Raw genomic sequence first — 49,013 nt, 5'->3', positions numbered from 1 at the left:
CTGCTGGACTTGGTCGTCTTAGCGAAGGGGGACAAAAACTTAGTAACGGGGTTGATCAACTTGCTGATGGTTCTAGTCGTCTTGCCGCAGGGCTTGGTCGTCTTAGCGAAGGAGGGCAAAAACTTAATAACGGTGTTTCTCAACTTCAAGCGGGAGCTGGAAAATTATCAAACGGTTTAAGCACTTTAAACGATAAGAAAAATGCTCTAATTTCAGGTGTAAATGAACTTGCTGCAGGATCTGATAAACTTACTATTGGATTCGATACATTTAAAGCTAAAAGTATTATGCTAACTGAAGGAATAGATAAGTTACACAAAGGAAGCCAAGCATTTAAAGAAGGTCTTTTAAAATACACTAACGGTGTACTTACACTTAACGAAAAATTACTAGCTAAAAAAGGTGATTTGGAAAAACTTAGCGCCGGAAGTACCACACTAAACAACGGCATCGACAGATTATCAGATGGTATTTCTCAAATCAACTCTGGACTAGCTGCTAAACAAGCTGATTTAAATAGATTATCTGCAGGTGGTAACGCACTAAAAGAAGGTGTTGATAAACTTTCTGAGAGTGCTCCTAAATTAGTAGATGGAGCTGGTAAAATCACTGATGGATTAAACGCCTTGAATGCAGGGTTACCAAACGAACGTGATTTAGCTGCTAAAAAATCTGATCTAAATTCTAAATTAGATAAAATGAGAGGATTAAAAGTTACTTATAGAACCCATTTTAATCCTCTAAACACAGCTTTCACAGAGTTAGGTACTCAACTAGAAGCTATGAGAGCTCTTATAGCTCGTATAGATACACAAACTACAACTACTACGACTACAGTTGCTCCTGCACCTACACCCGCTCCAACACCGACAACTTTCGCAAACTTGGAGCAAACGCTGGCATCAATGGACTTAAAACCTGAGCAAAAAGCTAGCATTCTTGCTGCTGCTCGTAATGATGCTGCAGCTAGTGCAAATGCTCAACCTGCCGCACCAGCACCACAGCCTCAGCCTAACGCAACAGCAAACAACACTAACAGTCAAGTAAAAGCTGAACTTGCTTCAGCGTTATCTAGTGCAAATTCAAAATATTCAAGCATGAAATATCGTGTAGGAAGATTAAATTACATTCAAACTCAACTTGATAAATTCGATGTAAATGAACTTTCAACTAAACTTGCGGAATCAATCGACGGATTTGCAACTATTAAAACTGCTGTAGGTCAACTTGCTACTGGTAGTGGTCAATTAAAAGCCGGTTTAACAGTAATGAGTGAAAAAGCTCCTACTCTTGCTACAGGATTCAACCAATATAAAGGTGGAGTAGATGCTACTGTATCAACATTAACAACTGGCGAGTTAGCAAACGGGCTTAACCAACTAGCTAACGCAACTCCACAACTAAAAGCGGGAGTAACAAATTACACTAATGGTGTTAACGCACTTACTACATCTATGACTACAGGAGAATTAGCTCAAGGTGTAGGAACTCTTGCAAGTAAAGGAACTGAATTAAGAGACGGATTCGACAGATTAGCTGGAGGTATCGGTCTAATACACGAAAAACTTCCAGAATTAGCTGGTGGTATCGACGCTTTAGTTAGCGGAAATGCAAGAATCAACGCAGGTCTTAACAAACTAAAAGAAAAACTTCCAGAATTAAGCATAGGAATTCAAGAGCTTGACAACGGAGGTAAGAAATTATATCAAGGTCTAACTGATATGCAAGCTAAAGCTCCTGAACTTATAAATGGACTTAACAATGCTAAAGAAGGAGCTGAAAAACTTTCTAATGGTCTTTCTTCTATGAAAGCCAAAGCTCCTGAACTTATCAATGGTCTTAACAGCGCTAAAGAAGGAGCCGATAAACTTTCTAACGGTCTTTCTTCTATGAAAGCCAAAGCTCCTGAGCTTATTAACGGACTTAACAGCGCTAAAGAAGGTTCTGAAAAACTTTCTAACGGTCTTTCTTCTATGAAAGCCAAAGCTCCTGAGCTTATTAACGGACTAAACAGCGCTAAAGAAGGTTCTGAAAAACTTTCTAGCGGTCTTTCTTCTATGAAAGCTAAAGCGCCTGAACTTATCAATGGTCTTAACAGTGCCAAAGAGGGTTCTGATAAACTTTATAGCGGATTATCAATAATGCACTCTAAAGCTCCAGAACTTCTTGCTGGATTAGATAAAGCCAAAGACGGTTCTGGTCTATTAGCTGAAAAACTTTCTAGTGGAGCTGATAAATTAAGTTCAGCTAAAACTGGTGACAAAAATGTAGACATGATGTCTAACCCAATTAAAACTAATATCGCTGATATATCTGAAGAGACAAGTTACGGTAATGCAATGGCACCATTCTTCTTAGTATTCGGACTACTTATCGCAGCTGCGGCATACAACATTCTATTCCCAGTTCGTAAGAAAGAATATGGAGAATCAATAAACAGCCTATTCGGTACACGCTTAGCTTCTATGGCAACATTCGCTATTTTCGCAGTAATCATCGAAGTTGTAGCAATGAGTCTATTCTTCGACTTTAAAGTACAAAACTTCGGAATGTACTTCTTCGGATTAATAATCTCAGCTATAGTGTTTATGATAATTACACACTTCTTATCATACACATTCGGAAATGTTGGTCATGGTATCAGCATCGGATTTGTAGCTTTACAATTCGTTCTAACTACACCATTATTCCCGAAAGAAATGTTACCTTCACTTTATAGCGGTATGATTCCATTTACACCTGTATTCTATGGTGATACTGCTGTTCGTCACGCAGTACTTGGTGGTCTAACTAACGGAATGTACAACAACGCTATGTTAATCTTAGTTGTTCTTGGAATAATATTCACAACTCTTACTTACATCTCTTATAACAAGAATAACAAACTAACAGTGAATTTAGCAAAATAATACAAAACAAAAATTCTAAGTAACTTTTATTCGTTACTTAGAATTTTTTTTATTCTTAAAACACCTTCAAATAGCAAGAAAATCTTTCATATAATTCTCTTATTTATATATAGAATCTCTGAAGTCATCTGTTAAACATAGGTACGCGTTGCAGATTTTTTGTTTAAGTAGATGTACCCAACTTGATGGAACATTTTCTGTTGCACGTTTAAGATTTTTCACATCATGCGCTACTGCTGCAACAATTAGAGCTTGTATTTTTTACACTGATGAGATGGTTACTTCTGTTGTACTATTAGGTTTTCCTAATTCATATTGAATCGTAATAGTTTTTAGATTATTTTGTTTACTGATACGTTGGCTGAACATATCTTTTTTGAATTCAGTCCAGTTTATATAGCTATTATTAAATATCTTTCTAAATACTAGCTCATCTGTGACTAAAGCAACATCACGTTTGAACCAGCTTGAGTATGTTTTACTTCCTTCTGCAAGTGCATCTGCTGCGTATTGGTTAGATACGTAAGGTAAGAACCCTTTGTGGTATCCTTTTTTCGCATATAATTCAAACGCTGTTTTTCTAAACCATTGTTTCTTAACAGCGTCAGTTTGCGTTAATACTGCATTAGATTCCATTGCATCAAGTGTATATAGCACATCATACATTCCGTGTAAATAGTGTTGAATTTCTTCTTCAGAGGTGAATCTTACCGTTGGATCGTATGTGTGCAAGCGAGCTCTTGAGTCTTTATCTCCTTTGAAGATTGTATTTAATACTATCGCTTCTTTATCTATACTGTCCGCTGATTAAAGTAGTCCAAAAAAATTCCAGCCCCGGATTTAGTATACAACTTAAACAAAAAAGGAAGCAACTCAAAAATCGCGATTTTGAAAAATCGATTTTGTCAAGTCACTTCCCACAGTGATTTCTCATATACACTTTTTTTAAAAAAATTAGGGCTTTTAGAGTACTTCAATCTTACGTTATACCTAGTCGGTCTCACATCATAAATTTCTTTTTTCTTCTTTCTTTCTCTAGGTAATCATTCCCCTATTTCTTGTTTTTCATCAATCTATAATTTTCACATTTTCTTTAAAAATGTCTCCACTTTTTTTTAACATCTCATATATTCTTGCTACTTTTATATCTTGTTTGAAATGCATACTGTTTTTACTATTTAGCAGCGGATTTAGTGTGATTTTCCCTTCTTTATTTACCTCACGTATCAATGGTGCTGAAGCTTTTTTCGCAGCTAGCACCCTGTAGTTTCTTGTTGGAAAATAGTTTTTAAAATCTTCTTTGGTCGTATGAGTGAGAATGTGTAAAAGTATCCTTTGAATTTTTTTGTCGCTATACCTTTTGGTACTTATAGTTTTTACTAAATCACTATAACTTTCAACCCTAAGTGCCGCTTCGTAAATTCTATTTTCTAACCCTTCGTTGACATCATAAATTCTCTCTATACCTTTTTTTTCAAGCGATAATATTTTATATTTCAAATACGGAAACAGCTCTTCTTCTGTTACGATATTTTCTTTTTTTAACTCCAACATCATTTCAGTTGAAAGATACTTTTCTATATTTTTATCAGTTAGATTTTTTCTTATAGCTGTTGCACTAAGATGAATTTGATCAGCTAACTCTGAGCTGTTAAGCCCTTGCCCCTCTCTTTTCACAGCAATTAACTGTATATCTAACATCGCATCTTTAATCGCCTTATAGTAGCTGTACGCCAAACTGAAATTCGGATTGTTATTCTCTAATCCATATAACACACTATTAATTTTAGCGTGATTAAAGCCATTCTTTAATAATTTTTTATATTCTTCTTGCGGTGTATTTTGTTGTTTTTTGTATATTTTCTCAAAACAACTTACATCATCATTTTCTGTTCCAAAAATAAGATGCGTTACTCCTGCACCAACTAAGATCTCTATGCTTTTTTTTGCAAAATCGTCACTATAAGCTACACTTCCTAAATATGGTAGAGCAATCACCAAATCACAGCCGCACCTTACAGCTTCTTTAGCCCTTGTATAGCCATCAACAATAGCCACTTCTCCTCTTTGCGTAAAGAACTCACTCATCACACAAACGATCTCTCCATTATTTTCATCCGCTATTTCACGAGCTTTTTCTATCAAATATTTATGACCACTATGCAACGGATTAAACTCCGCAATTAGACCTATTCTCATTTTCTCACCTCTTAACTCTTAAACATTAAATACAAAAGATAGCGAGTATTTTACTTAATATATCCCCTATAATCAAAATATATTAAGCAACCACCCCGCTACTTTTTAGTTATTCTTTGTCTTGTTTATCTTCTGTTTCCTTAACAGGATTAGACACTATTTTTTCAATATTATTATCCTCGAAGATATCGACCGTCCAACCTATCAGACTTCCATCCTCTGCTGCAACCTTACTTATCGAAAATTGTCTTCCTTTTTTATCTTCTTCTGTTAATCTCTTAATCTCTTTTTTACCAAAATCAAGAGCCTCTTTTTGAGATTTGAACACTTTTCCTGTTGTTCCAACTCCCTCTGATTCAGATACTTTCTTCCCTTTATAAACTTCTGCCACAGCAGAGCTTTTTGCATTGTTACTCACAGTCTCTTTATTTCGAGCATCCGCCTCTATGCTTTGAGCTTTTTTCTCTGATGTTGACACTTTTTGATTTTGCTCTTCTTTATCTTGTTCTTTTGTTTTATTTTCTTCGTTTTCTCTTTTACGTTCTATCCGTTCTTGTTTATTATCTTTTTCAGATCTATCAGTCTTTTTAGCATCTTCCTCTTTTACAAAATAACTAAATAACAAGAAAATAAGACTCGCTATTACTAGCGAAACCACCGTATATAGAAACACTTTCCTTAATTTATCTTTTTTCATTATTTCATATCCTTTTTTATACTTATCTACCATTATACCACTTATCTTAACAATTTGCTAAGATTTAAAGTAATTTACACCTTTCTTTCCTGAAAATATATACTCGCTTGTTCTCGTAATAAGTTCATGTTATATTTTAGATTTAAGATAGACTGTTAATCCCTATCTCTAGGATTTTTATATACAAAAAAACTCATATCCTCTTATTTCTTTATAGAGTATATGAGTTTTTATTTTATCCTTCAGTTATTTTAACAGTAACTTCACCTTTGTTGTTTCTATCTAAAGTATAACTGTAATTTTTTTTGTTTTCTTTTGCTAGTCTATTTATTTCTTCGTTAGCATATGCTTTAGCTGCATCAGTATTACTAAATGTTCCTGGCGCTACAGCTCCACCATTAGCTTCTGACACTTCTTTTTTATCTTCCTTATTAGAAGTAGTTGCCGCATTATTATTGTTATTACTATTAGAACTTTGTGTGTTATTATTTACAGATTTATTACTACTATTTGATTTAGAATTATTCGAAGAAGATGAACTATTTTTATCGTTTGAATTTTGATTTTCTCTATATTTCTCTTCATCGCTTTTTTCTTTTGATTTAGATTTTCTTTCTTTATCTTTATCTTTGTCTTTGTCTTTATCTTTTGATTTAGATGTTGAAGATGTCTCTTCATCTTTTTTCTTGCTGCTAGAACTATCTCCACCAGTGAAATAACTAATTCCTATAAATAGTGCGCTACATAAAAATATAGCTAATACTATCCCCCACAACATTTTAAGCAATTTATTATCTTTCATTGTATTTCCCTCCTTTGTTACTAATATATTATAATACTATTTTCTTTATATTTCCACTATTTTTTTATTAATTAATATATATAAATTTAACATAACCAAAAAAGCGACTGGAAATCCAATCGCTTTTAATTAAGTTTCTAATTATTTAACACGGATATAAACCGCTCCGCTTCCTACGTTTGCTGTATTAAGAGCTGTTTGGTTTCCATTCCATCCACCGTGAATAGCTTGCCCGTTACCAGCGTATACCGCGATGTGAGCTAATCCTAATCCACCATTTGCATAGTAGATTAAGTCTCCTGGTTGAGCTTGAGAGGCTGGAACTACTGTTCCTAAACTCATGTACCCTGCTGGCCAGTCGTGGAAGTTGATTCCTACTGCTTTAAGAGCATTTGTTACTAACATTGTACAATCTTGGTAAACACCTAATTGAGCTAACGCTGCTTGATAGATAGCTGCCCCTTTGTTAGATGCCGCTACTTGTGTTGTTGCCGCTGCAGCTGGTGCTTGTGTTTTAGCTGTCACTGTTGGCGCCGCTGTTGCTACAGCTGGTGCTGCTGTTTTTTCTGCAACTTTTGCTACTGCTGGTGTTGCTGCTGGTTTTGTTTCTGCTTTTGGAGCTGCAACTTCTTTTTTAGTTTCTACAGCTGGTGCAGTTTTTACTGGAGTTGCTACTGGTGCCACAGTTGGTGTAGCTGCTACTGTTTTAACTGAATCAACTTTTACTACTGTTTTTTCTGCAGTATTTTCTACAACAGTTGCTTTCGGAACTGTTACTTCTGCAGTTTTTGCTGCACCTGCGTCAACTTTTAATACTGTTCCTACATAAATTAGGTTAGGGTTTGAAAGATTGTTTAATTTAACAAGTTCGTCTACTGAAACTCCAAATCTGTCAGCAACTTTTCCTAAAGTATCTCCTAATACTACTGTGTAATATCCTTGTTCTTTAGCTTGAGCTACTTGAGCTACTGTTGTATTGTAAGTTAATTTATCTCCAGGGAAGATTAATGAACTTGTTAAGTTATTATCTTGCATAAGTTGATCGACAGTTGTTCCGTTATTTACTGCGATATCCCAAAGAGTATCACCTTTTTTTACTGTGTAAGTATCTGCATCTGCGATTTGCGATAAACCTACTCCTACTGTTGTAACAATTGCCGTCGCGGCTACTAATTTTTGTAATTTACTCATCTATTTTAATCTCCTTAAATTAGGTTCGAGTCGAACGACTCATTTATCTATTTATAAATACTGTTTTATTTTCTAATCTTTAATTTCTTTTACTGTTTTCTAAATCATAAACATCATCGATTTCGTTCAAGCTACGGCTGAACTTCTATATAATCTTGACATACTACCATTATATGTGCTATTGGTAGTTTTTTCAAGGTTTGTAACAGTTTTGTAATAATAACGATAACTCTCTGTCATATTAGATTTGTTCTGTAATCTTTAGAGCATTTTATAAGCAATTTAATTGCATTTCAAACGTTTTTATAATATAGTAATTCTGTAATTTTTATTTTTTTATCTGGGAGGTTTTATGACAGATTTTAATACAGCTAGTTCTGCGTTAAAGATGATTCTTGTCTTTTTAGAGGGGCTTCTTTCTTTTCTTTCTCCGTGCGTAATACCAATATTACCAATTTATATCGGTATTCTTGCAGGAAAAAAAGAGATGAACGAACACGGAGAACTAACTTTTAATAAACGTAATACTATTACAAATACTCTTTCTTTTGTTTTGGGTATTTGTTCTACATTTTTTATCCTAGCATTTGCGACTAGTTTTATTAGTATTTTCTTAAATGAGAATATCAAAACTTTACAAATTGTTAGTGGTGTTTTAATTGTCTTTATGGGATTATTACAACTTGGGGCATTTAAAATTGGATTTTTAAAACAGGAATTTTCAATAAAGAATAAGGTGAAGAGAAAAGGAAATAAAACTACTCCGATTCTTGCATTTTTAATGGGATTCACTTTTAGTTTTTCTTGGACACCTTGTATCGGACCTATCTTGGCGAGTGTTTTCTTATATGCTTCTAGCCACACTGGTGTCATGAGTTTCTTATTAATTTTTGCGTACTGCTTAGGATTCATTTTACCATTTATCCTTGTTGCATTCTTCGCTTCAAAATTATTGAATCTATTCAAAAAACATACTAATATACTTAAGTATACACAAATCATCTCTGGTATTATCCTTATTTTAATCGGTATTTTAATACTAAGTGGATCATTTGTTACATTAACTCGTTATTTTTCATAAATTTATTATTTAATTGGAGGAATTTAATATGAAAAAATTGTCTATACTTAGCACAACTCTTCTTAGCAGTGCTTTAATCTTGAGCGCATGTTCTAGTTCTACTGAGAAAAAGGAAGAGACTAACAAACAAACTTCGACTACTTCATCTAGTGAAACTAAGCCTACCCAAGCATTTGATTTCACCGCGATGGATAAAGATGGAAAAACTGTAAAACTTAGTGATTTTAGAGGTAAAAAAGTCTATATAAACATGTGGGCTAGTTGGTGTGGTCCATGTATGAGAGAAATTCCAGAATTGGAAAAAGTATACCAAAAATATAAAAACAATAAAGATTTTGTGTTTTTATCAATAACTTCTCCGAATGATGCAGAATTCAAAAATCAAAGTCCGCAGGACAAAAGTAAAGATGTAATTCTTAAAAAAGCTAAGGAGCTTGGTGCAACTTACCCTGTTCTTTTCGATGTTAACGACCGCTTCATTATAAACTACGCAATCCGTTCATTCCCGACACATATTTTAATTAATAGTGACGGTACATTCGAGACTAGAATCGCTGGATCTGTGAATGAAGAAACTCTTACTAAAGAATTAGAAAAACTTAAATAATAAAAATATCCGAGTCTTATAGTTATGCAGGCACCGTAACTAACCTTATGGTTGTTTATACAAATGTACTGTAAATAACTAGACTCGGATTTTATTGTTTTCCTACTTATCATCCTCTTTTTGCGCGCTTCCCAGCAACCACACCTCCAATATCTTCTCATGAAGATTTCCCTCTTCACTTTCGAAAATTGTAACATTCTTTTTCTCAAATAAACTTATTATCTTTTTATTAACAACGATATTTTTCTCATCTTCTAATATCGAATAACCAAAATTAATCTCCGCCTCTACATCTTCTACGTAGTTTAACACGTCTATTTCTTCTAATCTTTTTAGTAAATACTCTTCTTTTTCTGGATAGTTGCGAATATATTCTCGCAGACTATCATATACTCCGACATCAAGATTCTCATCAAAAATGTATTTAAAATCAGCATTTTGGAGATTTGAGATGAATAGCCTAGCTATTTTTTTAAATACTGCTGAAGCTACTAAAGCTATCGCCGCCCCCTGCCCCTTAGCAACGATGTTGATTTCTAAATCTGGGAATTCTTTTACTAAAATATTCACTAAATCAATCGCATCTTGATAGGTGTAATTGTAATATAACTCCTCTTGCTGGTTATTTGTTAGAAATGGAAAATATATCGACGCTGGTTGTCTGTTTTCACTTCTTCCTCTATCTCCTCTAACATGAAGTGTCGCCCCACTATAATCTAAGACAGAATACTTCATCAACTCTAGTGTACTGCTCGGTTTTTGTTCATAATCCGGTATCTCTAATATTATTCCTCTGGATTTTGTTTTTTTTACGACAATTTCAGCATAGATTTTTGAATTATCTATTGCATTATATTCTATGGTTAAGTTTTGCAACTCAGGATAGTCTTTTTTAATACTAACTTTATAATTTAATTTCCTTTCTCTTTCTAATTTCATTTTCTCACCTTCTTAAGACTTGCATTTCAATACAATTATAACTTATTATACATTTTTATTATATTCATTATTTATCTTTTTGTATATAAATTGAATTTCTATCCTAAATTTATTTCCATTTCTAATTAAATCAATAATATTTAACAAAAAGAAAAAAAGATAATCCCCAACAATTAAGTGAGGATTATCTAAAATTTTGATATATTTATACTTTAAGGTCTAAATTTATTATTTTACATCTTTTACGTATTCTTGATCTTTAGTATGAATAGTAAGTCCAGTGATATTTTTAGTAGATTTGAAGAAGAAACTACAGATATAACCGAATACTAATGCACTTAAGAATGAGAATCCTGAGAAGATGAATGGACTTTGTTTAGCATAAGTTGTGTAGTCTTGGATATACCAACATACAACACCTGCTACTAATAATCCTAATAATGCTCCAGCTCCGTTTGCACGTTTAGTGAAGATACCAAGTGCGAATGTACCAGCTAAAGGCACTCCTAGAAGTCCGATATATTTAAGGAATAAATCCCAAGTTTCTTTTTGGTTAGTATTTACGAAGTATAATGCTGCGATTGTTCCAAATACCCCTGCTACAATAATGATAACACGAGCTAATAGAACGTCTTGTTTAGCATCTTTACTTAATCCAAAGAAACGTTGTTTAATATCAACTGTGATACAAGCAGAAATTGAGTTTAAGCTTGATGCGATAGTTGATTGAGCAGCTGCTAAAATAGCTGCGATAACTAATCCAGCGATACCTGCTGGTAATGCTGTTAAGATGAAGTAAGGTACTAAAGCTGTTGTGTTTGCTGCTTTACCTACTACTTCAGCGTTCATGAAGTCTGGTAATTTAGTTACAGCGTGGCTACCTTTGTAGAAGCTGTAAAGAACTGTTCCCATTCCGTAGAAAATTGGAATAGAGATGAATGCTAATAATCCGTTAGTCCAGAGTGATTTATTAGTTTCTTTTACAGATTCAGTAGTGCTATAACGTTGAACTACGTCTTGAGAAGCTGTGTATTGTTGTAAACTGTTAAATACTGATCCAATGAAGATAATTGGAATAGTAGATGCAGTTAATGACCAGTTAAATTTCTCAGCAGTTACAATTTTACCGTTAGCTAAAGCATCTTGAGTAATGTGTCCGAATCCACCTACTTCGTATGCTCCTAAGATAATTACTAAAACAGCTCCTCCAAGCAAAATAATACCTTGGATAACGTCTGTCCAGATAACCCCTTCAACTCCTCCTAAGAATGAGTAAACTACGCAAAGTAATCCAATTACCGCACATACTAAGAATGGGTTAAGTGTTGATACTGATGTAATGGCTACTGTTGGTAAATAAATAACGATAGCTACACGTCCGATGTGGAATAGTGAGAATAATACACTTCCTACCACACGAACACTAGGGTTGAAACGTTCTTCTAAATATTCATACGCTGTAGTTACATTTAATTTTCTAAAGAATGGAACATAGTAGTGGATTAAGATAGGAATAATTGCGATAATTGAAAAGTTCCCCGCTGCGTATGTCCAGTCTCCGTTAAATGCTTTTTCCGGTGTCGCCATAAATGTAATAGCTGATAATGTTGTTGCGTAAATTGAGAATCCTACTGCCCATGACGGAATATTCCCTCCGGCTTTGAAGAATTCGTCCGTGCTTTCTCCTGCTTTTTTAGTGAAATACACCCCTATTGCTAGCATAGCTAATAAGTAAACTCCTAATACTATACTATTAAGTGTACCAAATCCTATTTTGTCCATGGTACTCTCCTCCTATTTTTTGTTGTTTTTTATTTAATAATAGTTTTCATTTTGGGAAAGAGGAGAAATGCTCCTCTTTCCAATTCCCCTAATTTTCAGTCCGTAATTATTATGAATTATAGATTATAATCTTTAACAAGTTTTTCTACTTCAGCAACTTTAGCTGGATCGAATACTTTCATTGGTTGTTTACAGTATCCAGCATCGATACCTTTAACTTTTAAGATTTCTTTAAGAGTTTGATATAATCCTAGTCCTAACACTTTTTCGATTACATCATTTGCTTCGTGTTGAAGTTCATAAGCTTCTGCAACTTTACCTTCTTTAGCAAGTCTGAAGATTTCTTTACTTCTTGCTCCGTTAACGTTGTATGTAGAACCTATAGCTCCATCTACTCCAGTAATAGCAGCTTGAACTAACATTTCATCAAATCCTGACCAGATAAGTTTGTCTGGGAATCTTCTTCTGAATCTTTCTAATTGATAGAAGTCTGCTGCTGTGTATTTAACACCGATAACTTTTTCATCTTCAAATAATTCAGCGAATTGATCTAAGCTAATTTTAACCCCTGTTAAGAATGGGATATAGTAAAGAATCATGCTGTTATCTGTTGCATCAATAATTGTTTTGTAGTAGTGTTTGATTTCGTCGAATGATAATGGGTAGTAGAATGGTGTAACTGCTGATAATGAGTCATATCCTAATTCTGTAGCGTATTTAGCTAATTCTACTGCTTCGTTTAAGTCTAATGACCCTACTTGAGCAATAAGTCTAACTCTATCTCCAACTACATCTTTTACCAATTTAAAGATTTGTTTCTTTTGAGCAGTGTTTAATAAGAAGTTTTCCCCACTACTTCCGTTTACGTATAGACCATCAACTTTACTTACGTTGATATTGTGTTCTATAACTTGTTTTAACCCCTCTTCTTTAACTTCACCATTTTCGTCAAATGGAATAAGTAAAGCCGAATAAATTCCTTTTAAATCTTTCATTGTAATAACCTCCGTTATTTGTTTTTTATTTTTTAATTTTATGCATTTATTTAACACATTAAATTTTAATACACTTATATTGTAAAACGTTTTCTAGTGTTTGTCAATAGAAAAAAATAATTTTTTTTATTTTTTTGAAAACCTTTTAGATATTGGGATTGTTAATGTATCTATTAGCTATTCACTGTCCGCAACTTCTTCTATTGATTATCACGATTGTTAAGCTATTTGTCTAGACTTCCTATTTCTATTTAATACATTAAAAGTATCTAAATAAATAAAAAACAAGTAGATTAACATAATATTACAATCTACTTGTTTTTTTTATTTTATCTATCGTAACTTCCTATTAAAAGCATATTTCCTTCTAGTATATAGCTTGTACACTCAGTTGTTAATATGAAACTATCTCCTTTTTTAACATTGTGTTTAATCCCATTTATCACAATACTTCCATCACCTTCAAGGACTGTAAATAGGTTTCCTGTTTTATTTTTTTCTATAACAATCTGTTCTATTACATTTATTTTGAAGACAGAAAAATACTTCTCATTCGCTAGGTAAGTTATCGTTGATTCTCCTACTTTTTCTTCTTTTGGATTAGTCACTACTTTTTCAAAAGGAACTGTCGTTACATCTTTTGTTTTTTCTATATGTAGTTCACGTTTGTTACCATCTTTATCCGTACGGTCATAATCATAAACTCTATATGTTGTATCTGAATTTTGTTGGACCTCATATATTAATATACCTTCACCGATAGCGTGAAGTGTTCCTGCTGGTATGTAGAAGAAATCTCCCTCTTTTACTTTTTCTTCAATGAACAATTCATTCCACTCTGCATTATCTATTCTACTATTGAACTCTTCACGTGTTATTGCACTATGACCATATACTAATTTCGCATCTTCTTTAGCATCTAGCACGTACCAACATTCCGTTTTTCCTAGTTCTCCATTTTCATTCACCTTTGCATAATCATCTTCTGGATGAACTTGAACAGATAAGTTATCACTTGCATCCAAAATTTTTATTAATAACGGAAACTTGTCATAAACTTTTTCGGTAAATACTGTAGGATGTTTTTCGTATGCTTCTTTTAGTGTTAATCCTGCTAGTGATCCATTTATAATTTTTGAACTACCATTATCATGAGCTGCAATAACCCATGCTTCCCCTATATCTCCTTGTGGAATTGAAAAATTAAATTTTTCTAGATTGCGACCTCCCCATATTCTTTCGCAAAATACAGGTTCTAAAAATACTATTTTATCCATTTTTCCCTCCGTAAATTTTAATAACTACATATTCATTATACACCAATTAGTATTCTTTATATAGTAAATAAGTTGTAATTTTTTTCGGGAAATTGTTTTCAAAAAATTAATTTTATGGTAATATATCGTTGTATAGAATTTTTGAAAATAACAAAATTAAAGATGATTAATTCTTAATTTAGAAAGTAGGTATATTATGTTATTAGGTATTGATATTGGTGGTACAAGTATAAAATTTGCTGTTTTTGATGATAATCATAAGATTGTACATTACGAAACTTGTAAAACACCTGACAATGTTACTGTAAAAATCACTGACGAGATGTTTAGAATCGCTAGTAAAATTCGTGAAACTTACAACTTCACTGCTGCTGGTATCTCTGCAGCTGGTGTAATTGACAATGTTCACATGGAAGTAATTCGTGCGGCTCCAACTATTAAAAACTATCTTGGAACTAACTTTAAACGTGATTTTGGAGATAGACTAGGTATTCCTGTTTATGCTGACAATGATGTGAACTGTGCTTTACTTGGTGAACAATGGCTTGGCGGAGCTAAAGGGTTAGACGAAGTATTCTGCATGGCATTAGGAACTGGAATCGGTGGCGCTTACTATCTAAACAGTCTTCCTTTCGGTTCTAACTTCGGTGTAGGAGAAATTGGGCAATCTGTTTATGATTTCGATACTCAAACTACTTACGAACAACGTGCTTCTACTATCGCATTAGATAGAAAAATTAAGGCTGAGATGTACGAAGGACTGAGTGTCATCGAATTCTTCGATCTTTGTAAACGCGAAGATACTAGTGCATTAAAAGTGCTAGATGAGTGGTTATTCGAACTTGCTCGTGGTATTGTTAACTTACTATGTATCTTAGATCCTAAATACATCGTAATCGGTGGTGCTGTTTCTGCTCAAGGTGACTATTTATTAAATAAACTTGAAGCTAAGGTTCGAGAACTTCACCCGATCGAAAATAATCAAACTAAATTCCTAGCCGCTTCACTTGGAAATGATGCTGCTCTTTATGGAGCTATTAGCCCATTTGTAGAAAAATAGAATATTGAAATTTTAGCCCCTCTTTACTTGACGTAAGGAGGGATTTTTTTCAAGCAAACTCCAAATAATTATATATTGCCAGTCTGTAATTCGGGTTGTATTCCCCTCTCACTATAATAAGCTACTTTTTACTGACATTATAGTTAATCGCTTTACTCTATTTGTAATCGTTTAAATTTTTTTACAAATTTCTAATTTTTTCCTTTACAAAGTTCAACATTAATGATAATATAAATTTAAATTAACACATTAAATTTTAATAAACATATTTTTATGAATTATTAGTCAGGGAGGGATCAACTTGAAAAAATACGAAAAGATTATTAATGACATCATCTTAAAGATACAAACCGGTATTTTTAAAGAAGGTGAACAACTCTATACAGAAAAAGAGATAAAAGAAATATATAATGTTAGTAGTACTACTGCCGTACGTGTGCTTAACGAACTTGAAACTGCAGGATATATTTTTAGGATTCAAGGTAAGGGAAGTTTCGTAAATAAAACTTTAGTTAATAAGAAAGTTTTAGTCACAGAAAATAACAACTTCCATAAGCACTTTAAAGAATCAGTATCTGAACACACTGAGGTTGTCGAAGCTGAAATTATTCAAGATAAAGAACTTTGTAGTAAATTAAAATTAAAAAATCAAAAACTTCTGAAAGTTGCTCGTATTAAGTATATCGGTAATATTGTTTGGGCTCATCAAACTAACTATATCCCGCTTAAATATTTACCTGATGTTAATATTAACGACATCGACAGTTTTAAAGAACTTGCTACTATGATTAGAAAAAAATATCGCATCGATATTCACCAAGAAAAATCTGAAAAAACTATGCAAGTTATAGTTGATACTCCTGAAGAAATTGCTAAGTATATCTCAGACGAACCGTGTTTTGAGTTTGATAGGTACACTTACTTTGCAGACGGTAAAATTTTTGAATATGTAAAAATATATATAAATTACAAATACTATAGCTTAACTATTAAAGATTAAGCTCTGATTGGAGTTAACTATGAATAAAAAAGAAAAAATCTTAAACCAAATTAAAGGCGGAATTATCGTTTCTTGTCAGGCTTTACCAGGTGAACCACTATATGTTGAAGAAGGTGGAATCATGAAACTTATGGCTCTTGCTGCTAAACAAGCTGGCGCTGTTGGTATCCGTGCTCAAGGTGTTACTGACATTATTCAAATTAAAGAAACAGTAGATCTACCGGTTATCGGAATTATCAAACAAAGCTACGAAGGTATGTCTCAATTTATCACAGCTACTATGAAAGAAGTAGATGCACTTGTAGCAACAGGTTGTGAAATTATTGCCTTAGACTGTACTTTACGCCCTCGTTTTGATGGAACAACAATCAATGATTTTGTTGCTGAAATCAAAGCTAAATATCCTGATATTGTTTTAATGGCAGATATCGCAACTTTTGAAGAAGGTGTAAACGCAGCTAATATAGGGATTGATTTTGTCGGAACTACATTAAGTGGTTATACAGAAAATACAAAAGATAGACCGAACGAAGTAGACTTGGGTCTTATCAAAAGGCTATCTGAAACTATTTCTGTACCAATAATCGCAGAAGGTCGTATCCACTACCCTGATCAAGCAAAAGCGGCTTATGATGCAGGAGCATTCAGCGTAGTAGTAGGTGGAGCTATCACTCGACCAAAAGAAATAGCAGCTAGATTTATCGATGCAGTGAAATAAACAAAAAGTTCTAATTGACAGTTGATCAATTAGAACTTCTCTTTATGTTACTTTTCCCAAGCACGTCCATCGATGTAGCTTGAATTTCTATAATTTTCTTTCATCGGTTTTACCGGCATTATTATCGATAACAGTATATATATCAATATTGGGCTACCGAATGAGAAAATACTCGCTAATAAGAATAGTACTCGTAAGAAACTAGCACTTATTCCAAATCTTTTACTTAAACCACTACATACTCCAGAGATCATAGCTCCTTCGTATGATTTATACATCTTTTTATCTTCTAAAAAATTAAGAAATTTATTCCATAATTTATTTAATCCATCTATCATAATAAATCCCTCCTGACTTTATTGTTGATATTTTATTATTCTGACTTTATAAATATTATATCACATTTCTATGATATATATTAACTATTGTACTCAGGAAACCTTAAACTAAGTTTATATTATTAAAATTAAGAAAGAAATCATTCTTGTTATTCAATTTTTCTAAAAAATTTCAATTGCCATTTTTGTGTTTCTAGAGCCGTTGTATTCAAATTTACGCTCCAAGGCGGATAAAATCGCATAGACATTTTTCCTTTACTATCTTTTGTTGAGAGAATTTTTCTACGGATAACCTCCTCATTTGGAATAATAAACAGTCCTCTCTTATCGTTGTCAATCACAACAACAACGAGCTCATTCCCCAAATCTTCATTTGTATAAGGAATGTTCTTGTTATTTTGGTCTTTTTGCCAAAAAGCTGTAAAATATCCTTCTTTTTTAGGTGTTCTCTTTGCCAAGCGACATCTTTTATAACCTTGTTCTTCCGTTATTTTAACAAGAATGCCTTCATATTTTTCGTTCCACTTTTCTTTTACAAATTCAAAATCACCATAAAACTCATTAAGAACCCCAAGTATTTTCATTTTAATATATGTCCTCCTTAACAAAAATTTTTCATTCAAATCACTGCATACTAATGATATTATAATCTCTTCATATGATTTATAGTTTTTCTCTTCTAACAAATTAAGAAATTTATTCCATATTTTACTATCCTTACTTTATGAATATTATATCATATTTATAAAGTACTCAAGCGCCTTTTAATTAAGTTTATATTATTAATGTTTTTTATAAAAAAGGGAATGACTTAAAAATCAAGATTTCTTAAGAAATAAGATTTTATCGAGTCACTACCGCACAATTTATTAGATATCTAGAAAACTTTTATAAAGCGAATTCAGATATCAACTAAGCCACTGTGTCTATAAGTTCTCATATAAACTTTGTTAATATTTAGGACTTTTAGGTCAGCCTCATTTATATTGTTCGTAAAATATTTATCTTGTCAAAAAATAAAAGAACACTCCGAAGAATGTTCTTTTACTTTTTGACAAGAGTCTTAAAGGATGGACGGCGTACCCATCATCTCAGGTACTCTATAAAAGAGTGTGTAGAGAGCCTTTTCTACTTCAATAAGACTTTTTCTATTTTTATGTTATAACAAATATGTTGGTTTGTCAATTATTATACTTCTTAATACGTCCACTTCTTATCATACTCTTTAATTTCGCATCAGTAATATCATACATAGAAGCTGTATAAAAATAATTGTTTTTCATATCAAGTTTTATTGCTAATAGTATATTATCTTCAAATAATTTTATACATTCTAAACTAACACCTTTTTCTCTTGGATTAATTCCTACATAATCTGGAGTTTCTATAATATTTTCTATATAAGAAATATACTTAATCGCATGTTTATGTCTACTCTTTTTCATATGAGTTTCTAACCCTCTAGAAATTATTACCTCATCGACATCAATATTAATATCTAACTGCTGTTTTATCTTATTATTAATTTTCACTTTAATCTCTCCCATCCATTTAATTTTATCATATTATAGAGCATTCTTACCACCATTTACTAACTTATTTCAATAATTCAATCTTTATTTTTCTTGATTTTTTATTCTATCCCCTTTTTAAAATTTTTCAAATTTTCTTCTTGACAAGTGAGTGTTTACTCACTATAATATTAATTATAGGGTGAGTTTTTACTCACTAAAGATTTGAAAGCTTATTTCTAATGAGATATTTCTTAGCACCTATCCTGAACTATATAATAATCGTAGTTCTAAAAATATTAGGCGAACTAATATCTCTCAAATAATCTTAGCTATATATTTTTTTAATTTTAAAGTGAGTGTTTACTCACTTTAAAAAGAAAGGTGATTCTTATGAAAAAATTAATACAAATTACTTCATTATCAAAAAGCTTCGGGGATCAAACAGTACTTGACAACATTGATTTCAATCTAGAAAAAGGTGAAATTGTCGGTCTTATCGGTCCATCAGGATCGGGAAAATCAACATTAATAAAAACAATGCTCGGTATGGAAAAAGCGGATAAAGGTGAAACTCTTGTTCTTGATAACAAAATGCCAAAAAGAGAAATTCTTTCTAATATTGGATATATGGCACAAAGCGATGCCCTTTATGAAATACTTACCGGCTACGAAAATTTAGAATTCTTTGGGAAAATAAAAGGTATTCCTTCAAAACAACTAAAAAAAGAAATAGCTTATGTAGCAAAAATAGTCGACCTAACCGACCACTTAAAAAAATTAGTATCGAATTATTCAGGTGGGATGAAACGCAGACTTTCACTTGCTATTGCGCTAATCGGTAGCCCTGAGTTACTTATACTCGATGAACCTACAGTTGGTATAGACCCTAGCCTTCGCCGTAACATTTGGAAAGAATTATTTAAACAAAGGGATAACGGTGTCGGAATCCTTGTAACAACTCACGTAATGGACGAAGCAGAACTTACAGATAAAGTTGGACTTCTTCTTCGCGGAGATATTATAGATTTTGACACACCAAAAGATTTAAAAGAAAAAAATAATGTTATTACTATCGAAGAAGTATTCTTAAAAGCGGAGGAAAAATAACATGAGAATTTTAACTATTTCAAAAAGAGTTTTTAAGGAGTTTTTTAGAGATAAAAGAACTTTAGCTATGATGTTCATCGCTCCAATTTTTATAATGTGGTTAATTAGCATAGTCTTTTCAGCAAACACAAATTCTGAAATTACTGTTGCTTCTGTAAACACTCCTCAAAGTGTCGTTTCAGTAATGAAAGATATCGACAATGTTCATATAGAGGAATATCAATCAAAAGAAACAGCCGAGGAAAAGCTAAAAAATAACGAGATTGACACTATAATTTCTTACGATAACAATACCTACACGGTTACTCACGCTAATATAGACACTACAAAAACTATGCAAGCCCAACAAGTTTTAAAAAATTCTATAAAAGCATCAGAAGTAAAAAAATTGATAGAAGTTGTAAAAAAAGTAAATCCTAAATTAGGTGATAATAAACAAGAACCTGAAGTTAAAGAATATTATAATTATGGTAATGCAGATTCAACATTTTTCAATAAAGTTGCACCTACTTTAATTGCTTATATCATATTCTTCTACGTGTTTCTAATCTCTGGTATGGCACTATTAAAAGAACGTAATAGCGGAACTTTAGATAGACTTTTAGCAACTCCAGTAAAAAGAAGCGAAGTCGTCCTAGGTTATGTATTATCTTATAGCTCATTAGCCATAATTCAAACTATTATCGTCACTTTATCATCTGTATATTTATTAAATATTGAAGTTGCTGGAAATCCATTTTATGTTATAATAGTTAATGTATTACTAGCAATGGTTGCTTTAACATTAGGTTTACTAATCTCAACGGTTGCAAAATCAGAATTTCAAATGATGCAGTTCGTTCCGGTAATAGTTATTCCACAAATGTTCTTTTCAGGAATAGTATCTGTTGAAAGTATGGGGAAAATCGCCGTCTATATTAGTAAAATCCTACCTGTTACCTACGCTAGTGACGGTTTAAGCAAAATAATTTTAGAAGGTAAAAATCCTCTTGCGATTATAAATGATATAATAATTCTACTTGCACTTTGCATCCTTCTAATAATCCTTAATATTCTGGGCTTAAAACGATATAGAAAAGTTTAAAAAAACAATAGGAGACTCTTATGACTGAAAACATCTTAAAATCTTACTTTAGCATATCTCATGACGAAACCTTCCCACCTGGTAAGAAAAAAACAATAGAAGCTGCGATTAAATTATTCGCAAAACAAGGATACCATGGGACATCTACACTTCAAATTGCTAAAGAAGCAGGCGTTAGTCAGGCAACAGTATTTAAATACTTTAAAACTAAAGAAGATTTATTGTATTCAATAATAGTCCCTGTTATTCCTAAATTATTTTTAAATTTTCTAAAAAGAACTCAAAATACTAACTCTCTTGAAGAATTAATCAGTTATGCTGTAGAAGATCGCATGGTTTTCCTAAAAGAAAATAAGGATATTGTAAAAATAATCTATTCAGAAATATTAACAAATGAAAATTTTAAAACACAACTTATTAATTCTTTAAAAATAACATTTGAAAAAATAGATTTCAAAGCAATATTACAAACATATAAAGAAAATACTCCTGAAGTTAACGAAAACTTATCGACAGCCGAAATAATTCGTTCATTCTCAGGACCTATCACTACGTACTCTGTCCAAAGATTTATTCTTTTTGAGAACATTCCGTGCCCTACTGAGGAGCATGATCTACAATTTATTAAACAACAAATTTATAAAAACTTAACAAGGTAATAAATAAAGAGGAGCTTGGTATTTTCCAAGTTCCTCTCACTTTTTATTCACCTAATCTAATTACCTTATCACAGATTGATAATGTTGATTTATTATGTGAAATTATTATTGTTATCTTATCTTTTTTACTTTCTTCTAAAGCTTTTAGCACTTCGATTTCACTGAAGATATCTATATTCGCTGTTGCTTCATCAAGAATTAGAAGTTTACTATCATTGTAGAATGAACGCGCTACTGATAAGCGTTGTTTTTGCCCTGAACTTATATTTGAACTTCTCTCACCAACGATCTCATTTTCGCGACGTTTCAAGTTATCCACAAAACCTCTTAGATTTGTTTTTCTTAATGATGCATCAAACTCTTCTTTATCTAAATCTTTCTCGAAGAATGTGATGTTATCTTTAATTTTCGCATTGAATAAGTAACTATCTTGCAGAATTATCGAGCTATTTTCTCTAAAGTAACGGTTATCTATATCTCTTAGATCAATACCATCGATAGTGATACTACCTTCCATGTTTTCATCTGAGATGAATTTCATAATAAGTTTCGCTATTGTAGATTTACCACATCCACTAGGTCCACTTAATCCGATAATCTCACCTTTTTTCACATCGAAGCTTAGATTATCCACTACAGTATTATCAGCGTATCGATATGTTAAATTATCAACTTTAAGTTCGTTAAAATCAACAACTACACCACTATTTTCCGCTTCTTCCGGCGTATTCATAAGCTCTAAAAATCTCTTTCCACTAGCCATCGTCTGACTTAATGTTGAAGCAAGGTTCCCCATGTATAAAATAGGAATAAATGATACGATAAACATCGCAACTAATGAAACAGTTACAAACTGACTATCAAGTGAAGACGCCACATAGATAAATGCCAATACCCCGATATTATAAGTTACAACATTTAGAACATTCAAATCTACTAAAAATTTATTTTTAAGATATGAACTTCTTGTCAGTTCTTCGGTTTCCATATCGATATTACGTTTTGCTTCATCGATTTTTCCATATTGCAATGTTTCAAAAATTCCATAAGCCTCTTCTGATGAGTTGTTGTTTACTTGAGTCAGTTTACGACGATAATTTTCACCAACATCTTGCCCAACATTTCTAAAGCTTAACGGATACACAAGTCCGATTACAATATAAATTATTAACGCTACTAATGCTAGTTTTATACTAAAGAATAGTAAGAAGAAACTAACTACTAAACTTTGCACTATATAAATCATAAACGGTGTTATCGTATGCGCATAAAAAACTTCTAATAACTCGATATCAGTCGTAATCATCGTCATGTAATCACCAGATGTGTTTTTTGTAAAACTATCGACAGAAATACGTTTAAATTTCTCTAAAACTTTAACACGTAAGGCATGTAATACTTTGAACGCTACGTAGTGATTTAAAAGTTGCTCAGTATAACTAAATAATCCTTTTAACACAGCTAAAGCAAATATTACTACGAATAAAATTACAGCTATTGTCGTTATTTTTGTTAGAAAGAATAACGAGATGAAGTAGGTAAATACGACAAGTGTTAAGTGCCCTAAACTTCCGAATAAAGTCGCTCTAAGTAATGGACGTTTAAAATCCTGAGCAATAACTAAAAGTTGTTTTAATTCTCTTAATGATGTCATTACTCTACCTCCTTAGCTAAAAATTTTGATTTCAGTTGTTGTTGATCTGTGAACAATCTTCTATACAATGAATTTTCTTCAATCAACTCATCATGTGTTCCTTCTTCGATAATTTTCTTATCTTTCAGAACATAGATATTATCTGCATTTGTCACAGTCTCTAAATCGTGAGAAATAACGATAATAATTTTTCCTTCTTTAATTGAATCAAAGGCGTTAAGTACGATTTCCTTACTGTAATCATCAATATTCGATACGGCTTCATCAAGTATATATAAGTAAGAATCTTTCAAAATTGCTTTTGCTGCAAGTAATCTTTGTTTTTGACCACCAGAAAGATTCGAAGCTCCTATTGCAAGTTCATAATCTAGACCGCCGTGTTCTTCTACGAAATCTCTAAGATTAACTTTTTCTAATGCATTATACATTTCTTCTTCGTTTATATTTTTACGAACACTTAAATGCTCTCTTACAGTACCTTTTACTAAGTAACTATCATTAGTAATAAGTGTCGTTATTTTAGCCATCTCTCTAGTAGGAATACTATCAATATTGAAGTTATCATATTTTATATTTCCACTATAGTTAGAATTTAAACCTAAGATTAGTTTGATAATAGTAGACTTACCACTTCCGCTTTCTCCTACTAACGCTGTTTTCGTACCAGGTTTAAATATCATATTGATATTTTCTAAAGTCGTCTCCTCTCCATAAGAGAAGCTTACATTGTTCAGAACAATATTCTTTCCAGATTCTACCTCGATAGTCTCGTCTTTTTCTTGCTCTGGATGATCAAGAAGTTTATAAATATTATCTAACTCAACATTCCCTTTCATCGAAATATGGAATAAGCCACCTAAAGCACGCAACGGTTTGAAACATTCTAGAGAAGCTACAATTACGAAAATAATAAGTTTCTGATCTTCCACCACAAAAATAGCAATAATCGATAAGACAAATATAGAAACATAAGTAATAGCATCCATCACATTGATAGAATTAAGTTGGTGACGAAGTAACGCCATCGTTGATTTTCTATATTTCGCACTACGAGTATCAACATCACTCGCTACGTTATCTTCTTTGCCGTAAATTTTTGCTGTTGTGAAACCTGATAATCTATCGTAGAATACTTCTGATAAACTCAAGAAATCGCTGAAATTCTTTTTATTAGCTTTTTTCGATTTCTTAATAATAATCATAATAGACACAGGAATAAGCGGATATAGTAATAACATCGCTATAAATAGTAAGATGTGAATTTTCCCATAAATCACAAACGAGCTAAGTACTATAAATAATGTCGCAAACATCTGCGGTACAAACTTATTGAAATAAAACTCGATATTCACAATTGATGAAGAATTCATCACAAGAAGACTACCAGTATTTACTGCTTCTGTATAATTTAGTGAAAGTTTTTCTACTTTGTTGTAAATCTCTTTCCTTAATGTATTTCTAACCTGTTTAGAAATTTTGTGACTGAAGTAATTATCCCCTGTTGTAGCTGCGTAATAAACTACTAAACCTACTACCGTTTTTAGAATAAATCCTAATACAGCACCGCTTCTACTCTCTTCACCTAGTGAATAAAATAGAAAATCTACGAAATTGTAGATAAAAAATAGCGAGCACCAAAAGGCAACAAGTTTAAGAATCGCTACGAGATATACTTCTTTTTTGATATTAAAGAGAGCCATCGCTCTACCATCTATCTTCATAATATCTCCTTATTTAATTTCAAATTTAGATTTTTTACATAAAATAAGTAAAATATAATATCGAACTTAGGTTGTTTTTTATAAAATTCAAACATTTACTCTTTTTATGAAAAAGGCTCTAGCTACCTTTATTGATATTTATTATCAATTATTATTATACTATATAGCTAAATTAAAAGATAGCTTTTAAGTTTATTGTTACGAAAATGTTCAAAAATATAGATAACGTTCGGGAAGCGGGGTTTTAGGGTTGTGCCTAGATATTTAGAATTTTTTCTTGATGACCTTCTTAGGAAGACAGGAGTAGAGAAATCTTTTTTTATTGTTCTTTCGGAACACACACTTCATTCCTATTTCATAAGAACAAAAGTCCAAATGCAAATAAAACGAAAAAACTCCAGATTTTTCTCTGGAGTTTATTTTCGTCTATTCTTTTATAATTCTATAGTAAATTTTTGATGTTATTGCATAAACTATTAGATAGAAGATTGCGAAGACTACGATTGTCACAGCAAGCGCCTGTAAGAATATGCTGCTATCTGTTATTAAGAATAATCTTAAGATTTTCTCAATAAATGGATATGCTACTATCGTGTGTAATGTCGCTATAATTAGCGGTGAGAAGAAGATTAACAATACTTGTGATCTTATTGATTGTTTAATCTGTTTATCTGTAATACCTACTTTTCTCATGATTTCAAAGTTTCCTTTATCTTCATATCCTTCTGAGATTTGTTTGTAGTACATGATTACTACTTGAGATGTTACAAATATTAAACTTATGAACACTCCGATGAATAAGAATGATGCAAAGACTCCTCTAAATGTAAGTTTATTTTCATCTTTCCCTTCTATTTCAATTCCCACTTGTTTTTCTAATTTTTTAAAACTTTCGATTACCTTAGCTTCTTTAGTAGTGTCTTTAATATTAAATGCAACATAGTTTTGAACTGTAGTTGATCCAGTTACTATACCTATTCCTTTACTATCTGGATTTTGTTTACTAAGTTCGTCTATTCTCGCAGCTAATTGTGTTTCTATTTTTTCCGCTTCTTTATCATCTTTTACAACAACGTAGTAAGTATCAATAACATTCGCTGCTGCTGAACCTATTGCTCCTGGAAACTCTGATAGTTTTTCTTTAATTTTATACTCGCTACCATTTAGTGAAATAGTATTATTATTGTACTCACCTTTTTTATCAATATGTAAGAAAATTTCGTTACTTTCTAATGTTTTATTTTTATTAGCTGTCTTGTTATAATCTTTTAATTCAAGGACAACTATCATTTTAACATTACTTAAGTCTATACCTATATTTGATTCGAAATTAAATTTATCTTCAACTAATCTTCCTACCATAGGTAATGAATTATATGAGACCATGTCTTCCACTTCAGTTCCCGCTTCTTTAGCTGATAATTTTGCATTATTTTCAATTTCTTTTAGTTTAGAGCTAGTAGAATGATAACCTGCGATCATTATTTGTTTTGGGAATCTTTCGTTATAAGATTTTTCCATACCTGCATATAACGCTGATGTTGTCCCCATAGTTACAAGAACCATTGTAGATAATATACAAATATTCGCTAATCCCACTGCATTTCTTTTCATTCTATATAATAAACCAGAAACACTGATGAAGTTTTTAGGTTTGTAGTAGAAGTTTTTATTATTTTTCATGATTTTTAGTACTGTTATACTAACTGCCATGAACACTAGATATGTACCTATAATTACCGCAATTACTGCAAAGAAGAATACTGTTATTGCTTTTATAGGATTTTGTACAGTTTGGGCTGTGTAATAACCATAACCAATTAATGCTAAACCAATTATCGCTAAAATCCATCTAGCTTTTGGTTCTTTTTCACCTTTATTTTCATCTTTTAATAAAGCTACTATTCTAAGTCTAGCTATTTTTATAACAGTATAAAGTAATAATAAGAAGTATACTCCTCCGAATAATAATACTGAGAATACTATAGCTATCGGCGTAATACTAAAACCGAAAGTAACCGTTGCCGAGAATAATTTCAATAGTATTAACAGCATAAGTTTATCGAATAAAATACCTAATCCAATACCGACTACTATGGTAGTTATAGCGATAAAAATCGTTTCTAGCACTAAAATTTTTGCTATTTGTTTTTTTGTCATACCTAACACGGCATACAACCCAAATTCTTTTACCCTACGTTTTACTAAAAAACTGTAAGTGTAAAATAAGAATATTGTAGAAAAAATTGCTATTACAATTATTCCTAAACTTAACACCTGTTTAGTCGCTTCAATACCATTTGGAAGTTTGTTTAAGTTATCCCCAAAGGCTAAAGATGACAAGATATAAAACGACATTATTGTGAAAATTGTAGATAATACATAAGGTATTATAAATCGTTTGTTTTTTACAAGGTTGTTTAAAGCAAATTTGCTATAAAAGAAGCTCATCTTACTCACCTGCCTGCATTAAAGTTAACGTATCATTAATTTTTTGGAACATCTCACTTGTAGTCGCATTTCCTTTTCTAAGTTCATGGAAGACTACTCCGTCTTTAATAAATAATACACGTTTAGCACGAGCTGCTGTTTTCACAGAGTGCGTAACCATAATAATTGTTTGTCCTACGTTATTAAGTTTTTCAAAAACTTCTAACAGTTGATCTGTTGATTTTGAATCTAGTGCTCCTGTAGGTTCATCTGCTAAGATAAGTGCTGGATTCGTAATAATCGCACGCGCTACCGCAACCCTTTGACGTTGACCGCCAGATACTTCATATGGATACTTATTGATTAATTTATCAATTCCTAAAGGTTTAGTTACTTTCTCTAATCTTTTTTCCATATCTTTATATTTTTTATTAGCTAGCACTAACGGTAATAAGATATTATCTTTTATAGAGAAATTATCCAGTAGGTTGAAATCTTGGAAGACGAATCCTAGATTGTCACGGCGGAAATTCGCTAAGTCTTTATCTTTCAACTTGCTTAAATCTAAATTGTTTAAATTCACATTTCCTGACGTTGCTTTATCGAATGTTGCAATAATATTTAATAAAGTAGTTTTACCACTTCCACTCTCACCCATAATCGCTACATATTCACCATTATCTACTGCAAAATTTACATTTTTTAACGCTTCTGTACTTTGAGTACTTAATCTTGTTGTATAAACTTTTCTTACATTGTTGACTTCTAATAACATTTTTATCACTCCTAAATTCTTTTTATTTAATCTATCTAGTTCGAACTTTTCTACAACTTCCTCGTTGTTTATATTTATATTCTACCTTACTTTTCTTACAGATTCTATCGATTTTCCTTACAAAAAAGCTCCCAACCTTACACTTTTGTAAGATTGGGATATTTATTAGTTTTTATTTGCTATTGAAGTTACTTGAGTTTTTCCTATGAATATTCAACGTAATAAAATATCTTCATATCTAGCCCTAATCCCTCAAAGTATCTTCTTTCGGGAATGTTATTTCTACTCTAGTTCCTTCACCTACTTTTGAAGAAATTTCAATATGATGTCCAAGTTTATCTAGAGTTTTTTTACATAAATACAAACCTAAGCCGCTCGATTTTTTTTCATATCTTCCATTAAAACCTGTAAAACCTTTTTCGAAAATTCGAGGTAAATCTTCTTCTTTGATTCCTATCCCTTTATCTTCTATAACAAGTCTATTTTCATAGGTTTCTATAGTAATTTCTCCACCAGTGCTAGAGTACTTCACACTATTACCTAGTATTTGTTCGAAAGCGAAGCTCAACCATTTTTTATCACTAATTACCATTGTTTCATGTGAAACATAGTTTAATTTTATTTTTTTATTAATGAATATAGTCGCATATTTTTTCACACTATCTTTCACAACTTCATCAAGATTAATCTTAGTTATAACGTAATCTGATGACGTGCTATCTAATCTTATATACGTCAGAACCATCTCAACATAACGTTCTATTTTAAACAATTCTTGCTGTAAGTTTTTCTGATCTACTTCTTCATTATCTAATAGAAAATTCATCGCAGCAATCGGTGTTTTTATCTGATGAACCCACATACTATAATAATCAACCATATCTGTGTTTTTTTGTTTATTCTTTTGAATTTCGTTCTCTAACTCTCTATATAATTTCTCTATAATTTTATGGTAATAATCAATCCTAATATCCAAACTCTTCGGTAAATCTTCACGATCATTAATTATGTTTTTCTCTAGAAATTTTAATTTTTTATAACTCTTTCTGTAATTAATAAAATCCATCGCGTTCCCAATAAGACCCGCTAAAAAACATAGACTTCCTGTATAAATTAGAGTTTCTAGTGGCAAATTATATAAATAAAACATAAAGAAAAATATAGCAATAAAAACTACAAATAAAACATAAGTTTTCGTGTTTTTCTTTAAATAACTTTTTAATATTTCCATTAGACGATATATCCTTTACCTTTTTTAGTAGTAATAAATTCATCTATTCCGATACTTTTTAATTTTGCACGAAGTCGATTTATATTAACAGACAAAGTATTTTCATCGATAAAGTTATCACTTTGCCACAAAGCGGTAATTATTTCTTCTCTTGTTACTATTTTTTCTCTGTTTTCTAATAATACTGTAAGAATTTTACTCTCATTTTTAGTTAATTCTGCGTGATTATCTTGGAATTTCACCTCATCACGGCTCATATCAAAAATTACATCCTTATACACTACAAGATTCGAAGATCCACTAAAATTATAAACACGGCGGAGTAGTGCTTCTATTTTTGCCTTCAAAACAACTAGCTTAAATGGTTTTTCTATAAAATCATCCGCACCGATATTCATAGCCATAACAATATTCATATCGTCATTCGCAGATGAAATAAAAATTATCGGCACTTTCGACAATTTCCTAATCTCTTCACAAAAATAATAACCATCAAAATAAGGTAGGTTGATATCCATTAAAACCAAATCAGGTGATTGCTCCACAAATTCCTTAACCACATTTTGAAAATCTACAACTTCGTGTGTAGCATACTGCCACTTTTGTAAATATCCTGCTATAGAATTAGAAATTATCTCATCGTCTTCTACTATCATCACTTTATACATATGTTCACCCCTTAGCTACTATTATTACTAAAATTATATCATAAAGATATTTTATTTGATATATATCTGCAAAAAATTAATATTATCTTTAAAATTCCTATCTTCAATAAAAAAATAGAGATTATTCAGAAGTAGTATTATGAAATATTCACACTGTTTTGCTTCTATTTCAATCTTCTAAATAATCTCTATTCAAAAAGAGAAAATTGTGGATTAAGATATTTTTAAGTATTAGTATTAAAATAAATGGCTGTCAAGGGTGTTAAAAATTCTGTCTTAATCCACAAAATTTAATAAAATATTAATTATTTTAATTAAATGTTTCTTGTGAAACTTTTCTCTATTAAATATTTTCTAACGCTAAACGTAAATCTTCTATTAAATCATTCGCATTTTCTAATCCGATTGATAATCTGATTTGCTCAGGAGTTATTCCTGTATATTGTAACTCCTCTAGGTTTAATTGACCATGTGTTGTTGTCGCTGGATGAATAGCTAAACTTTTCGCATCTGCTACATTTGCTAAATTTGAGAATATTTCTAAATTATCAATTACTTTACGTGCAGCTTCTTCCCCACCTACTACATCAAACGAGAAGATTGAACCACTTCCTTTTGGTAGGTACTTTTTAGCAAGTTCGTAGTATTTATTTCCTTCTAATCCTGGATAGTTTATTGAAGCTACTTTCGGGTGTTTCGCTAGGAAGTCTATAACTTTTTGAGTGTTTTCTATGTGACGTTCTACTCTTAGAGATAATGTTTCTAAACCTTGTAATAATAAAAATGCGTTAAACGGTGATAATGCTGCCCCTGTGTCACGTAATAACTGTGTTCTTACATTTGTAATGAACGCCGCAGCTCCTACATCTCTTGTATAACTCAAGTTATGGTAACTTGGATCTTCAACAACTAATTGTGGGAATTTTCCACTACCTTCCCAGTCAAACTTACCACTGTCTACGATAACTCCACCAATTGATGTACCGTGTCCTCCAATGAATTTAGTTGCAGAGTGAATAATAATATCTACACCATGGCTAAATGCATTGATTAAGTATGGACTAGCAAATGTGTTGTCTACCACTAATGGAATTTTGTGTTTATGAGCAATTTCAGCCCATTTTTCTAAATCAGCAACATTTGCTAATGGGTTCCCTAAAGTTTCTACAAATAAAGCTTTAGTTTTATCAGTAATTGCTTGTTCAATTTCTTCAAAGTTATCTGGATCAACAAAAGTTGATTCTACACCGTAGCGTGGTAGTGTAAGTTTTAATAGGTTATATGTCCCACCATATATATTTTTAGAAGATACGATGTGATCTCCTGCATGTGCTAATGTTAAGAATACATATGTAATTGCAGCCATCCCCGAAGCTACAGCTAATGCTCCAACTCCACCTTCTAATGCGTTAATTCTCTCTTCAAACACAGAAGTAGTAGGATTAGTAATACGAGTATAAATATTACTGGCTTTTCTTAATGCAAATGCATCTGCTGCATCTTGAGTATCATCAAAAACGAATGATGTTGTTTGATAAATAGGAACAGCTCTTGCTTTTGTATCTCCAACTGTTTGTCCTGCGTGTAATTGTAATGTTTCAAAACTAAATTTTCTTGTCATAATATGTTTCCTCTTTTCTACGTTTATATAAGTTCTGCATTTTTAGGTAATAAAAAAACACCTCTATTGCGTATACAATAGAGGCGATCATCTTATTTCGCGTTACCACTCTAGTTTATACTAACCTTACGATTAGTACCTTATTCAGTACATGTTTATACTGTGTGCTATATCGTGCAACCCACGTGTTCACCTATTAGATAAACAAAACTCTAAGACCATTTTCAACTAATCTTCACCGTGTTGCTTCACACCACCCAGCAACTCTCTGTTTTAGCTACGTATTAATCTACTTATCTTTTCAACGTTTATGTATTAAATTTAAAACTATTGTACACCCGTTCTCTACATTTGTCAACAACTTTTTTCTGAAAATTTAAACATTTTATTTTTCTTCTATAAGATGTTAAATAAAAAAACTCATAGAAATATTTTAATTTATTTATTATTTTATAAACGAAAATTCAGTATAATTATTTATTTTAATTTAAGAAATCGTAATTTTTGTGGATTTCCACACTGAAATTATAAAATAAAAAGGTAAAAAACAACGAAAAGAAGGAAGATAGAAAATATAAAAATATAAAATTGGAAAAATAGTAAAAATATAGCATAAAGTAAAAAAAACAAAAAAAGAATAATAAGGGTATAATGACAATGTTAGTAAAAATAAAAAATATCAATAAAAAATAGAAGATTATTATAAAATTCATCCATAAAATGATGAGATTATCTAGTTATCTTCTATTTTTGTTATATTTTCAGTTTAGATTATTATTTAAACTAAATCAAATAGCAACTTATATTTATCTATTATTTCCTTTAATTCTTCTTTTTCAATACTTTCTTCTATATCAGATACCCCTCTTGCTTTCAAATCTAAAGCAATAGTTTGATCAAGCATTACTTTTCCTTTAATAACTCTAGTACTTTTTAAAGAATGATATGTAGGATACTCTCTTTTTGTTGTAGATATTGGTGCTACAATAGTTAACCCTCCAAATCTAACCACTAAATCATGGCTAAGCGCAATTGCGGGTCTCTTATTTCTTTGTTCATGACCAATGCTAGGATTAAAATCTACAAAAAAAATATCTCCTTGTGTTACTACCATTTTAATTCTCTCCCTTTGGCTTCTCCCCAATCATTTTCATTATGACGGATTCCATCATCCTCCCAATTAGAAAACAACTCATGTATAGTATTAGGTTGTTTTACTTCTGGAGTTAACACAATTGATTCTCCTTGCACCGAAATTAAGAACCTCTGATTAACATCAATATTTAATAATTTTAAAACACTTGTTGGTATTCTTGTAGCTTTTGAATTCCCCCATTGTGATAATGTTGTGTATTCATTGATAATTTGATTCATAAATATCATCTCCTTTATAATTAGGATATCCTACGTATATACTTTTGTCAAGTATAATAATTCCTTTGCTCTTCTTCCTTTTTTCTATCCCCTCACCTATATTAATTCAATTACAGCTACTTTTCTCCTTTTTTATGATATAATAACAATAATAACACTCATATTACAATATGATTATCCTAGGAGGTTTATATGGAATTTACTAAAATAAATAACGGTTTTGTTAAATATGATGAAAATGGTAGAGTTATAGCTGAAATCACCTATGCTACTACTAGTAATCCTAATGTAGTTCTCGCTGATCACACATTTGTTGATTCTTCTCTTCGTGGTCAGGGGGTTGCTGGTAAATTATTAGATGTTCTTGTTAAAGATATGGCAGTTCAAAACAAAAAAATTAAAGCTTCTTGCTCTTATGTCGTTAAAAAATTCCAAGAAGATTCTTCTTTCGATTTTATTAACGCCGATAAATAGTATTTAAATAGCAGAAAATTGGAAATCAATTTTCTGCTTTCTTTTTAATAATATTAAGTTGTATTACTATTTTTTTATTTTTATCGTTTTATATTGTCTTCTGTAATTTCTTTATTCTTGTTTAATAATATTATTATTTTAATATTCTATTATGTGTAGTTGACCTTTGTCGTACTCCGCTAAGAATATTTTAGATGTATCTTCGTATCCTAATTCCAATAAAGTTTCTTTTAACCATTCTTCTATTTTATTCATAGACTCTAATGAATTCACTAGAATGTTACCGTCTGTTATTACTGGATATTTAGGATTTTCATCTCCTTCTAATACTACGATTAATTGTCCGTTTTGCTCTAAAACAGCTCTTTTTACTTTTTTAATACTATAGATTCCTTGATTTCTTAGTTTAAAAGCTAAATCATTCGCAGATAAGCCACTTTTTCTCGTAGCTTCTACATCTATTTTTCCATTTTTTATTACTGTAGTAGGTTGACCGTCTACTATTTTTTTGAAAAACATATTATTTGTTTTTAACCACTTTTGTGTAAGTACTAAAATCACCCAAATTAATAGAATGTTTATATATTGTAAAATCGAAATTGCTTGGTTATAAATTACTCCACCAATTATTCCCCCGAGTACGTAGTTTTGCACTTGATCACTCGCTGATGCTGGTGCTAAGTTACCTTTACCTGATACATTTATAACAAATACTAATGATAGTAATCCTAACGCTAATTTTATTGCTATATCTATATATGAAAGTTGCATTATTTATTTACCTCCACTTTCTCAACTATTGGATCTACCAATTCAATTTTTTCTAATAAGTAATCATCTTTTTTGCCGCTGTTTATTACTCTATAATAAGAATTATCTATTTTCACAAATGCATTTTCTATAGATGCCTCACTATTGATGTAAATACGTGTTTTTTCTACATTTAAATGCTTCGCTATTTTTTCAATGAATTGTACAGAACTTCTGTATTGATTAGAGGAAACAGATTTATCTTTGTAGTTTCCTATACCTATAGTTATCGCTAATACCATTCCTAATACTAATATAATTGATAACTCTCTATATTTTGTATCTTGTCTATTTTTATAATATTTAAACAAACTGAATAATAACACTAAAAGTAGCACACCTACAACAACTATCCCTACAACGTTGTTTTGCGCTATTTTACTTTGTAAGTATCCATAAGAATAAAATTTCATTTTCCTCCTTTTTTTGTTTCACATGAAACTATCGAAATTTTAAATTATCTTATGAATGTTTCATGTGGAACTTCTATATTATCTTGTTTCATCTCTAATTGTTTCACATGAAACTTTTCTTTGTTTTACTTCTAATTCATACGCTACCCTTTCTTTGTCATCCAAAATATTTTTCATAGTTAATTTTATAACACCTTTTTCTTTAAATCCAAATCTACTTAAAAATTTTCTCATTATTTTATTATCTATATGAGTATCTATTCTTAAAAATTTTATATTTTGAGATTTAGCAAAAAAATAAATAGATTCCATAAATTCACGAGCAATTCCCTGATTACGTAATTTTTTTGATGTAGCTAAACGATGAATAGCCAAATAACTACTGTTTTCTAACCAAACTGAAGGATAGTTTTCGTAATCTTCATCGTATGGAGTTAACATTGCGGTTGCAACAATCACTCCAGATTTTTTGTAGACATAAGAAAGACTTTTGTTTATATCTTTAATAATATCTTCTTTACTTGGCGAGCCATATTGCCATTGATTTATACCTTGTTGTCTTAGAAATTCTCTACCGTCTTCTATAATCTCTAAAACACACTCCAACTCTTCTATTTTTGTTTTTCTTATCATATTTTTCACCTATTTAATTCTGATTAGATTTTCTTGATATCTATGTTTTTTATCTCGTAATAAAGTTCTTATTACCTGTAGAGTACTTTTAAGAGCATCTATAGCAGAAAATTCCCAAATCATAGTTGCCTCCATAAGAAGTTCAAAGGCGTTTTTAAAACCCGTAGCTCTTTCAGCACCTCTAGCATCCCCTATAAATAATGTATTATTTAAAGATATTTCATCCATTATTATTAATTCTGGTTTATACCCCTCAAATAAATGCAAAACTTCAGCTAAATGTGGATCTATTATGTCTTCTTTTTCCAAGTATTCTATATACTCTCTTTCTGTTTCAAAAATTGGTAACTGTATATCTCTTTCTACTAAATAATTTCGCCCATATGTCTCTCTAACAATATCTATTTTCCCTAATTCATCGAATTTTATATAATCAATAGAATATTGTGAGTCACAGTCGTTTACGTCTTCTATATAGAATTTTGATCCCATAAATTACCTCTTTTCTTAAAAATTAATAACGGATGCTACTTAAACTTATAATTTATTCTGATTAAGTCGCCTCCGTTTATTATATTATGATTTTTTTAAGATTATTTTAATATCACACTACACTTTAAAATCAGACTTAAGTCTAGTGCATTAAAAATATACGCTATGGATTTTCCCACAACGTATATTATATTTTACAACAAATTGTCTTTTAATACAAGCTCTACAGGACAGTGATCACTGCCGAATATTTCATTGTGAATAGCAGCACTTTCTAAATATTCTTCCATATCTTTACTTACTAAAAAGTAATCTATTCTCCATCCTGCGTTGTTTTTACGTGCATTAAAACGGTAACTCCACCATGAATAAGCGCCTGTTAAATCAGGATAATAATATCTAAAAGTATCGATAAACCCCGCATCTAATAACTTCGTAAATTTATCTCTTTCTTCTGGTGTGAAACCTGCATTTTTAGTATTTGATTTTGGATTTTTTAAATCTATTTCTGTGTGAGCTACATTTAAATCTCCACAAACAACTACCCCTTTTGTTTTGTTTAATTCTAATAGATAGTTTTTAAAATCTTCTTCCCAACTCATACGGTATTCTAATCTCTTAAGTTCACTACCTGAGTTCGGCGTGTATACTGTAATAAAGAAAAATTTCTCATATTCTAGCGTGATGACACGCCCTTCTGTATCATGTTCTTCTATTCCTATTCCATACGTTACATTTAATGGCTCGTGTTTAGTATATATAGCTGTTCCTGAATATCCTTTACGCTCTGCATAGTTGAAATAACTATAATACCCATCGAATTGTAAATCTAATTGACCTGCTTGCATCTTCGTTTCTTGTAAACAGAAGAAATCAGCATCTAATTGCTTAAAATCTTCTTCAAAATTTTTACCAACGATTGCTCTTAAACCATTGACATTAAAACTTATACATTTCATTTCTTTCTCCTTTTTGTTTCATGTGAAACTATTTTTTCTTATATTTCTTGTTTCATGTGAAACATTTTATCTTGTTAGTACTGCCGAAACATTCTTTAACTTGATTATTCTGTTTCACGTAAAACATTTTAGTCTTTCTTTTATGTTTTTTCTAATTTATTTATTTTCCTAGACAGAATCTACTGAATAATTCATTTATTAGTTCATCACCAGAGTTTTCCCCGATAACTTCTCCTAATAGGTTGAATGTATTCGTATAATCTATTAAGACCATATCTACTTCTAATCCTAATTCAGCAGCTCCGATAGCATCGTTTAAACTTGTTAAAGCACGTTGAATAAGGTTGATTTGACGTGTGTTTGATAAATATGTCGCATCTTTTGGACGAGCAGCTCCACCGAAGAATAAGTCTCTTATATTTTTCTCTAATTCATCTATTCCTTTATATGTTGTCATAGATGTTTTTATAATAGGATGATTGTACGCTAATTTTTCAACTTCTGCAATATCAATTTTCGTCTCTAAATCTAATTTATTTAATATTACAATAGTTGTTTTCCCTTCAGTTAGTTTTAATAGTTCTTTGTCGTCTTCAGTTAGTTCTTCACTACTATTTAATAAGAATAATACTAAATCAGCTTTTTCTAGTGCTTCTTTACTGCGTTTAACACCAATTTGTTCTACGATATCATCTGTTTCACGAATACCCGCCGTATCGATTAATTTAATCGGTACTCCTTTAATATTTACATACTCCTCCAATACGTCACGTGTTGTTCCTGCTATATCAGTTACGATAGCTTTATTTTCTTGTAATAGGTTATTTAACAGCGAACTCTTCCCTACATTAGGACGTCCGATAATCGCTGTATTTATCCCTTCTTTTATAATTTTCCCTTGTTTTGATGTTTCTAATAGACTTTCTAAACTATTTCTAATACTTGTTGATTTTTCAAGAATAGTTTTTGTTGTTTCAATTTCTAAATCATCGTATTCAGGATAATCTATATTTACCTCAACGACTGTTAGTATATCCAAAATTTCGGCACGTAGACGTTTAATAAGTGTTGATAAGCGCCCTTGCATTTGGTTGTTAGCTATTTGACTTGCCTCATCAGTTTTACTCTTAATAAAGTCTATTACAGCCTCTGCTTGTGTTAAATCGATACGTCCATTTAAAAAGGCACGTTTAGTAAATTCGCCTGGTTCAGCCATTCTTGCACCATGTTCTAAACAAAGTGCAAGTACTTTTTGAATCGTTACAATACCACCGTGACAGTTGATTTCTATAACATCTTCTGTAGTATAAGTACGTGGTCCTACCATTTTTACAAGCATGATTTCTTCTATTTTTTCATTCGTAGTTGGATCAACTACATTACCATAATTTATAGTGTGACTTTCTAAACTCTCTACAGTTTTTCCTTTTGGTAGTCTTACTATTTTTTCGGCAATACTAAATGCTTCATCTCCACTAAGTCTAACAATACCTATAGCTCCTTCTCCAAGAGCAGTCGATATAGCGCAAATTGTTTCACTCATTATTCAAACTCCTTTAAAATCTTATATTAATTAAAAATTCATATCTTATTTATTATACACTATTCTTTTGAATTTTTCTCTATATACGACCAAGCTACATTTTATATACTTTTTTTTAATAATGGGTTAGGGTAGAACAAAAAAATAAGTAGCTAGATTAATCTCCGAACTACTTATTTTTTGTTATTTTATTAAAAAGGTGTTAATAAGATATTAGTTAGTCTTCTATTTCATAAGCTCTATTTCTGAAATAGCGAATTCTAAATCATCTAAATCATATTCTTTTGGTAGTACACCACATGCCCCATTAGCAAATGCTTGTCTTTTATACACTGGCACATGACCAACACTACTGCAGATAAGTACTTTCGCACCAGGAAAATTTGCGCATATCTGTTTCGTCGCCTCTAATCCATCCATAATTGGCATACAAATATCCATTGTAACAAAATATGGTTTTATTCTTCTATATATTCTAACAGCTTGTTCACCATTTTCAGCAAAGTAATATTCATATCCTGCACGGCTTACAACTTCTGCACCTCTACTTCTATAATAAGAACTATCATCAACTATTAATACTGACTTCATTAGGCCTCCTATTTAGCTGTAATAACTAAATATCTATGCGGCTCTTCTCCGCGTGATTCTGTTTCTACATTTTTAATTCCTGTTAAAGCATTATGAATAATTTTTCTTTCAACACTTGTCATAGGTTCTAATTCTACAGGTTTTCCTATTTTTTTAGATTTTTTAGCTAGGTTTAATGCTAAATCTTCTAATGTTTTTTTACGATTTTCTCTGTAATTATCACAATCAACTTCTATTCTGAAATAGTATGAACTGAATTTTTTAGCATAATTATTAACTAAAAATTGTAGACTATTTAAAGTAATTCCACGTTTACCTATTATTAAACTAGTATTCTCTTCTGTTTTAATATTTAAAGTAAAATGACGATTTCCATCTTCTATAAAATCAACAGTAGCATCAGGATACCCCATAGCAACAACGATATTTTGTAAATAATTTACAATACTATCTTTATTTTTTACGATATAATCTTCTCTTTTTACTTTTTTAACAGGTTCTTCGTGTTCTTCTGCTTCTACAACAGATTCTTCCACAGTAGTTATTGTTTTTTCTTTTTTAACTTTTTGTTCATCTACTTTTTCTACAACAACTTCTTCTTTTTGTACTACTTTCTCTTCTTTAACTTCTTCTGTTATTTTTGCTAATTCTACAGCTTGTTCTTTACTGTATTCTTCATCTAATGGAATTAATTTTACTTTTGCTTCTTTTTTGAATAAACCGAAAATACCTGCACTTCCACCTTCGATTACTTCAATTTTTACTGCAGCTTCTGATAAAGCTAAATCTTTTAATCCTTTTTGTATAGCTTCATCTACAGTAACTCCAACATAATAATACTCTTTTTCCATTTTTAACTCCTCTTCGCTTTCATAAGTTTTGATCTTTTTAAAACATGATCGATGCTACTTCCAAATTCTAAAAATGTCATCTCTTTAGCACCAGCTCTAGCAATTACTATTATATCATAGTTTTTTACAAATTCTTTTCTTATTTTAAAAGTTTCTCGTATATATCTTTTTATTTTATTACGTTCAAAGGCTTTTCCTAATTTTTTACTAACAGAAATTCCTAAACGCATATGGTCTAAATTATTTTTTTGATAATAAATAACAAACTGTCTATTCGCAAAAGATTGTTTTTTTCTTATTATATTATCAAAATCTTGACTTCTTTTTACTCTATATTCTTTTTTCATTTTAAAACCTTTCTCAACACTAATATTTTAACAGTTTATTCAAATTTTTACAACTATCTTTCTTATTTTTTAGGATTATCTAATAAAAAAAGAGTACCACTTTCGTGATACCCTTTTGGCATACATTAAGCTGAAAGAACTTTTCTTCCTTTAGCTCTACGTCTTGCTAATACATTTCTTCCGTTTTTAGTGCTCATTCTAGCTCTAAATCCGTGTACTTTTGAATGTTTTCTTTTATTTGGTTGATACGTACGTTTCATTTTGTCCTCCTCGAGTTTTCTTTTCTTTACTTAGATAGATGTAATAACTGAATTAGTTTAACATATCTAAAATAATTAATCAAGCAAAAACATCTTTTTTTCTAAAAAAAAATATAAATTAATCTGAAACCCTTATTTTTCCTCGTTTATATCTCTATTTATAACAAATATTTTTCTTTATATTAAATTAATAATGTTTAAGTTTTCCACATATGAATAAACAGTTGTTAATTTCTTCTGAAAATAAAACAAAATCAATAAGAAAATATTTAAGTATAAATCTCATTAAGTTTTCCACGGTTTTTCTTTGGTTATTAACAAATCATTGTTAATAACTAGTTATTTTTTAAAATCAACTTTTTCTTACTTACTTGTTATTAACAGGAATTCCAAGTTATTAACAATTTCACTTGCTAAAGTTATTCACAGGTGTGAATTGTGTGTGAAAAACTTAAAAACTATTTATAAATATACTTTTCAATTTGTTTAAAACTTTTGAAAAATACAATCCTTTCTTCTTTTTTTATCTCATATTTAACAAACTCACAAATTATTCTTTATATTTTATTAACATATTAATAATCTTCTGTTAACAACTTGTTAATAACTATTATTTTATTTTGCTAATGTTTTATGGTATAATTATTTATATATTTTTTTAAGGAGGTATTTCATTGAGTAATTCTAATTTTTTATGGGAAATTATACTTCGTGAACTAAAAAGCACCGTTGATCCTCATGTTTTCGATACATGGTTTTCTAGTGCTTCTATCGATAATGTAGATTTTATGAAAAAATCTATCGTTATTACTAGTAAAGAAGCTTTAATTTCTCAATTTATTCAAGGTGCTTATGATCAAAAATTAAAAGAAATACTAAAGAAAAATACTGGATTTGACTTTAATATTGAATATACTTCCCTTGATACTGATTTTCCTGTAATTACACCTCATGTTGTAGATGAAAAACCTGCAGCTGAAAATTTAATTAGACAGAATTTTCTTCAAGGGGATAAACCTTCTGGAGCGCAACATTTTTATCAAAAACAAACATTTCCTCTTGAAGACTATAAACAACCTATCCCTAATAAAAATATTACGGCAAGTAAAACAAATCCTACTCTTAATAAAAACTATACTTTTGAAAATTTTGTTGTAGGTGAAGGGAATGCTTTTACTCATAATATAGCATGGAATGTAGCAGTCTCTCCTGGTGGAATCTATAACCCTCTATTTATCTATGGAGGTGTTGGACTTGGTAAAACTCATTTACTTCACGCTATTGGTAATGAAATGGAAGCTAATTTTCCTGATTTTAAAATTGAATGTATTTCTTCTGAGAAGTTTTTAAATGAATTTCTTGCTTCTATTAAACCGATGAAAGATAAAAATAATTATACTAATGCGGATGAAGATTTTAGAAGAAAATATCGTGATGTCGATGCTCTTTTAATAGATGATATCCAATTTTTATCTGGTAAAACTGAAACGCAAAATGCATTTTTCCATACATTTAATGAGCTTCAGATGAATCAAAAACAAATCGTTCTTATAAGTGATCGCTCTCCATCTCAACTTAATGATTTGGAAGATAGGTTAGTTACTAGATTCAGTCAAGGGATTACTGCGGATATTACTCCCCCTGACTTCGAAACTCGCATGGCTATTATTAAATTTAAATGCGAACAATTCGATATTAAACTAGATGAAGAGACTCTTACTTATATTTCTAGCAATGTATCTTCTAATATAAGAGAGCTTGAAGGTGTTCTTAAACGTATTAAGTTTACAGCATCTTCTAAACATGAGCAACCGTCTCTTAGTATTGCCGAGGAAATATTAAAAAGTGCTAAAACATCACCTAGAAAAAATATTTCACCTGAAAATATTATTAATGTTTGTGCTGATTTCTATAAAATCAAAGTTGATGATATATTATCATCTTCTCGTAAAAAAGAAGTCGTACAGGTTAGAAATATTGCTATCTATTTATGTAGGGAACTTACTACATTATCATTCCCTTCTATTGGTGATTGTTTTAATAAAGATCATACTTCTATTCTTTATTCATTCAATAAAATTGCAAAACTTAGCAAAGATGAAAATCCTGAAATTTTTGAAGATATAGAAGTTATAAAAGAACGTCTAGGTAAAATTTAATAGGCTGTTAAAATCTACTAAAGATATTAAGTTATTTTTTCACAAGTTTTTAACAAGTGAAAATTCATAATTTTTTAGTTATCTTTAGTTTTCCACAGTTTTTACAGCCCTTATTATTATTATTTTATTAAATATATATTATATATAAGGAGAAAAAATGAAATTTACTATAAATAAATCTAATTTTCTTGATGGATTAAATCATGTATCAAGAGTTATTGCTCCTAATTCTCTTTTTGAAATTTTAAAAGGTATAAAAATTGAATTAGAAAAAGATAAACTTATACTAAAAGCAAGTGATTCTTTAGTATCTGTTGAATTTTTTGTAAATAGTTATGAAGATGACAAAGAAATTATAACTATAGAAGAAGAAGGTCAAGTAGTTCTACCTTCACGTAATTTTATAGAAATAATTAGAAAAGCACCTACTAATTTGATAGAAATAGAAACTATAGGTAATAATATTTTAGTTAAATCAGGTAAAAGTGAATTTAATGTAAAAGGTTATGATGCAAATGATTACCCTGAATTTCCAGTTATTTCTAAAGAAAATAGTTTAAAGTTAGATGCTAATATTTTTAATGATATTATAAAAGAAACAGTATTCTGTACAGCACCTAATGATCAAAGACCTATTTTAGAAGGAGTGAATTTTTCATTAAGTAACAAAGTTTTAACAGCTACAGCTACTGACTCTTATCGTCTAAGTAGAAGACAAGTTACACTTAATGATGAAGATAGTAACAAGGAATTTAACCTAATTATTCCTAGAAAAGCTCTGACGTATTTCCAAAGAATGATAGAAAATGGAAAAGATCAAGTGGAAATTTTCTATGAAAATAATAGAATAGTTCTATACTATCAAAATGTAATTTATACAGTGCTATTAATTAGCGGAAATTATCCTAATACTAATAAACTTATTCCTACTGTATTTGAATGTACATTTGTAGCAAACAGTAGAGAATTCTTTAGTGCTGTTGATAGGGTAGCATTAATGAGTAGAGAAGATAAAGATGATATTATTAAGTTAGTAGTTACTGATAATTTATTGGAAGTTTCTTCTCAATCTAAAGATTTAGGAAGTGCTGTAGAAGAATTAAAAGTTTCATCAACATTAGAGGAAGAAAAATTTGAAATTTCTGTATCTGGTAAATACTTAAAAGATGCTGTAGCAGCAGTTGCCGCAGAAGAAATTATCGTTAAATTTTCAGGTGAACTTACAGCATTTATTATTCAACCAAGTGATTACCATAGAGAAATTATTGAGTTAATTTTACCGGTAAGAACATATTAATAATAAAATTAAGTAAGAAAGTTAAAAATTATAATTTAAAGTAGTTATTTATTAGATATTCAATGAGTTTTATAAAGACTTTTTGGATATCTAATGAATTGTGTAGGGGAGATTTTACATAATAAGGGATAATTGAAAGAAAAAATTGATAAAAAAAATCAAAATTTTCATGATATTTTTACTGTAAAGTCGCTCCTTTTTTGAATACATAAGGAGGAACAATGACAAAAAAATCAAGTAGTATATTAATTATACTAGGTGTTATCTTTTTAAGTCTTATATTAAGAACACCTATTACTTCGGTAGGGGCAATATTAGGTCCGTTAAAATCAATACTGGACATTAACAATACAGTAGCTGGATTTATTACGACAATACCACTAATTGCTTTCGCGATTTTTAGTCCTATGGTGGCAAAAATTTCAAATAAAGTAGGATTAGAAAAAACATTACTATTGGCAGCTATAATAATAAGTATTGGATTAGGACTGAGATTTCATATTAATACATATGTATTCTTTATTACGACATTTATAATTGGAGTAGGAATAACAATAGGTAATGTATTATTACCAGGGTTAGTTAAAAAATATTATCCTGAAAAATTAGGTCTTATGACAGGTTTTTATGCTGTTATAATGAATATAGGGGCTGCAGTAGCAGCGGGGATAAGTTATCTAATTTTAAGTTCTAATATCGGTGGAGAAAAATTTTCTACAGGTCTTGCGGTTAATATTTGGATCATTATAGCTGTAATTAATATTTTTGTTTATACAGCAATGTCAAAAAATAGTAGTGTAAGTGAAATAAAAGATGAACATGAAAAAGTACATGGTTATTTTAAATATTCAAAAATGTGGACAATTATGTTAAGTATGGGTCTACAATCGGCATTATTCTACTGTAGTGTCTCTTGGTTTGCTGAAATAATGATAAGTAAAGATTTTTCACCAGAAACAGCTGGACTATTATTATCAATAAGCCAATTTGCACAATTTCCATCAACATTTATAGTACCGATTTTAGCTGATAAAGTACATAATAAATTAATAATTCCAGTGGTTATTACTATCGGATACTTAGTGTCATTAGTTGGGATGCTGTATACAAGTGGAAACTTTGTATTAATGTTAACATTTATCATTATCTTTGCTTTAGCTGGAGGAGGATCATTCTCGTATGTAATGTATTTATTCTCAGTAAAATCAAGAAATGAAAGTGAAGCGGCCGATATTTCAGGTTTAGCCCAATCAGGAGGATATTTACTAGCAGCAATATTCCCTCCATTATTAGGGTATATTAGAGATATTTCAGATTGGAATAAAGCTTTATATGTATTAATTTTAACAACGGCTGTATTATTAATAACATTAGTACACTGTAGTTCAAAAGGAAATATTATTGAAAAATAAAAAAATAATGCGTACTCAAAAATAAGTACCTAGGTATAGTTAATTTAATTATTTGGATGTCGATCTGTAATGTACAGGAGGCATCCATTTTGCTATTTATTGAATTTTATAGTTAGTATATTAATATATATTTAGTAATATTTAAGTATTTTGATTAATTCAGGGAATAATTAGTTATAATGATAAGAAATAAAGTATCTAAAATAAAAAAATATGAGAAAAAAAGATAACTGTAATAATACAACAAATAAGAATATTGATATAACAATAGTACAGCGAGATAAAAAATAAATACAGAAATAAAGAGTCAAGTAATACAAGTGAAAAATAAAAAAAAAAAAATAAAAAAATATCATACATTAAAATAAAACAAAAAAATTATTTTATAATATATATATAAGAAGAAAATCAAGTAAACAAAAGGAAAACGCTTTAATTAATATTTAAATAACATATAATTAAATGTAAAAAAGATATGAAAATTTCTTTAGATTAATAACAAGAAGTGATAATTTTCAATAATAAAAACACTTTCTTTTTTTACAGTAATATGATATAATTCTAAGGGAAATGAGATATTTATACTTTAATAAGGAGTTTTATAGTGTTTATCTCATATAAATAAAATAGTAAAAATAATTACTTAAAAATATCTAAAAATATATACATTATATGGAGGTTTTCTTATGAAAGCGAAAAATAGAAAAGTTGTTTTAATAGGAGCAGGAATGGTAGGGATGAGCTTTGCTTATCAATTATATTCAAGCGGACTTTGTGAAGAACTAGGATTAATTGACTTCTTCGCTGAAAAAGCTGAAGGTGAAGCAATGGACCTTAACCACGGTGGAGCTTTAGTACCACCTATTAAAGTAACTTCAGGTGGATATGAGCAATGTGCTGATGCAGACGTAATCGTAATCGCTGGAGGTCTTCCACAAAAACCAGGTGAAACTCGTCTTGACCTAGTTGATAAAAACATTAAAGTTGTTAAAGATATGTCTGAGCAAATCGTAGCTTCTGGATTCGATGGAGTAATCGTAATTGCATCTAACCCAGTAGACGTATTAACTAACGCATTACAAAAATTCACTGGATTCCCAAGAAACAGAATCGTTGGATCAGGAACTACTCTTGACTCTTCAAGATTCCGTTACATCTTAGGAGATAAATTAGGATTAGCACCAAGCAGTGTTCGTGGATATATTATTGGGGAACACGGAGATACTCAACTTGCTGCATGGAGTAACGTAAATGTTTACGGAAAACAATTTGATAAATTCTTAGAAACATCTAAATACACTAAAGAAGATTTCGCTGATGTAGAAGAAAAAGTTATGCGTGCTGCTTACGAAGTAATTAACCGTAAACGTGCTACTTACTACGCAATCGGACTTGCATTATTCACAATCGTTAAAGCAATCTTACGTGACGAAAATGTAGAATTAGCTGTAAGTGGATATTGTGAAGGTCACTACGGAATTGATGGATTATACATCGGTACTCCAGCTATCGTAGGTCGTGAAGGTGTTCGTGAAGTTGTTGAATTACAATTAACTGATGAAGAAACAGCTAAAATGCAACACTCTGCTAAAGTATTAAAAGAAACTTTAGAAAAAGCTTACGCATCTTTAGAAGCATAATTTAAAGAAAATTATTATAGAAGAATTAAATTTTAATCTTACTTTATAAGAAGAATTTAATTCTTCTTTTTTTTACAAAATTTAAACTATACAAAAGTTATTTTTATAACAAAGTAAACGTTTTTTGAAAATAAAAAAATATAAACAAATTTGTTTTCAACTACTAGACTTATAGTAAAAAATTTGGTACAATATATAAGGATGAAAAGGTTTTAAAAATTATCAAATAAATTTAAAGAAAAAAGTAGAGGAGAAAGACTATGACAATAACGATATATGACGTAGCTAAAGAAGCAAAAGTATCGATGGCAACTGTATCTAGGGTTGTTAATAACAATCCTAATGTAAAAGAAGATACGAGACTTCGTGTCCAAGAGGTTATAAAAAAATTAAGATATACGCCTAACGCTGTTGCCAGAGGACTTGCTAGTAAAAAAACAACAACAATAGGTATAGTATTACCAGATATAGCAGATTTATCTTCTGCAGAAATAGTAAGTGGTATAGAGTCAGTAGCTAATATGTATAAATACAACATTATATTAGCAAACTCATGTGATGATCAAGAAATTGAAAAAAACATATTCGCATCATTTGTAAGTAAACAGGTGGATGGTATTATTTATTTAGGTCATTCACTATCGGATAGTTCAAAAAATTACTTACAAGACATTCAAATACCAGTGGTATTAGCAGGAAATTTAGGAATAGATTCTGATTTTTATTCAGTAAATATTGATTATGAAAAAGCGGCATATGACGTTACTAAAGAATTTTTAGCGAAAGGAACTAAGAATATTTCTTTAGTTATAGATAAATATGAGAGTCAAAAAACTCAAAGAATAATTAAAGGATATAAAGATGCACTAGCTTCTGAAAAAGTAGATTTTAAATCTCAAAATATTATAGATGGTTATAGAACATATAAAGAAAGCGGTAAGTTATATAAAAATCTAAGTAATATAGATACAGAAGCTGTTATAACGATGTTTGATGAAGTAGCTTTAGCTACAATGCAACAAGTATTAGATTTAGGATTAAGTATACCTGCTGATTTAGAAATTATTTCATTAGAAAATACAAAACTAATAAATATGACAAGACCAAAAATTTCATCTGTATTTCAACCGATATTTGATATTGGTGCAGTTTCAATGCGTGTATTAACAAAAGTTATAGATATTGAAAAAGCAAAACGAAAAGGTGAAGAAATTGATGAAGAAGAACTATCAGAGTTAAACACTCAAACAAACGAAATGAATCTTCCATATAGAATAGTTCACAGACAAACAACGAAATAATAACATAATATAGAAGAAAAAGTTTAGAATAAATAAAAAAAAAGAATATTTCTAAACTTTTTTTATTTTCTATTGACATTATGTGAAAGTGATGATAAAATTGAAAAGTCTTCTGATAGAGAAGACGAACAATACAGCTTTTTTTCAAAATAAATGTTAAGAAATTTATAAAAAACTCTTGACGAAAAAACATTAAATATGATAAACTTAATGAGTCTCTTTTTTAGAAGTTAAACAAACTTCTAAAAAAGAAATTTTAAAAAAATAAAAAAAGTTGTTGACAAAAACAACTGATTATGATAAACTTATTTAAGTGTTGAGAAAACACTAGAAGTTAAAATTTAATAATGCGGGTGTAGTTTAGTGGTAAAACCTCAGTCTTCCAAACTGATGTTGTG

The 49,013-nt window shown here is 30.4% G+C and carries 46 protein-coding genes and 1 other annotated feature; of the genes, 15 read left to right on the top strand and 31 right to left on the bottom strand.

Features of this window, described 5'->3' with window-relative positions:
* Nucleotides 1-2,909: hypothetical protein (locus RWS90_RS02055; RefSeq protein WP_314548301.1), on the top strand; the 2,909-nt coding region annotated here is incomplete at its 5' end.
* 261 nt (nucleotides 2,910-3,170) lie between these two features.
* Here the strand turns inward: RWS90_RS02055 and RWS90_RS02050 are convergent.
* From RWS90_RS02050 to RWS90_RS02030, 5 genes are all read right to left on the bottom strand, one after another.
* Entirely contained in the window at nucleotides 3,171-3,689 is a 519-nt protein-coding gene (locus RWS90_RS02050; protein ID WP_399541447.1) for a ZmpA/ZmpB/ZmpC family metallo-endopeptidase, read from the bottom strand.
* A 288-nt stretch (nucleotides 3,690-3,977) separates the two neighbouring features.
* Nucleotides 3,978-5,108, bottom strand: coding sequence for a nucleotidyltransferase family protein (locus RWS90_RS02045; RefSeq protein WP_314548300.1), 1,131 nt, complete (start codon nucleotides 5,106-5,108; stop codon nucleotides 3,978-3,980).
* A gap of 109 nt (nucleotides 5,109-5,217) precedes the next feature.
* Entirely contained in the window at nucleotides 5,218-5,838 is a 621-nt protein-coding gene (locus RWS90_RS02040; RefSeq protein ID WP_314548298.1) for a sarcalumenin, read from the bottom strand.
* Between the two features lie 202 nt (nucleotides 5,839-6,040).
* The gene (locus RWS90_RS02035) at nucleotides 6,041-6,607 is read right to left on the bottom strand and encodes a hypothetical protein (RefSeq protein ID WP_314548297.1); all 567 of its coding nucleotides are present in this window, start codon (nucleotides 6,605-6,607) and stop codon (nucleotides 6,041-6,043) included.
* A 141-nt stretch (nucleotides 6,608-6,748) separates the two neighbouring features.
* On the bottom strand, nucleotides 6,749-7,798 hold the full coding sequence (locus RWS90_RS02030) for a LysM peptidoglycan-binding domain-containing protein (protein WP_314548296.1): 1,050 nt from the start codon (nucleotides 7,796-7,798) through the stop codon (nucleotides 6,749-6,751).
* Between the two features lie 352 nt (nucleotides 7,799-8,150).
* Here RWS90_RS02030 and RWS90_RS02025 point away from each other — a divergent pair, with 352 nt between their 5' ends.
* Both RWS90_RS02025 and RWS90_RS02020 read left to right on the top strand, forming a co-directional pair.
* Nucleotides 8,151-8,879, top strand: coding sequence for a cytochrome c biogenesis CcdA family protein (locus tag RWS90_RS02025; RefSeq protein WP_314548295.1), 729 nt, complete (start codon nucleotides 8,151-8,153; stop codon nucleotides 8,877-8,879).
* A gap of 28 nt (nucleotides 8,880-8,907) precedes the next feature.
* On the top strand, nucleotides 8,908-9,486 hold the full coding sequence (locus RWS90_RS02020) for a TlpA disulfide reductase family protein (RefSeq protein ID WP_314548294.1): 579 nt from the start codon (nucleotides 8,908-8,910) through the stop codon (nucleotides 9,484-9,486).
* 102 nt (nucleotides 9,487-9,588) lie between these two features.
* On the opposite strand, the gene RWS90_RS02015 is transcribed toward RWS90_RS02020, so the two are convergent.
* The 4 genes from RWS90_RS02015 to manA all read right to left on the bottom strand — a co-directional run bounded on the left by RWS90_RS02015 (nucleotide 9,589) and on the right by manA (nucleotide 14,479).
* A complete protein-coding gene (locus tag RWS90_RS02015; protein WP_314548293.1) occupies nucleotides 9,589-10,425 on the bottom strand; it encodes an acetylxylan esterase in 837 nt (278 codons plus the stop codon).
* 228 nt (nucleotides 10,426-10,653) lie between these two features.
* A complete protein-coding gene (locus tag RWS90_RS02010) occupies nucleotides 10,654-12,207 on the bottom strand; it encodes a sodium:solute symporter (RefSeq protein WP_314548292.1) in 1,554 nt (517 codons plus the stop codon).
* 116 nt (nucleotides 12,208-12,323) lie between these two features.
* Complete coding sequence (locus tag RWS90_RS02005; protein ID WP_314548291.1) at nucleotides 12,324-13,202, bottom strand: N-acetylneuraminate lyase; 879 nt, start codon at nucleotides 13,200-13,202, stop codon at nucleotides 12,324-12,326.
* A 329-nt stretch (nucleotides 13,203-13,531) separates the two neighbouring features.
* Complete coding sequence (manA, locus tag RWS90_RS02000; protein WP_314548290.1) at nucleotides 13,532-14,479, bottom strand: mannose-6-phosphate isomerase, class I; 948 nt, start codon at nucleotides 14,477-14,479, stop codon at nucleotides 13,532-13,534.
* A gap of 196 nt (nucleotides 14,480-14,675) precedes the next feature.
* Between manA and RWS90_RS01995 the strand changes: the two genes are divergently transcribed.
* The 3 genes from RWS90_RS01995 to RWS90_RS01985 all read left to right on the top strand — a co-directional run bounded on the left by RWS90_RS01995 (nucleotide 14,676) and on the right by RWS90_RS01985 (nucleotide 17,257).
* Nucleotides 14,676-15,539 (top strand): ROK family protein, encoded by an 864-nt coding sequence (locus RWS90_RS01995; protein WP_314548288.1) that lies wholly within the window; start codon nucleotides 14,676-14,678, stop codon nucleotides 15,537-15,539.
* 301 nt (nucleotides 15,540-15,840) lie between these two features.
* Nucleotides 15,841-16,539, top strand: coding sequence for a GntR family transcriptional regulator (locus RWS90_RS01990; RefSeq protein WP_314548287.1), 699 nt, complete (start codon nucleotides 15,841-15,843; stop codon nucleotides 16,537-16,539).
* Nucleotides 16,540-16,558: 19 nt separating this feature from the next.
* Nucleotides 16,559-17,257 (top strand): N-acetylmannosamine-6-phosphate 2-epimerase, encoded by a 699-nt coding sequence (locus tag RWS90_RS01985; RefSeq protein WP_314548286.1) that lies wholly within the window; start codon nucleotides 16,559-16,561, stop codon nucleotides 17,255-17,257.
* Between the two features lie 47 nt (nucleotides 17,258-17,304).
* Here RWS90_RS01985 and RWS90_RS01980 read toward each other — a convergent pair whose 3' ends face one another.
* From RWS90_RS01980 to RWS90_RS01970, 3 genes are all read right to left on the bottom strand, one after another.
* A complete protein-coding gene (locus tag RWS90_RS01980) occupies nucleotides 17,305-17,595 on the bottom strand; it encodes a PspC domain-containing protein (protein WP_314548285.1) in 291 nt (96 codons plus the stop codon).
* A gap of 149 nt (nucleotides 17,596-17,744) precedes the next feature.
* Nucleotides 17,745-18,179, bottom strand: coding sequence for a MepB family protein (locus tag RWS90_RS01975; RefSeq protein ID WP_314548283.1), 435 nt, complete (start codon nucleotides 18,177-18,179; stop codon nucleotides 17,745-17,747).
* Nucleotides 18,180-18,776: 597 nt separating this feature from the next.
* Nucleotides 18,777-19,127: a PBECR2 nuclease fold domain-containing protein gene (locus tag RWS90_RS01970; RefSeq protein ID WP_060913383.1), complete on the bottom strand. Its 351-nt coding sequence runs from the start codon at nucleotides 19,125-19,127 to the stop codon at nucleotides 18,777-18,779.
* A 372-nt stretch (nucleotides 19,128-19,499) separates the two neighbouring features.
* On the opposite strand from RWS90_RS01970, the gene RWS90_RS01965 reads away from it, so the two are divergent.
* The 3 genes from RWS90_RS01965 to RWS90_RS01955 are packed head-to-tail and all read left to right on the top strand — an operon-like array spanning nucleotide 19,500 to nucleotide 21,959.
* Nucleotides 19,500-20,216: an ABC transporter ATP-binding protein gene (locus tag RWS90_RS01965; RefSeq protein ID WP_314548282.1), complete on the top strand. Its 717-nt coding sequence runs from the start codon at nucleotides 19,500-19,502 to the stop codon at nucleotides 20,214-20,216.
* A gap of 1 nt (nucleotide 20,217) precedes the next feature.
* On the top strand, nucleotides 20,218-21,300 hold the full coding sequence (locus RWS90_RS01960) for an ABC transporter permease (protein WP_314548281.1): 1,083 nt from the start codon (nucleotides 20,218-20,220) through the stop codon (nucleotides 21,298-21,300).
* Between the two features lie 20 nt (nucleotides 21,301-21,320).
* Nucleotides 21,321-21,959 carry a TetR/AcrR family transcriptional regulator gene (locus RWS90_RS01955; protein WP_314548280.1) on the top strand — a complete coding sequence of 213 codons (639 nt, stop codon included), beginning with the start codon at nucleotides 21,321-21,323 and terminating at the stop codon, nucleotides 21,957-21,959.
* Between the two features lie 43 nt (nucleotides 21,960-22,002).
* On the opposite strand, the gene RWS90_RS01950 is transcribed toward RWS90_RS01955, so the two are convergent.
* The 9 genes from RWS90_RS01950 to RWS90_RS01910 all read right to left on the bottom strand — a co-directional run bounded on the left by RWS90_RS01950 (nucleotide 22,003) and on the right by RWS90_RS01910 (nucleotide 33,433).
* Nucleotides 22,003-23,613, bottom strand: a complete 1,611-nt coding sequence (locus RWS90_RS01950; protein ID WP_314548279.1) for an ABC transporter ATP-binding protein — start codon at nucleotides 23,611-23,613, stop codon at nucleotides 22,003-22,005.
* Complete coding sequence (locus RWS90_RS01945) at nucleotides 23,613-25,334, bottom strand: ATP-binding cassette domain-containing protein (protein WP_314548278.1); 1,722 nt, start codon at nucleotides 25,332-25,334, stop codon at nucleotides 23,613-23,615. The genes RWS90_RS01950 and RWS90_RS01945 overlap by 1 nt, the downstream gene beginning before the upstream one ends.
* A gap of 426 nt (nucleotides 25,335-25,760) precedes the next feature.
* Entirely contained in the window at nucleotides 25,761-27,785 is a 2,025-nt protein-coding gene (locus tag RWS90_RS01940) for an ABC transporter permease (protein ID WP_314548276.1), read from the bottom strand.
* A 1-nt stretch (nucleotide 27,786) separates the two neighbouring features.
* Nucleotides 27,787-28,539 carry an ABC transporter ATP-binding protein gene (locus RWS90_RS01935; protein ID WP_314548275.1) on the bottom strand — a complete coding sequence of 251 codons (753 nt, stop codon included), beginning with the start codon at nucleotides 28,537-28,539 and terminating at the stop codon, nucleotides 27,787-27,789.
* Between the two features lie 244 nt (nucleotides 28,540-28,783).
* Nucleotides 28,784-29,770, bottom strand: coding sequence for a sensor histidine kinase (locus RWS90_RS01930; protein WP_314548274.1), 987 nt, complete (start codon nucleotides 29,768-29,770; stop codon nucleotides 28,784-28,786).
* The gene (locus RWS90_RS01925) at nucleotides 29,770-30,438 is read right to left on the bottom strand and encodes a response regulator transcription factor (protein ID WP_314548273.1); all 669 of its coding nucleotides are present in this window, start codon (nucleotides 30,436-30,438) and stop codon (nucleotides 29,770-29,772) included. The genes RWS90_RS01930 and RWS90_RS01925 overlap by 1 nt, the downstream gene beginning before the upstream one ends.
* Nucleotides 30,439-30,781: 343 nt before the next feature.
* On the bottom strand, nucleotides 30,782-32,059 hold the full coding sequence (locus RWS90_RS01920; protein WP_314548272.1) for an O-acetylhomoserine aminocarboxypropyltransferase/cysteine synthase family protein: 1,278 nt from the start codon (nucleotides 32,057-32,059) through the stop codon (nucleotides 30,782-30,784).
* Between the two features lie 76 nt (nucleotides 32,060-32,135).
* Nucleotides 32,136-32,373 (bottom strand) — a binding site (T-box leader).
* A 464-nt stretch (nucleotides 32,374-32,837) separates the two neighbouring features.
* Nucleotides 32,838-33,173, bottom strand: coding sequence for a type II toxin-antitoxin system PemK/MazF family toxin (locus tag RWS90_RS01915; RefSeq protein ID WP_314548271.1), 336 nt, complete (start codon nucleotides 33,171-33,173; stop codon nucleotides 32,838-32,840).
* On the bottom strand, nucleotides 33,167-33,433 hold the full coding sequence (locus RWS90_RS01910; protein ID WP_314548270.1) for an AbrB/MazE/SpoVT family DNA-binding domain-containing protein: 267 nt from the start codon (nucleotides 33,431-33,433) through the stop codon (nucleotides 33,167-33,169). Before RWS90_RS01910 ends, RWS90_RS01915 begins: the two co-directional genes overlap by 7 nt.
* 192 nt (nucleotides 33,434-33,625) lie before the next feature.
* On the opposite strand from RWS90_RS01910, the gene RWS90_RS01905 reads away from it, so the two are divergent.
* A complete protein-coding gene (locus RWS90_RS01905) occupies nucleotides 33,626-33,907 on the top strand; it encodes a GNAT family N-acetyltransferase (RefSeq protein ID WP_314548269.1) in 282 nt (93 codons plus the stop codon).
* A 138-nt stretch (nucleotides 33,908-34,045) separates the two neighbouring features.
* Here the strand turns inward: RWS90_RS01905 and RWS90_RS01900 are convergent, their stop codons facing one another.
* The 10 genes from RWS90_RS01900 to rpmH all read right to left on the bottom strand — a co-directional run bounded on the left by RWS90_RS01900 (nucleotide 34,046) and on the right by rpmH (nucleotide 40,806).
* Complete coding sequence (locus tag RWS90_RS01900; protein ID WP_314548268.1) at nucleotides 34,046-34,678, bottom strand: DUF421 domain-containing protein; 633 nt, start codon at nucleotides 34,676-34,678, stop codon at nucleotides 34,046-34,048.
* Nucleotides 34,678-35,130: a DUF3290 family protein gene (locus tag RWS90_RS01895; RefSeq protein ID WP_314548267.1), complete on the bottom strand. Its 453-nt coding sequence runs from the start codon at nucleotides 35,128-35,130 to the stop codon at nucleotides 34,678-34,680. Before RWS90_RS01895 ends, RWS90_RS01900 begins: the two co-directional genes overlap by 1 nt.
* Before the next feature lie 78 nt (nucleotides 35,131-35,208).
* Nucleotides 35,209-35,763 (bottom strand): GNAT family N-acetyltransferase, encoded by a 555-nt coding sequence (locus tag RWS90_RS01890; RefSeq protein WP_314548266.1) that lies wholly within the window; start codon nucleotides 35,761-35,763, stop codon nucleotides 35,209-35,211.
* A gap of 9 nt (nucleotides 35,764-35,772) precedes the next feature.
* A complete protein-coding gene (locus RWS90_RS01885; protein ID WP_314548264.1) occupies nucleotides 35,773-36,255 on the bottom strand; it encodes a hypothetical protein in 483 nt (160 codons plus the stop codon).
* Nucleotides 36,256-36,449: 194 nt separating this feature from the next.
* Nucleotides 36,450-37,214, bottom strand: coding sequence for an exodeoxyribonuclease III (locus tag RWS90_RS01880; protein WP_314548263.1), 765 nt, complete (start codon nucleotides 37,212-37,214; stop codon nucleotides 36,450-36,452).
* 160 nt (nucleotides 37,215-37,374) lie between these two features.
* Entirely contained in the window at nucleotides 37,375-38,757 is a 1,383-nt protein-coding gene (mnmE, locus tag RWS90_RS01875; protein WP_399541442.1) for a tRNA uridine-5-carboxymethylaminomethyl(34) synthesis GTPase MnmE, read from the bottom strand.
* A 225-nt stretch (nucleotides 38,758-38,982) separates the two neighbouring features.
* The gene (locus RWS90_RS01870; protein ID WP_314548262.1) at nucleotides 38,983-39,348 is read right to left on the bottom strand and encodes a response regulator; all 366 of its coding nucleotides are present in this window, start codon (nucleotides 39,346-39,348) and stop codon (nucleotides 38,983-38,985) included.
* Between the two features lie 8 nt (nucleotides 39,349-39,356).
* On the bottom strand, nucleotides 39,357-40,199 hold the full coding sequence (gene jag, locus RWS90_RS01865) for an RNA-binding cell elongation regulator Jag/EloR (protein WP_314548261.1): 843 nt from the start codon (nucleotides 40,197-40,199) through the stop codon (nucleotides 39,357-39,359).
* A 2-nt stretch (nucleotides 40,200-40,201) separates the two neighbouring features.
* A complete protein-coding gene (gene rnpA / locus RWS90_RS01860; RefSeq protein WP_314548260.1) occupies nucleotides 40,202-40,546 on the bottom strand; it encodes a ribonuclease P protein component in 345 nt (114 codons plus the stop codon).
* A 125-nt stretch (nucleotides 40,547-40,671) separates the two neighbouring features.
* Nucleotides 40,672-40,806, bottom strand: coding sequence for a 50S ribosomal protein L34 (gene rpmH, locus RWS90_RS01855; protein WP_003144116.1), 135 nt, complete (start codon nucleotides 40,804-40,806; stop codon nucleotides 40,672-40,674).
* Nucleotides 40,807-41,480: 674 nt separating this feature from the next.
* Here rpmH and dnaA point away from each other — a divergent pair.
* The 5 genes from dnaA (at nucleotide 41,481) to RWS90_RS01830 (ending at nucleotide 48,615) form a co-directional block, all read left to right on the top strand.
* Nucleotides 41,481-42,965: a chromosomal replication initiator protein DnaA gene (gene dnaA, locus RWS90_RS01850; RefSeq protein ID WP_314548259.1), complete on the top strand. Its 1,485-nt coding sequence runs from the start codon at nucleotides 41,481-41,483 to the stop codon at nucleotides 42,963-42,965.
* A 157-nt stretch (nucleotides 42,966-43,122) separates the two neighbouring features.
* Nucleotides 43,123-44,262 (top strand): DNA polymerase III subunit beta, encoded by a 1,140-nt coding sequence (dnaN, locus tag RWS90_RS01845; RefSeq protein WP_314548258.1) that lies wholly within the window; start codon nucleotides 43,123-43,125, stop codon nucleotides 44,260-44,262.
* A gap of 221 nt (nucleotides 44,263-44,483) precedes the next feature.
* Complete coding sequence (locus RWS90_RS01840; RefSeq protein WP_314548257.1) at nucleotides 44,484-45,674, top strand: MFS transporter; 1,191 nt, start codon at nucleotides 44,484-44,486, stop codon at nucleotides 45,672-45,674.
* Nucleotides 45,675-46,360: 686 nt separating this feature from the next.
* On the top strand, nucleotides 46,361-47,314 hold the full coding sequence (locus RWS90_RS01835) for an L-lactate dehydrogenase (RefSeq protein ID WP_314548256.1): 954 nt from the start codon (nucleotides 46,361-46,363) through the stop codon (nucleotides 47,312-47,314).
* Between the two features lie 260 nt (nucleotides 47,315-47,574).
* Entirely contained in the window at nucleotides 47,575-48,615 is a 1,041-nt protein-coding gene (locus RWS90_RS01830) for a LacI family DNA-binding transcriptional regulator (protein WP_314548255.1), read from the top strand.
* Nucleotides 48,616-49,013: the final 398 nt, after the last annotated feature.

The organism is uncultured Gemella sp. (genome assembly GCF_963529685.1).
Taxonomy (GTDB): domain Bacteria; phylum Bacillota; class Bacilli; order Staphylococcales; family Gemellaceae; genus Gemella.
The sequence above is the reverse complement of the archived record's forward strand: the minus strand, read 5'-3'. Positions and strand labels throughout refer to the sequence as shown.

Coding starts and splice junctions, on each gene's coding strand:
- RWS90_RS02045 (WP_314548300.1), bottom strand. CDS start 5,108: ATGAGAATAGGTCTAATTGCGGAGTTTAATCCGTTGCATAGTGGTCAT.
- RWS90_RS02035 (WP_314548297.1), bottom strand. CDS start 6,607: ATGAAAGATAATAAATTGCTTAAAATGTTGTGGGGGATAGTATTAGCT.
- rnpA (WP_314548260.1), bottom strand. CDS start 40,546: ATGAAAAAAGAATATAGAGTAAAAAGAAGTCAAGATTTTGATAATATA.
- rpmH (WP_003144116.1), bottom strand. CDS start 40,806: ATGAAACGTACGTATCAACCAAATAAAAGAAAACATTCAAAAGTACAC.
- RWS90_RS01965 (WP_314548282.1), top strand. CDS start 19,500: ATGAAAAAATTAATACAAATTACTTCATTATCAAAAAGCTTCGGGGAT.
- RWS90_RS01995 (WP_314548288.1), top strand. CDS start 14,676: ATGTTATTAGGTATTGATATTGGTGGTACAAGTATAAAATTTGCTGTT.
- RWS90_RS01975 (WP_314548283.1), bottom strand. CDS start 18,179: ATGAAAATACTTGGGGTTCTTAATGAGTTTTATGGTGATTTTGAATTT.
- RWS90_RS02015 (WP_314548293.1), bottom strand. CDS start 10,425: ATGAAATTAGAAAGAGAAAGGAAATTAAATTATAAAGTTAGTATTAAA.
- RWS90_RS01870 (WP_314548262.1), bottom strand. CDS start 39,348: ATGAAGTCAGTATTAATAGTTGATGATAGTTCTTATTATAGAAGTAGA.
- RWS90_RS01925 (WP_314548273.1), bottom strand. CDS start 30,438: ATGTATAAAGTGATGATAGTAGAAGACGATGAGATAATTTCTAATTCT.
- RWS90_RS01930 (WP_314548274.1), bottom strand. CDS start 29,770: ATGGAAATATTAAAAAGTTATTTAAAGAAAAACACGAAAACTTATGTT.
- RWS90_RS01955 (WP_314548280.1), top strand. CDS start 21,321: ATGACTGAAAACATCTTAAAATCTTACTTTAGCATATCTCATGACGAA.
- RWS90_RS01910 (WP_314548270.1), bottom strand. CDS start 33,433: ATGAATCAAATTATCAATGAATACACAACATTATCACAATGGGGGAAT.
- RWS90_RS01985 (WP_314548286.1), top strand. CDS start 16,559: ATGAATAAAAAAGAAAAAATCTTAAACCAAATTAAAGGCGGAATTATC.
- RWS90_RS01840 (WP_314548257.1), top strand. CDS start 44,484: ATGACAAAAAAATCAAGTAGTATATTAATTATACTAGGTGTTATCTTT.
- RWS90_RS01980 (WP_314548285.1), bottom strand. CDS start 17,595: ATGATAGATGGATTAAATAAATTATGGAATAAATTTCTTAATTTTTTA.
- RWS90_RS02030 (WP_314548296.1), bottom strand. CDS start 7,798: ATGAGTAAATTACAAAAATTAGTAGCCGCGACGGCAATTGTTACAACA.
- RWS90_RS01890 (WP_314548266.1), bottom strand. CDS start 35,763: ATGATAAGAAAAACAAAAATAGAAGAGTTGGAGTGTGTTTTAGAGATT.
- RWS90_RS01950 (WP_314548279.1), bottom strand. CDS start 23,613: ATGACATCATTAAGAGAATTAAAACAACTTTTAGTTATTGCTCAGGAT.
- RWS90_RS01835 (WP_314548256.1), top strand. CDS start 46,361: ATGAAAGCGAAAAATAGAAAAGTTGTTTTAATAGGAGCAGGAATGGTA.
- RWS90_RS01940 (WP_314548276.1), bottom strand. CDS start 27,785: ATGAGCTTCTTTTATAGCAAATTTGCTTTAAACAACCTTGTAAAAAAC.
- RWS90_RS01895 (WP_314548267.1), bottom strand. CDS start 35,130: ATGAAATTTTATTCTTATGGATACTTACAAAGTAAAATAGCGCAAAAC.
- RWS90_RS01880 (WP_314548263.1), bottom strand. CDS start 37,214: ATGAAATGTATAAGTTTTAATGTCAATGGTTTAAGAGCAATCGTTGGT.
- RWS90_RS02010 (WP_314548292.1), bottom strand. CDS start 12,207: ATGGACAAAATAGGATTTGGTACACTTAATAGTATAGTATTAGGAGTT.
- RWS90_RS02040 (WP_314548298.1), bottom strand. CDS start 5,838: ATGGTAGATAAGTATAAAAAAGGATATGAAATAATGAAAAAAGATAAA.
- mnmE (WP_399541442.1), bottom strand. CDS start 38,757: ATGAGTGAAACAATTTGCGCTATATCGACTGCTCTTGGAGAAGGAGCT.
- RWS90_RS01905 (WP_314548269.1), top strand. CDS start 33,626: ATGGAATTTACTAAAATAAATAACGGTTTTGTTAAATATGATGAAAAT.
- RWS90_RS01935 (WP_314548275.1), bottom strand. CDS start 28,539: ATGTTATTAGAAGTCAACAATGTAAGAAAAGTTTATACAACAAGATTA.
- RWS90_RS01900 (WP_314548268.1), bottom strand. CDS start 34,678: ATGCAACTTTCATATATAGATATAGCAATAAAATTAGCGTTAGGATTA.
- RWS90_RS02005 (WP_314548291.1), bottom strand. CDS start 13,202: ATGAAAGATTTAAAAGGAATTTATTCGGCTTTACTTATTCCATTTGAC.
- RWS90_RS01830 (WP_314548255.1), top strand. CDS start 47,575: ATGACAATAACGATATATGACGTAGCTAAAGAAGCAAAAGTATCGATG.
- RWS90_RS01960 (WP_314548281.1), top strand. CDS start 20,218: ATGAGAATTTTAACTATTTCAAAAAGAGTTTTTAAGGAGTTTTTTAGA.
- RWS90_RS01920 (WP_314548272.1), bottom strand. CDS start 32,059: ATGACAAGAAAATTTAGTTTTGAAACATTACAATTACACGCAGGACAA.
- RWS90_RS02020 (WP_314548294.1), top strand. CDS start 8,908: ATGAAAAAATTGTCTATACTTAGCACAACTCTTCTTAGCAGTGCTTTA.
- RWS90_RS01945 (WP_314548278.1), bottom strand. CDS start 25,334: ATGAAGATAGATGGTAGAGCGATGGCTCTCTTTAATATCAAAAAAGAA.
- RWS90_RS01885 (WP_314548264.1), bottom strand. CDS start 36,255: ATGGGATCAAAATTCTATATAGAAGACGTAAACGACTGTGACTCACAA.
- jag (WP_314548261.1), bottom strand. CDS start 40,199: ATGGAAAAAGAGTATTATTATGTTGGAGTTACTGTAGATGAAGCTATA.
- dnaN (WP_314548258.1), top strand. CDS start 43,123: ATGAAATTTACTATAAATAAATCTAATTTTCTTGATGGATTAAATCAT.
- manA (WP_314548290.1), bottom strand. CDS start 14,479: ATGGATAAAATAGTATTTTTAGAACCTGTATTTTGCGAAAGAATATGG.
- RWS90_RS01915 (WP_314548271.1), bottom strand. CDS start 33,173: ATGGTAGTAACACAAGGAGATATTTTTTTTGTAGATTTTAATCCTAGC.
- RWS90_RS02025 (WP_314548295.1), top strand. CDS start 8,151: ATGACAGATTTTAATACAGCTAGTTCTGCGTTAAAGATGATTCTTGTC.